The sequence below is a fragment of the Halomonas faecis genome (genome assembly GCF_010993975.1).
GTDB classification, from domain to species: Bacteria; Pseudomonadota; Gammaproteobacteria; order Pseudomonadales; family Halomonadaceae; genus Halomonas; species Halomonas faecis.
Genome location: NZ_JAACZO010000007.1, coordinates 1 through 52,844 on the forward strand (window position 1 = coordinate 1; position 52,844 = coordinate 52,844).

Sequence of the window (52,844 nt, forward strand, 5' to 3'; positions counted from 1 at the left end):
GGTGGGGACCGCGTACTTACCCAATTACCTGGCATGGCGGCGGCTGTTTGAAACCGCGAAGCCAGCAGAGGAGGCGTGGTTTCGCGCAGCGATAGGCGCAGACCAACAACAGATACCAACATAGCCGCAGAAAACCAGGGTTTCTCGGACGCGCCTATGCCGCATCGTCGACGGTATGGTGGCATGCGCAACATGCCGCGAGCGGCTACAACAAGATCAGAACCGGCTAAGTTTCGTCAACGCGACGTAGTCGTGTGGTAGCAGAATTCGTCCGGTCCTGCTTTCCTGCCAGAGCGGCGGGAGGACGCACAGCGGATGGTAACGCCAGAGCCGATCCACCTCCGACTGCACCTCAGATGCCGGTAGATCATCCCGAAATACCGGGATGAATCGTCCGAGCACGGTTCCTTCAGCGCTGGGCGCTCGCATCTCCAGCAGCAGGTCCACGAGCGCAAGGCGGCATACCCTGTCCGACTTCAACCAGTACAGACTCCAGATCCCGCTTACGCCCACGGAGTCGCGGCTTGTCCCGAACCAGGATGGAAGCGTCGACGCCTCCACACCCAGGTCGCCTTCAATGCTGGGGCCAAGCCATATCCCGGCGAAGACTCCGCAGCGCGAGGCCGGCTGTTTTTTGCAGTGGAAAGCCAGAAAAGCGGCGATGTCCTCACACGCGCGGACGAGGTCCTCGGGGCGGTGAACTTCGGCAAATGAACTCATAACACACCTCGATTGGCCCAAATTGCGCTATCGACCGACAGGCGGAAGCACGGAAGCTGATCGCAGCGCCGTGACTGAAAGTGACGGGGCCGGCGAATGTCATTCAGCCGACTCCCGAAGGGGGGACTCGGCACCCATGCCCACTTCTAGGGGCTCCCAATTGAAGTCGCCGGCATACCGCAAGGCCATGCGGCCGGTGTCGTCGAGCGCGAACAGATGCAACCAGCGGTTGTCGAACAGCGCACGCACGCCGGCGTGGCGTTGCAGGATGTCCGTCATCGCCTCGCGCGGCGCCTCGATACATACCGACAGACGCAGTGGCTCATGGACGAACGCTTCACCATCATGAATCGACTGCCAAGCCAGGCCGGGCCGCAGCGCTCCCCCGTTGCCCTCGACGACGCCGATGCCGCCGGTGACGTTGTGGAGGAGCTTGTTGCCGGATCCGAAGATCTCTGGCGCCACCGTGGAGCCGTAGTACTGGAGGCTGATCCAGCTCGCCACCACCACCGGTGCCGTCATGATCAGCTCGAGCACGCTGAACCCATCGTCCTGCCGCCAATCGTAATCGTGCAGAAACGCCCGACCCGCGAGATTTTTACCCGCGGTGCGACAACGCGGGGCGGCGATAAAGGCCTTGCAGCCGGCCAGAGCCCATTCCGGACGCACCTCGGCCCAGTTGCGGCTACGCCGCGGCACGTCCCGCTCCCGATTGGCTCCGGGCAGGCGCAGTGCGCGCTCGGCCCGGGCGGCTCTGCCCGCTGCAGCCAACCATGCCCGCGCCCGTGCGATATCCTCCTGGTGCGTCGCAACCGCGTGGTCCGCCTCATAGAGGGTGACGGTGTCCGTGGTGGTATCGTGCAGCGCGGCGAGGAACAGCGTGTCATCAGGGATCGCGATGCCCCGGGCTGCCAGCCCCTGCCTTACCTGCGGATCGTTCAGAAGCCCCGCCAGCAGCCGCGCGTTGACCTCGCCGGAATAGCCCCCGCAGGCCCCGCAGTGCAGCGCGCTGGCCTGAGGGTTGTTGACCACCCGCGCACCATGGCCCGTCAGCAGTACGAGGCGGGCAAAGTCCCGGGTGAGCGACATGGCCCGCAGAATCTGCTCGGCCGTGTCGATGCGCGACTCGACGTCGAGGGCGGGGTCGAAGCGTGGCGGCGGATCGTTCGGCGCGGGCGCGGGGGCGAGCCCCAACGCGTCGCGTAGGAGCTTCGCCAGGTAGACAGGCCCCGTTGCCTCCACGAAGGCGAAGGAGGAAACGGCGGCCAGCTTGAAGCGGCCCCAGGCCCGCTTGGCCCGCATCGTAAAGCGTGCGGTTCTATCGGTCTCGGCGTCTTGCGGACCACCCGAACGGCTCGACACGCCAGGATTGAGAAGGACCGGTAGCCGCTGCTCCCGCACGTCCGATGCGAACCGATAATGAGTCGTTGCAATCCCGAAGAAGCCGGCGAAGCCCGAGGTCCGGATGGCCGGGTCGACGTGCTCGAGAGCGCGCCGGAACACCTCCGAGCGCACGTCGATGCAGAACGCCGCCTGCAGCCCCGGACGCGAGGCCGCGGGCGGTGCCTTTGCAGGCGCTTGCAGCGCTGCGGCGAGTTCGCGCTGGGCCGCGCGCTCGGCCGCATCCTGCAAGATGGTGTCGATCACCAGGGCGGTGCTCGGCTCGGGCGGCGAGGCATGGGCGGCGCGCACTGCTTCCCACTGGGCAGCAATGTCCTCGGCGTACTGCTCGAAAAGCGCCTCCTCCCAGATCAGGCGGATGACGAGGAGATCCGTGACCGTGTTATCCGACTCGCCTGCCAGCTCCGCCTGCCAGAGCCTGTAGCGCGCATACTGGGCCCAGCCGCCGAGGGTCATCAGCAGTTGATGGAAGTAGGTTTCGAGCGCCGCCCCCGCGAGCCCGAGGCGGCGCGCGGCCCGAACCAGCGACTCCTGCGCGCGCTCAGGCGCGTGCGCCACAAAAGCCGCGAACCCGGAGAGGCCCGCAATTTCGGGCGTAAGATCGTAGGTCGCGACAGCACGCCAGGCCGCGTAGGCCCCTTTGCCGCGAGGCGCGGCCCATAGCGCCTGCCCCTCATCGAAGTAGGCGGCCGCCCAGGCGCCGAACCGCTCGGCGATGATGCCCGGCCAGTCGATGCCGGAAGCCTCGGCCGCGAGTTCGGCCACGGTAGGCAGCGCCCGGGCCTCGGGCGCCGGCTTGGCCGCCGCCGCCTTCAGCGCGGCAACGCTCGCAGGACGCTGCGCGGCCGGCGCCGCAGCTAGCGCCGCGGCAAGCTCAGCTTCACCGATCGCGCCCGAGGCGATCCGCGCGTGATACCAACTGCGGGGCATGGCGACGGCCATGCCCGAGACCCGCGCCAGCCGCGCACCCGCCGCGGCCAGATCCTCGTGGACCTGCCCGAGAAACGGGTTGACCGCAACACTCGAGTCCAGCGGCCAGAGCGGCGGAATCGCTTGTGCTGCCGCGGCGGCGGCATCGGCCAGCGAGTTGGGGCAAAGGCTGAGGGTAGAGAAATGCTTCGCCACTGTCAGAGACTCCGTCTGGATTGACGCATCGACCAGCCACCGATGAGGCGGTTGAACAGCGCGTTGGCGTAAAGACCGTTGGATAGATGCACGCGCAGGCCCGCCGCCGCCGGGTGGTAAGCCCAGAGCGGAAACGTCGCCTGCGCCACCGCCACCAAGCCGAAGCTGAAGACGGCGAGGACGATTAGCGCCCACTCGAGGGGGCCCGGCGCGGGGGTCGAGGGCAGCGCGCCGGCCGTCAGCCACTCGGCACCCGTCTGCAGCGCGAAGTAGGCGGCGGCGGCCGCCACTGAGTAGAGCCCGGTGAGCCGGGTCAACACCTTCGGCGCGGCATCCGCCAGCCCCTGCGCCAGCAGATAAGCCACGCCGAAGATCAGGATCGCGCCGAGCGCGATCGCCTGGGGTGATTTGCCGTCGAAGCCGACGATCGCGCCGATCGCGCCGTAGATCACCAGCGCGAGCACGAACGCGCGCGCCACGGCCGCCTTGTCGGGGATGGCCACCGGCCCGGGCCGCCGGATTGCCGCCACCCGCTCGACCGCGTCGCCCGACGCCAGGAACGCATGGGCCTTGTAGAGCGAATGGGCGACGATGTGCAGCAGCGCGATGGGAAACAGCGCGAGCCCGCACTGCAGGATCATGAAGCCCGTCTGCGCCACCGTGGACCAGGCGAGCGAGGTCTTGACCGCGGGCTGCGTCAGCATCACCAGGCCGCCGAACAGCGCCGTGAAGCCGCCGATCATCACCAGTACCGCCAGCACCCCCGGGGCCAGCAGCATCACGTCGGCAAAGCGGATCAGCAGGAAGCCGCCGGCATTGATGACCCCGGCGTGGAGCAGCGCCGAGACCGGCGTAGGAGCTTCCATCACCTCCGTCAGCCAGCCGTGGGCCGGGAACTGGGCTGACTTCAGCACTGCGACGACCGCCAGTAACCCGGCGGCCCAGAGCATGGCGGTAGACCCTTCAGCAATGCGAGCCGCCTGGTTGATGTTGGCAATGTCAGCGGTGCCGAAACCAACCGCTAATAGCACGGCGGCGGCGAGTAGCGCAGTGCCGCCGGCGCCGGCGGCCATGAACATCTTGCGCGCCGCTCGCTGTGCCTCGACCCGATCCGGATAGAACAGCAGGAGCCGGTGGAGGAAGACGCTGATCACGATCCACGCGCCGACGAACTGGACCAGGTTGCCGGCCTGAACCAGCAGCAGCACTGCCGCAAGGGTCGCGCACAGCCAGCCAGTGAATGCGCCCTGCCGCGCTTCGCCATCCATATAGGTGGCCGCGTAACGCAGCACGACCCAGCCGACGAAGGATACGAGCAGCAGCATGGCGGTGCTGACGGCGTCGACGCGGACCGAGAGCCCGAATTCGTCGAGGCCCAGCACCGGACTGGTGCCCGGGCCGTGAATGACCAGGACGACGGCCGCCAACATCGCGATGGCGAAAGAAACCAGCGCTGCGGTCTCCGCGAGCCGAGGCGTCAGGCGCGGTCGCTTGCCGGGATTCAGGAATGCGGCGGCGGCAGCCAGCATCAGCACGGCCGGCGCCGCGAGCGGCAACAGATACGAAAGCAACGGCTTCTCCTTATCAAAGGGTGATGCGGACCGGAGCAAACGTAGCAGCCCCTCAAGCTGATAAAAAATACATTGTTCGTAACGATACGTTCGTTTATATAGAACGATATGCGCGACCTGAACTACCACCATCTTCGCTATTTCCGCGCCGTCGCCCACGACGGCAACCTTACGCGCACGGCGCAGCGGCTCAACCTCTCGCAGTCAGCACTTTCGGTGCAGATTCGGACCCTGGAGGAGCGTCTGGGCCATGCCCTGTTCGACCGCCGCGGCCGGCAGCTCCACCTGACGGAAGCCGGCCGCATCGCGCTCGACTACGCGGACGCGATCTTCGCCACCGGCGATGAGCTGGTCGCGACCCTGAAAATGAGCGGCCACACGCGGCAGATCCTGCGCGTGGGTGCGCTGGCGACCTTGTCGCGGAACTTTCAGCTCGGGTTTCTGCGACCTATCCTGGAGCGCCCGGACGTCGAGGTGATCCTGCGCGCCGCCGGTGCGGTGGAGCTGCTGCAAGGCCTCGAGGCGCTCAGCCTCGACGTGGTCCTGATCAATCACCCGCCTGCGCAGGACGCCGCAAGCCCTTTTGTTACGCATCGGCTGGCCGAACAGCGGGTCAGCCTGATCGGCCCGCCCGCGCGCCTGCGGGACCGGGACACCTTGGCCGATCTGCTGGCCTCTCAGCCCATGATCTTGCCCCTGCACGGCAGCGCGCGAACGGGGTTCGACGCCCTGACCGACCGCCTGGGCATCCGCCCGCAGATCGTCGCCGAGGTCGACGACATGGCCATGATGCGTCTGCTGGCCCGGGAGGGCATCGGGCTTGCGGTGTTGCCACCCATTGTGGTCAAGGACGAGCTGGCGGGGGGGCTGCTGGTGGAGGCGGACAGCCTTCCCGGGATTGCGGAGAGCTTCTATGCGGTCACCGCCGAGCGAAGGTTTCCCAACCCGCTTCTGCGCATTCTGCTCGACAGCGCGGGAAGCCGGCAGCAGGACGGCACCTCGTAGGCCGGCCACGACTAGTCGAAGCGGTCGGTCACCGCCCCCTCCGAGGCCGAGCGCACGCTGCGGGCGAACTTGGCCAACACACCGCGAGTGTAGCGCGGCGGCGGCGGGCTCCAGGCGGCCAGGCGTGCGGCGATCTCCCGCTCCTCCACATGCAGCGTGATCTCGTTGCGCTCGGCGTCGATGGTGATGCGGTCGCCGTTCTCGACGATGGCCAGCGGCCCGCCCTCCACCGCTTCCGGCGTCACGTGACCGACCACGAAGCCATGGCTGCCGCCGGAGAAGCGGCCGTCGGTGATCAGCGCCACCTCCTTGCCCAACCCCCGCCCCATGATGGCGGAGGTGGGCGACAACATCTCCCTCATACCCGGGCCGCCCTTGGGGCCCTCGTAGCGGATCACCAGCACCTCGCCGGCCTGGACGGTGCCGTCGAGGATGCGGTCCATGGCCTCCTCTTCCGAGTGGAACACCCGTGCCGGCCCGGAGAAGCGCGTGCCCTCCTTGCCGGTGATCTTGGCCACCGCCCCGCCGGGGGCGAGGTTGCCGTAGAGGATGCGAATATGGCCGTCCGCCTTGATGGGCTTGTCCAGTGGCCGGATGATGTCCTGCCCCGGCGGGTAGTCGGCGGCCCCGGCCAGGTTCTCCGCCAGCGTGCGGCCGGTAACCGTCAGGCAGTCGCCATGGAGCAGGCCGGCGTCGAGCAGGCGCTTCATCAGCGGCTGGATGCCGCCGATGGCGATCAGCTCGGACATCAAATTACGGCCACTGGGCCGCAGGTCCGCCAGCACCGGCGTGCGCTGGCCCAGCTGCACGAAGTCGTCCAGCGTGATCGGCACGCCCACCACATCGGCCATGGCGATCAGGTGCAGCACCGCGTTGGTGGAGCCGCCGAGAGCTATGGTCATGGTGATGGCGTTCTCGAAGGCCTCGCGGGTCATGATCCGGCGCGGGGTGATGCCGCGCTCCAGCAGGTTCAGCACCGCCGCCCCGGCGCGCCGGCAGTCCCCCGCCTTGCTGCCGGAGACGGCCTCCTGCGCCGAGCTGCCGGGCAGGCTCAGGCCCAGCGCCTCAATGGCCGAGGCCAGGGTGTTGGCCGTGTACATGCCGCCGCAGGAGCCGGGGCCGGGGATGGCGGTGCGCTCGATCTCCTGCACCTGCGCCTCATTCATAACTCCCTTGGCGTGGGCGCCGACGGCCTCGAACACGGAGATGATGTCGGTGCGGTTCTTGCCCGGGCGGATGGTGCCACCGTAGACGAACACCGCCGGCCGGTCGAGCCGGCCGATGGCCATCAGGCAGCCGGGCATGTTCTTGTCGCAGCCGCCGATGGCCACCAGGCCGTCGAAGCCCTGGCAGCCGGCCACCGTCTCGATGGAATCGGCGATCACCTCGCGGGAGACCAGCGAGTACTTCATCGCCTCGTTGCCGTTGGCGATGCCGTCGGAGATGGTGATGGTGTTGAAGATCACGCCCTTGCCGCCGGCGGCATCCACGCCGGCCGCGGCCTGATCCGCCAGGCCGTTGATGTGCATATTGCAGGGCGTGACCATGCTCCAGGTGGAGGCGATGCCCACCTGCGGCTTGCGGAAATCGGCGTCGGTAAAGCCCACCGCCCGCAGCATGGCGCGGCTGGGCGCCTTCTTGATGCCGTCCACCAGCTGGCTGGAGTAGCGGCGCTTGTTATCGTTGCTCATCGTCGGTCTCCGATCGGTATCTGAAACACCAGCTCTTACGGATTGCAGCGATCGCAGTAGCCTGCATCCGCCTCGCGCAGGCCATGGGCCGGCGGCCGGGTCTCGCGGTGACTGCAGGCGCTACAGCCCTGGATTTCCGCTAAAGGCAGCCGCGTCGGCTCGGCGCACCAGGCGCAGGGCAGCCCCGAGCGGCTCTCCAGGCGGCCGAAGCCGGGGCTCGCGCAGCTCGGGCACAGCCGCGCCAGGCGCTCGGCCATGCGCCAGCCCAGCCGGCGGATGACGCGCATCCGCAAGGGGGAGAGGTGCGCGCGCAAATCGGGCTGCACCAGCGCATGGCCGTCTTCCGAAGCGTGGGCGCACATGCCCAGCGCGTTAGCGACGGTCGTCCAGTCGGTCAGCCCCTTGTACAGATGCACCCCCGCGGGGGCGACGGCCGGCCGCACGATCACCCCCTGGCGCGGGAAGCCGATTCGTTGGAGATAAGGCTGCAGCGCGTCGATGTCGAGCGCCCGCGTCTGCGAGTGACATGTGCGGTGGCTGAGCAGCGACTCCTGCACCACCATGCCGCGCTCCTCGTCCACCAGCACCAGCAGCTCCTGGTTGCCGGGGATGAAGGGATTGGCGGGATGCGCCCCGAAGCTGCCTTCGTTGGCGAGCCCCAGCGCAGTGCCGCTTGCCGCCATGCCCAGGCGCGCCTTGGCGATGGCCGTCTCCAGCGGCGTGCCGGTGCGCTCGACCTCCCCGGTGAACGTGCCGAGTGCGTCGGTATCCAGATCCGCCGGGCACTGCAGGGCAAGCTCGCCCGCTTCAGCGCGTACCCTGGCATGATCACGCACCGTGAGGGCGTCCCATTCGGCATGGATGATTCCAACCGCGACCATCAGGCCGAAGATCTGCGGCTTCATCTGCACTACCATCCACACGACCAACTGGGCGGCCAATGTCCGCCCAGATCTAGTCGCGACGACTGTAGCTTGTTCGCTAGATGGCGCGCAGTTGCAGGTCATCTGCACTCGGATGTGCTGATTGCGATCCCGCCAATTCGTATTGCAAGCCGTGTTGCAAAGAATGCGGGCCGGTGGCGGCAGATGGTTGCAAGCAATGTGAGTCCGCTGGGGGCGTGTTTGCAATCCGAAGGTCCTCAGCATTGTGAGCCGCTACAGCTAGCCAATTCACCCAGGAACTCAGCGATGGCATCCCGTGGCTTGGGTAGCTGTGCCAGCGCCAGCATGCTTGAGTCGTCGCCAAGCACCCGGTAATGCTGCGCAGTGTTCTGAAGCTCTGTTGCTAGATGGAGCGGTCTGACTGGCCGGTAGCCGAAATCGCTGAGGCAGCGCTCGATGCCCAGGATGGGTATCCACTCTTCCTGCCGAAGGCGGCCATGGGTATAGACTTCCTCGAGAAAGGCGACGAGCTTCCACTCCTGAGGCGGCACCCCATACAACCAGTCATAGGGGATGCTTGTCGCTAGCGCGCGGGGTATCTCCGTGATTTCCATTCGTGACAAAGCTCGAGGCACGTGGCGCTTGGCCATCGGCAGGGTGTATTGACTCGGCATTGGAGCCTGCTGCCAATGTGTCTCCAAGCGTTGACAGGCCTCAATGATCCCCTGTGCTTGCCGACGCATACCGTTCAAGTCCAAGAGCTGGCGTTCGTGCTCCCAGGCCTGTTGCTGGCGCTGCTTTTCCGCGGCCTCTCGGCGCCTCTCATCTTCGGCGGCTTGTTGGCGCTCGCGCTGTAATCGCTGGCGCTTTTCCTCTTCCTCTTTGCGACGTTTCTCAGCCGCGACGGACTCCATCGCCAAATAGTGAGCTTCCATGCGTTCGTAGTGCTCACGCTGGCGCCTATCTTCGTCCGCTCGCTCTTGCCGCGCTTTCTCGATTCTGGCGTTCTCGCGCTCAATGGCCTGCAGGAGCTTGGGGCGTAGAGCATCTTCTGCTGCTGCGAGCTTGGGGTTCACGATCCAGTAGGCTCGTGCCTGATCGTAGACATAGGACGCCAGCTCAGCCGGGGTCACTGTGCGGGGAATGTCGCCCAGGTCAATTTCTATGCACCGCAGGCCTCGCGCCTCCAGACGTTGTTGCTTCTCGGCGTCGATATAGTGGGTCACGGCCACCTCGATCAGGATCTCTACCCCGGCTAGGGTCACAATGAGATCCGGGCGTATGTTACCCATGTGATGTTCGACTTGGGCCTTGTCTACTGGCTGGCGATCGCGGCCTCTAAAGATCAGCATTGATTCCCTGACGGCGTACCCTTGGCTGTTTTTGCCTTCGACCGTGGCTTGGAGCAGCGGGACTGGAATCGCCAGGTTGTCGGCGATCATCTGCTTTGCAGCCAGGTGGATGCCGGTTTCGGCGCCCTTTGCACAGGGTCGGTTCCCACCAGCGTGCGCAAAGTGGTGCCGATTCACCTCGCCCATTCGGGCTGTGAGGGGGGACTTGCACTCAGGGCATACACAGGCACAGCGGTTGCCGCGCTCGCCTCGGGAAAGCTGGCTGACATGAATGAGGCGATCGTCACGCAAGCCGTAGGGGATCTTGGCATCGTAGGCCATAAGCAGCTGGCGCCAGCGAAACCGGCGGTTCCTTCTTGGATAATGGAGGGGGGCTCCCTTGGATAGCAGATGAAGGCAGGCGGCTTGATTAATACGCCGCCCGCCTTGCCTTAGGATCTATGCCTTTGATGCAGGCAAAGGCAGCATCAATACCATAGGGTCGAACGGGGTCTCGATGAAACCGTGACGCTTGTAGAAAGCCGCAGCCTCTTCATCAAGCGCATGAACCAGCAATGCACGCACCGCAACATGCTCAGCAGCAGCGAGGGCGCGGTCGACTGCTTCGGCCAGCAGGTCGGCACCGAGCCCAATCCCCTGGCAGTGCTGGTCAACGGCCAGCCTGCCCAGCACTACCACAGGAATTTCCGTGGGCATGTTGCGCTGCATCCTCTTGGGGGCGCCTTGGCGCATGACTGCCCCCGTGGCCAGTGAAAAATATCCGGCCACATGGTTCCCGCCTTCATAGCAGACCACATAAGTTACGGTCGCCCGGCTCCTGGCATTTTTCAATGCCCTTGATTTCAAAAAATCATTAAGAGACGGACGGCCGCAGTCAAAGCTAGAGAGTTCGTGTTGCTCTCCGAGTTTTTCAGGCGCCTTGATATTTACGTCCAGCGCTTCTTTCGGTTCATCAGTTTCACTACACATGGATTATCCTCGATTGGGGTTTCTAGCGCCCTCTCGAAGGCTTCAAACGAGTTGTCATCGAGCATAAACACCTGCCTATCAAGCAAAATGTCTTCGGCACGACGGCATGCAGCTTCGAGGACGAAACTGGTTCGATCCCCACCCAACTCGGCTACAGCCCTATCAATAAGGGCGCGTTTACGGCTCTCAACGCGCATATTGAGAGGCAACATCTTGTCTCGCGCCTCTGCAACTTGGCTCATAATATTTTCCTACTTTGTGGAAGTGCTAATACGCTCTCCTTAGCCCGTTATGGGCCGGCTATGGTTGCCGCGTTATGCATATATGCGGCACTGAAACTAAATCGTTGTATGTCTCCATGGTCATCTCCTTTTAGTAAGTTAAGCGAAGCTCTATCATTATTTGTGTGCTTCGATGCCGACTGGTTTAGTCCAGTGACAGAATGAGCATAGCACTGTGTAACGCTGCTGTCTACATGTAACGCTCGTGGCGTTACGGAGGATGCAGGAGGGGCCTTGGCGCCGACCGGCAGGAGAATGCCGGTTCCATCTACCCTCGGAGCGCCACCAAGGTGTCTTCCACTGTTTCACCCGGGGCGCTGGCAACCTCAATGGCGGTGCTTAGACCATCTGATATACTGTTGGCATATCAGGTGATAGGAGGAGCTGCCGTGGAAGCTGTCATCAAAGAGTACCGGCCGAAGCCACTGCCCCGGAAAGACGATTTCTGGAAGGCCTTGGGACTCCCCTCGCGTGGGCCTGAGCTGCATGAGGCCCTGGAGGAGGGCGTCTCGTACAAGGTCTACACCAAGCTCGCCGCGGCATCCGGCCTGGAGAGCAAGGAGCTGGCGCGATATGTCGTCATCTCCTCTGCGACACTCCAGCGGCGAGCCAAGGCAGGCCGGTTCAAGCAGGACGAAGGCGATCGGCTGTACCGCTTTGCCGAGGTCTACAAGAGCGCCATCGACCTTTTTGAAGGGGATCGGGAGCGGGCGCGGCGCTGGCTCCTCAACCCGGTGCGCGGCCTCGGTGGACGCCGGCCGGTGGAGATGGTGGCGACGACTGCTGGCGCTGAGGCCGTGCTGGATCTGATCGGACGACTTGAGCACGGCGTCTTCGCGTGAGCACGGTGCGCGGATACCGCCTCGTCAAGCGGAAGTGGCTTCAGGCGGCCTTCGATGGTGAGGGTGCCCGCCTGTACGGCGGCCGGTGGAATAGCAAGGGTAAGGCCTGTGTGTACCTTGCCAGCGCTGAATCCCTGGCCATGCTCGAGGTGATGGTCCACCTCGATGATTACCGGTTGCTGGAACACTATGCGCTGCTGGAGGTGACGATCCCGGAGGCCTCCCTGCTGTGCCTGCCTGCCGATAGCCTGCCGGAAGACTGGATGGTGGAGCCGGCGCCAACCTCAACCGCCGAGATCGGCGATAGTTGGCTTGAGAGCGAGTCGAGCCTTGCGCTGGCGGTGCCGAGTGTCGTAGTGCCCCGAGAGACGAACTACCTGATCAACCCCGGGCACCCTGATTTCAAAGCCTTGGCTGACAGTGCGAGGGAAGTCGCCTTCACGCCGGACAAACGCCTGTAGCCCATCCCGCTCTCCTGGTCAGGGGAGGGAATGATCTTGTCGCCTGCTGCTTGTCTTGCAGCAAGCCTACTGCCTCTCTGATACTGTTTACATGTACAGTACAAGGAGGCCATCATGCTGACCCCATATCCTGGTGACGCTTCATGCTCGTGTGAGCATTCAAGCGGCCATATCGACATCCTGGGCCAATCCGTGGGCCAGTCCCGCCATGCCCTGCCGCTGATGAGTGGCGAGGTGCGAGCGGGCTTTCCCATCCACGCTGATGCGGAGCTGGATCGCGTCCTGGACCTCACCGAGCACCTGATCCCACACCCCAGCGCCAGCTACTTCTGCCGTGCCAAGGGCGACAGCATGGAGGGGCATGGCATCTATGACTCGGATCTGCTGATCGTGGATCGCTCGCTGGCGCCGGTGACGGGTGACATCATCGTGGTGGCCCTGGACGGAGAGCTGACCTGCAAGCAGCTGGGGCGCTGGCACGGCCAGCCTGCCCTGTTGTCCGGGAACCCGGCCTACCCGCCCATCGCGTTGCGCGGTGTGGAGTGTGAGACCTGGGGTGTGGTGACACACAACATCCATGCCCACCGCGGCCGGGGCCGGCGATGATTGGCCACTGCGACTGCAACAACTTCTATGTCAGCGTTTTTCGCGTCTTCATGCCGGCGTTGAAGGGGCGCCCGGTGGGGGTGCTCTCTTCGGGGGACGGCTGCCTTGTGGCCCGATCGAACGAGCTGAAGGCGTTGGGGGTGCCCAACGGTATCCCGGTGTTCCAGCTGGCGCCGGACATTCGCCGGCAGACCGTTCTGCTGAGTTCGGCCTATGCGCTGTTCGGGGAGATGTCGCGCCGTGTCGTGGCCACCATGCGGGCGACGACCGGCCCGGTGGAGCCGTATAGCATCGATGAGCAGTTCATCGATCTCGCCGGCCTCTCCCTCGAGGCCCTGCAAGCCCATGCCGAGGAGCTGCGCCAGATCGTCCAGCTCAGCACCGGCATCCCTGTCTCGATCGGCGTGGCGCCCTCGCGAACGCTTGCCAAGGTGGCCACCGGGATCGCCAAGAAGCAGCCCGCCTTCGGGGGTGTCTGTGTGCTCGAGGCCGATCATCCAGCAACCCTGGCCCACCTGGGGAAGATGCCGGTCACTGATCTTTGGGGGGTGGCCTCACGTACGGGAGAGAAGCTGGCCAGGCTTGGCATCAGGACAGCGCTGGCGCTCAGGGAGGCCGACTCCAAGGCCATCCGTCAGCGATTCGGCGTGGTCCTCGAGCGGACGCTCTGGGAGCTGCGCGGTCTGGATGTGATCCGCCTGGACGACATCGATCAGAAGCGGCAGAACATCATGACCAGCCGCACCTTTGGCCAGGCCACCGGCAACCTGGCGGATCTCCAGGAGGCCGTGAGAACCCATGCACAAGCTGGTGCGTCGAAGGCCCGGCGCCAGCAGTCCGTGGCCAGGGCCGTGATGGTGTGCCTGTCGACCCCTCGGTTTCGCAGTGACCTGCCTCAGGACTACCCGAGTGTGACGCTCCCCCTGCCCCGCCCCACCGATGACAGCCGCCTGATCGTGGCCACGGCGCAACGGGCGCTCGCCATGATCTACCGGCCAGGCTTCCAGTATGCGAAAGCGGGCGTGATGCTGATCGACCTCGCCGATCGCGAGGGCTTGCAGCTGGATTGGCTGGAGGCCCAGGAGCCTGAGACCCAGCGCCAGCAATCGGCGCAGCTGATGAAGGTGATGGATGCGGTCAACCGGGAGTTCGGGCGAGGCACGTTGTCCTTGGGCGGGGAAAGGCCTCAGCAGAGCTGGCGCCAGAGGGCTCAGCGGCCGACACCTCGCTTCCTGACCTCGTGGGACGAGCTGCCGACGATCAGGATGGGGTGAGCAATCCGCTGGCGCATAAAAAAGCCCCGGCTCAGGACCGGGGCGGCTTATGGGCTGTATCGCCGATCACTCCGGGCGATCGATGCCCAGGCGCTTGAGGCTTTCCAGCGCTCTTGCGCACTCTGAAGACCCTTTGCGAGTGCCATCAGAAAGAGCAGCCTGAACCGACTGTACGCCAGCTACGAACCCGATAGCCTGTCCAGCCGCCATACCTTCAACAAAGCCTTTCGCTTGACCTACTTCAATCCCTTTCGCAAAGGCAACGCGGGCCGCCGCCTCTGCCGCTTCCTTCGCGTGCTGCTCGAACAGATGATCATCAGACATTGGGAGACCTCCGAGGTTAGCTTGCCGACACCGCCCCACGACGCAGGGCGAACACAACAGAATAGCCAACGAGCCATCTACCAGCCACTTTAGACCGCCCTCGCCTGTTATCCGCCCCGCTCGCGATGCTGCTCGATCTTGCGTTGATGTTGCACGGTTCGTAGTCGGACCTCACAAGTGGCTTAGGGGCCGCTGGTCGGGGTTGACTTCATCCAGGAGGCTTCCCAGCTCGGCCAGGGCTTCCTCGTAGCTGGCGTAGACGGATTCGGTGGACACGAGATGCCCCAAGTTTATCTGGTCTCGGAGGACCAGCAGCATGCCGGGCTCCCGGTCACAGGTCAGTATATCGACGTTGCCCCAGAGGTTTTCGCGGCTGACGGCGTAGCTCAGCATGCTCATGAAGTGCTCGCGATCGTGGCGGATCTGGATGGTGGCCATGGTCATTCCAGCTCGTAGTCTCGTTTTAAGGAGTTGCCGGCAAGCGGCGCCTGGCGCAGCGTCTGGAGCATGACATGGGAATCCGTGATTGATCGTAGGATGTCTCTCAGCTGCTCGAGTGAAGCATCCGTGGTGATTTGCATCTGAACATCAGGGAGTCCATCAATGGGGTCTATGACCAAGCCAGTGATAGTGAAGCCTGACAAGTCGATAGCCCTCAAGAACTGCTGGGTATCGTAGTCACACTCTGCCCTGAACGAATACGTGTAGCCTCTGTGCTCATTCGTCGGATGGTCGGCCGCCGCGGCGACTGACCCGAACGGCGTGGCGTCATTACTCATGGATCTTTTCCTCATGCTGCATGGTTCGGCAGGATGGCGCCAAGCCAATTGGCTACGCGCTTCTGTTCCTGTTCGGTCAGCCGATCCATTAGAGCCCGGAGTTCATCGGCAGCCTGGATGAGCGCACCGTGGCGAGTCGAGTCGAACTTGCCCCACTTCGGCAGCGCATGGTAGCCGCAGCCGCAGCCGTTCGCAGAGTTGATCGACACCGACCACATCCACTGGCCGTCATGCGGCTCAAGCTGGATGCGTGCCAGCGCCAGCTCCATATCACGAGGCCCGCCATGTGCCTTCATCCGCTGGGTCCGCATGAGGATCAACTCGTTCCCAATCTCCCCCGTTTCAGAGCTGGAAAACATGTCCAGTTGGATCTCGGCTAGCATGTTGTGTCCTCGGTCATCCGGTAGCGATCGTGTGTCTAGGGCAGTTGGTCGTGATCCCTAGTTATGGAGACTTTCTGGGTTTCACCCTGGGCGGTGGAAGCAGGCGTGGGAGTAGCCGATCGGCGAAGGCGCCAGCATCGTCTGGCACAGTGCCGCCCTCGGCACGGATGGAGTCGACCAGGGTGGCCCGCAGCATGTAGAGCTGCACGGGCGCCGGCACCGGATAGGTGCCGGCACGCCATTCGTACAGCCGGTTGAGGCGGTGCCGCGTGCCCAGGTCAGCGTTCAGCTGGGCCAGGGCGTCAGCGTGTCGCTCGCCGTTGGCGGTGGTGGCCTGTAGCCAACTCTCCACGAGGTTCGTCGGGCGCTCCATAGGGTCTCGTTGCTGGTGGTGATGGGCTGTAGAGCTTACGTGGCTCTCCTGCGCTGAGGCTAGGCTGGAGCACTGCTCCGGTCACGCGAGGCGAGCCCAGGCGATCGGAATGAGCGCGGCATCCCCATTCGGGAAGCCGACCCGCAAGTAGGCCGCCGCAGCCTCGATCCCGATCACCCTGCCCTTGGCAAGGGGACTGTTGGCCAACCTGAAGGGGCCAGCCGCGGCCACCGTGGCTGGGACAAGCACGGCGTCCCCGGTGCGGAACAGCCTCGGGAGGATCAGCCACGAGATGATCTCGGGCATCATGTCGAACACCAGGGCCAAGGCGATGAAGGCGATCAGCAGCCCGCCCAGGAGCTGAGGCCAGGGTGGCAGCAGGAACATGGGCAGCACCAGGGAACAGATCACCAGTACCGCCACGGCGCTGAACAGGCAGTCGACCAGTCGCGGCGCGTTGATGATCCATTTGCGAAGCCGGCTAGTCTCCGGCTGCTCCCAGGCCGAATCAAACGGCATGACTGTCCTCCTCGAACATGCGGGCCATGTCGATTTGGCGGCTGAGATATTCCTCAGAGATAGCCGATGCACGGGCCGCGATCTCGGCGCCGTTGAGCACATGCGGGGTGTCCTCGACCCCTTGGGCGATCTCCCGCAGTCCCCGGGCATCGAAAGGCACTGCCCTGCCGGGGAAGATGGCGCCGATGACAGCCTGGAGTTCGGCAATCGTGGTGATCTCTCGAGGCGTCGTTCCGAAGATCCAACTCCCCTCGAGGTTGAAGAAGTACGTGCCAAGGGGCCTGTCATGTCCGATGACGCCATGCTCCCGCCACTCGCCCAGAGTATGTCCGAGGCGATCGGTCAGCAGGTCATCACCCGAGCGATCCTCGGTGAGCACTTTGCTAAAGCGATGTCGTGACATAGCGCTCTCCTCACGGCGTGGTGACAGCTGTGGCGTCTTCCCTCTCTAGGGTGCCGCTCTCGGTAGCGTGGCGCTCCCAGTCGCCCTCCTCGACCCACTGGTTGACCCGCTCGGCTACCGTGTCCCAATCCGCGCCCTCGGCTAGCTGCGCCAGGGCCTGCTCTTGCTTTTCCGCGGGCAGGTAGCGGAACAGGGTTTCCTTGGTGAGTTCGCGCCGGGCAGCATCGGTCTTGATGGTCATCTCGATTTCCTCTGTGGTTGGTGGTGGTTTCCAGCGAGGGCTGGCATGGCCTTTCCCCTCGCCAGGAATGGTGTGTCCATGGTCGCGTGCCGGTGTGGAAAGCCTGGAAATGCTAGGCGTCTGGCCAGCAACAGGTTTCCCAGGCATCGGCAATGGCCACCAGGGCGCTGGATCGGCTGGCCTTCATCTCGGCGACAGGCTGGCGCTGGCCGGGGATCACCGTCAGCCAGGCGAGGGTGTCGGCGTCCACCTGGAAGGTGAGCGTGGCTTGCGCCTGGCGCTCCAGCAGCGCCAGCAGCTCGCTGAAGGTGGTCGGGCGGTGGTCGGCCTCGGGGCTGCCCACCGTGATCCCGGCGATCGAATCCCCCTCAACAGACCCGATCCCTCGGCGTGAGAGTTCTTCGAGCAGTGCGCGGAGCGTGGTGCGGGGCTGGTCGTCAGCCTGGTGAGCTGGCGACAAGAGGGCGTTACTGGCAGGCATAGCGGCGCAGATTCCCCGTTTCCTGACGAACACGCTCAACCCACTCCCAGTAGCTGAGGGAGGTGTCGCCGTTGTCGTGTTCGAGCTTCCAATCCCGGCGCGGAAATAGGGGGTGTTCGTCCGCATGATGGCGGCGCTGGTGCGCCAGCAAGGCGCGATGGTCGGGGGCGGGCTTCTTCTCCATTCCTGATTCTCCATCCGTTGATCAGCAGACCGGCAGCGATCGCACTGCCGGCCCGCAGGGCTTACCAGTCGTAGACGGCCAGGCCGTCCGTGGGCGACACATCGGCGTCGAACATGAGCCATCGGATACCCAGCTTGCGGGCATCACTTGCCAGGCTGTTGAGCACCGGTAGGGTGTCCGCGTGCTTGTCGAGGGGGTTGTACTCCTGGCCGTCCTCAACAAAGCCTGCCGACACAACGAACCATTCGCGGTGTGAATTGGCGCCGTTGATGTCGTGGCTTTCCATCAGGGTTGCCACGGTGTCTGCCTCGATTTCCGGCAGATGGCCGGTCATCAGGACAACCATGCTTTCCTGCTGGCGGATCTGTGCGGTGGCTAACGGGGTGGTCATGGTCTGGCCTCTCTCTCGCTGTGGAACATGTCCTTATTATAGTCCTATATCTAGGACTGTGCCAGCATGAAACCCGCGCCAGCACCGGGATATGCCACGATTTCTTCAAGGGATAGGGGGGCGACCGTCACTCCCGTTTTGTTTCGCATGCGAAACAGAATGCCCAAACGCACACCGGGCAGCTCACCCGAAGGTGGCTGCCCGGTGTTGGTGCGGCAAGGCGCTGAGATCAGGTCTTGCTGGTGTCCTCGGCCAGCGTCTCCGAGGCGGCGGACAGGGAGGCTTCGGCCATGGCCGCTGCATTCTCACCGACCTCCTCGGGTGACAAGAGCCCACCCCCCTCGCCAAGCAGGATCGCGTGCATGGCCACCATGGTGAAGGCTTCCAGGCGCGTCATTTCCAGGGCAGGAAGGTCAAAGCGTGAGGTGTTCAGGTCTGGCTCGTCGTGCATGTTCGGCATGGCTACCTCCTAAAGCACAGCGGCCACCCGCGAGGGTGGCCGTCTGGGGTTACATCTTCTGCCACTCGCCTTGCTCGTTCTGGCAGGCGGTGACACTGTTCGCGGCATCCTCGGGACCACCGCTGACCGACACATGGTAGTCGATGCAGGTGTTGCCCTCGGCGTTCACATACGGCTCGCTCTGCTCGATGTTCTGCTGCATGTTGGCCACGTCCTCATAGCCTACCTCGGATTCGCCCTGCATGGCGGTGAAGGCGCTACGCAGCCCCTTGTCGGCCACACCCAGCACGCCAGCGCCAGCTGCGCCGTAGGCAGTGCCTGCCAGGCCGGCAGAGCCCCCGTTCATCATTCCCTGCACGCCGCGCATGTTGTGGGCGGCGTTGGCCCCTGCGTTGCTGGCGCCGCTATTGCGACCACTCATGCGGTCGGCAACGCCAGTGATGGCGTTGGCGGCGCTGCCTTGGAGGCTGCCTGCGCCCTGGGGGACGGCACACCCAGTTGCCAGCAGGAGCAGGGAGGTGGCGGCGATGGTCTTGATGGTGCGATTCATGGCTTCTCTCCTTGTTGGTTCTTATGCCAGTGGCATGAATGTAATTATACTGGACGACAAATTACAGTTCAACCGGCAGCGCAACAATCAACGGGCGGTTAAGCTACAGATGCTCGCCTTGTTTCGCATGCGGAACAAGCCTGCGGCTCGTGAATGGCGGAGTCAGCGCAGCGGGGTAGGCGCACAGGCCAGTGGCTACCCGTTTCGTTGGCTGTACTGAAAAACATCGTTTAGTATAGATAAGGCTTATTGATGGACTCGGGAATGCTGATCCAGGAGGCAAGTGGGGAGCTGTCGCTGCTATCGCGCATGGTGGTAGATCGAGCGGACATGCGTGAACAGGGCGGGAAACTGGTGCTGACCATCGACCCCGATAGCGCACGCCTTCTAACGATGGGCCGCGTGCGCCAGGAGATCGAACAAGCCGTGAAGCTCACCTGGGGGCTGGAGGTCGTCTATGAGCGGTCCTCGTAGCACCCGCAGCGCCCAACTGCTGATCAAGCGCCTGAAGCGAGATTGCGATCTTGACTGGCCGGGTGGCCCGGATAATGCCGGGCTCATCGTCAGCAGTGCGTCACGGCGCTGGGAGCTGGTCACGCTGGATCGCACCCCCGCCCCTGTCATCACAGGCCCTAGCCCAATAAGCACCCTTCTGCGCGACGGCTTCGTTCTGATCCGTTGGCCTGACGATACCCAGGAGCTGTTTCACGTCGAGACAGCCGAGATGCAACTGAGCCACCGGCTGCAACAAGCGAGGGTGGCCGCAGCCGGAGCATGACTTGAGATGAGCGACACCACGACCTACCGAGTAAGCCACCGCGCCTTGCTGGGCTACTGGCTCCTGATCCCCCTCGGGGCGGCCCTCTACTTCGCCCCCGGTGCCTTCTTCGGCAACGCGAGCGAGACAGCCCACCCGGCCATGCTGATCGCCCTCACTTGGATAGGGATGGGGTTGGCGGCCTGGGGCCTGCTCAATGTCGCCTATCAGCGCCTGGCGCACCTGTATGTGGTGGAGTCGGAGCGCATCATCGAACGCCACGGCATCATCGCTCGCCGCGTCACCCCGCTCTACATCTCCCATATCCGCTCTACTGAGGTGAACCAGTCGATCCTCGGGCGCCTGCTGGGCTTTGGCACCGTGGAAATGTCCGCGGCGGGCACCGGCACCAGTGAGGCCCGGTTCGATCGCGTGGCCCATCCGATGAAGGTCATGGACGTGATCAACCAGCATGCCAAGCGCCAGGCGGGGCAGGCTGAGGCATCAGGGGAGTGATCGGCGATGGTGAGTATGGATCTGCTGCTGGGGAATGCGCCGGTTGCGACCGGTGACCTGCAAGGCATCGAGGAGCTGATGCCGGAGCGCCAGCTCCTCGTCCAGGTATTCATGAAGGCGATTGACGACCTGAAGAATGGCACGACGAGCCATCGCTTCTCGGCTGCCGAGTTCCTGGTAGGCCCCGTCGCAGAGGAGTACATCGGGCACCTGGGCCTGCCGGCCTATGTGCCGAAGCTGGCGCTTCTGATCCATGCGCCGACTGAGCTGAGATCCTGCCTCGAAATCCCGGACGACCTCTCCGATGTGCTGGCGCGGTATCAGCCCGCCTCGCAGGCGGTTGGAATCGCCGCTCGGTGACGCGCCCACCGCTGGATACGCTGACCTGCTCAGGGGGCCTATGATGGCCCCCTGATTGTTATTGAGGCCCCGCCTCGGGGTGTTCCTGGGCCTTGCGGATCGCGGCGGCCATGACGTTGCTGATCTCTGCGACCTCTTGAATATCGAGGAAGCGAATCTTCACGGATGACCTGTCTGGCACCTGAAACTCGAATCGTGCGGTTCGCAGTTGCTCCAGTGATGGCTCAGGCTTCAGGACGTAGACGATCAGAAACCCATCAACCATGAAGTAGAACAGAGCGCCTTGCGTACTCGCCGGCTTTCCGAGGGAGCGGTTCATATCCAAGATCGCGCCTTTCAGCAGAGAGTCGGGGACGGCTCCGGTTCGATCCACTACCCGCACGATCCCCAGCTTGATGAAATGGTCAATTCTGATCTGCGGATTCAAGTCGAGGTGCTTTCTGCGCAGGCAGTCGCGGACATAGGGCTCGATGCCGGCAAGCTCTACCCCGGCATACTGAGGGAGGCGTGAAACGGCCGCCCGCCACAAGATGCTCAGGAAGTACAGATAGGTGAGGCGGTACTTGAAGCCCTTGAACTTCACATACTCCCCCATCCGCACCACCTGATGCCGGCGATCGCGGCTGGGCTTGAAGAGCCGAGTGCCCTCGCGCTCGTAGTTGTCCGACAGGAACTGCTCACAGTCCTGGCACAGCAGGGGCTCCTTGGGGTCAGAGTTGATGAGCATGGGGGCGGTGTCCTGGTCGTCCTTGATCTTGATGAGCTGGCCCTGCCCACGCTTGGCGCTGCGATAGTAAGACCTCGGGATGATGTGGGATTTTTTGAGCTGGCGCTGCTCGCCGCACAGCTTGCAAGTACCTATCATTGGACCGGCTCCCTGGTGTCCTGGGCTGGCGCCAGCCGCCCGCCCTGGCTGTCCAGCCACGCCTCAAGCTCCCCTAGCTTGTCCTTGGGTAGCCTCACCTCCACCGTGACAAACTCCCGCGCCAGCTCGGCCTGTATCCGCTTCACCGCCTGGGAAACCGCTGCCCGGCTAATGCCGTGACGCTTCCCTGCCTCGCTCAAGCTATCGCACACCCCGGTAAGCACGTCCGTTGCGGCGTCACACGCCCTTCCCTTCATCCTGAGCCTTGCCAGCGCGGCGTATAGCTGCCCCGGCGTCACGCTTGGTTGATCCATGATGCACCCATGTAAAGTGTTCTTTGAACACTTTTTTCTTGATGTAAATAGATTGCATGGCATAAAGTGTTTACATGCTACCCCAGCACGCCGAGGAGGAACACCAATGCTGGAACCACAGATGCAGGTGCCATCGCCCGCCATGGGCGCGATGGATGAGTTGCTGGCGCGTCGGGAGAAGGCCCTGGCGCTGGTGCAGTCGGCCATGGCGCAACTGGTGGAGGCCACCGGCCTCATGCCCATCCGCGGCACCGAGTTCACCAGTGCCCTGCGCCAGCAGTCCTGGTTCAGCCTCGACACCCGCCCGGAGGGGTTTCAGCAGGAAGTGATGCAGGCCACCCAGCGGGCCTATGACGGCAATGGCTGGCGCTGGCTCCTCGACTCGTCGGGCCTGGGCGACCTGATGACCGCTGACGACAAGAAGGCCATCGAGCGCCAGCTCCACAGCGACCCCATGCCGCTGAGCCGTGAGGCTGTCCAGGGGACGTTCGTGGCGCTGTTCGAGAACCGCCATGAGGTGTTCCGCCGTGGAGTCGTTGAGCTGTTCCGGGGCCTCTGCAAGCAGTACCGCAGCCACAGCGCGTTCAAGATCCAGCGCCGGCTCGTTCTGAATGGCGCATTCAGCCAATACGGCGGCTGGGCGAGCTTCAGCAGCGCCAGAGAGCGGGTGGATGACCTGGAGCGGATCTTGCTGGTGCTGGAGGGCCAGGAGCCCTCACAGGTGCCCCACGACGAGCGCTTGAGCTACCGCCTGGAGGAGAGCCGCAAGGCCGCCCTGTTGGCCGAGGGTGAGCGCACAGGGGAGCTTAAGACGGACTGGCTGCGCTGTCGCTGGTTTGCCAACGGGAACCTGCACCTCTGGCTGAAGCGAGAGGATCACATCGACCGCATCAACGCCCTGATCGCGGACTACTACGGCGCTGCGCTGGCGCATGACCACCACAGAAAGACGGGAGCCTGACCATGATCCACGAGTCCATCGAGAACCGCGCCAGCACTGAGTACCTGGGCGACCCCGGAGAGTTCTTTGCCCCGGTAGCAGCCGACATGATCGACAACCTCGTGGCGAGGCGCGAGGCGCGAAAAGCGGAGGTCGAAACCCTGGCGGACCTCGTGCTTGGTGAGGGATACCAAGGGGCCATGGCCCTCTTCCTGGACGCGAACCATGACCTTTCCCGGTACGGCGGCAGTCAGGTGTCTCGGCTGTTCAACGTGGAGAAGGCGATCGCGGCCCTGGATGCGGACATGTGGCAGCAGACGCTCAATATGACCGATGTGCTCGACGTGATGCCGGCGGCTCGCCGCAATGAGTGGCACGACGCCATCCAGCGCCATCAGGTGCCTGACTTCGAGGAGCAGAGCGTTCGGGCCACCCTGGAGCAGCTACTGCGCCAGCGGGCCGAGTTCTTCGCGGAGAAGGTGGACGGGGTGTTTCGAGCGCTTTCGGGAGAGCACGTCACCAACCGGCCGGAGGGCTTCAGCAAGAAGATGATCTTTGGCGGGCTGCTCGATGTGCTGGACTTCATCGACACCCGACGCAGCGGCTATCTCCATGACCTGCGCGATGTGCTGGCGCGGTTCATGGGCCGCGAGGAGCCGTTGCGCGACACCACCCGGAAGGCCCTGGACTTGGTGAAGCGCCGTCTCGGGGTGTGGCATGACCTCGATGGCGGGGCCATCAGGCTCAAGCTGTACAAGAAGGGAACCTGTCACGTCGAGGTTCACCCGGATCTGGCTTACCGCCTGAATGCAGTCCTTGCCAGTCGCTACCCCTCTGCCATCCCGGCCTCATTCCGCCGCCGCCCGGCGTCACGCGCCAGCGAGAAACGCTTTGCAGCCCTTCAGACCCCGCTGCCGTCGCCGGTGATCAGCCTGATCGCGGATGGCCGCCTCGAGGGGCGCATCCTGCGACTGTCATGGCACAGCCTCGATCAGCAGCCCAAGCACGCCCGGCAGCTCGTGGAGGAGACCCTGGTGGGCCTCGGTGCAGTCAAGCAGGACACCGCGACCTATGCCTTCGACTATGAGCCGGAGGACGCGCTGGCGCTGGTGGTGATGAACGGCTGCCTGCCGGAGCAGCGCTCGCACCAGTATTACCCGACCCCCGGCACCCTGGCCGAGGAGCTGGTGGCACTGGCGGGGATCACTCCAGAGGACAGCATTCTGGAGCCCAGCGCCGGCCAGGGGCACCTGGCCGACCATCTCCCCAAGGCACAGACCGTCTGCGTCGAGCTGGCCGACCTGCACTGCCGGGTACTGGAAGCGAAGGGGTTTGCCTGTGAGCAGGGCGACTTTCTGACCTGGGCGGCGTCACCTCGGGTAGCTGGCGCCTTCACTAAGGTGGTGATGAACCCGCCGTTCAGCAAGGGCCGGGCCAACCTGCACCTTGCCGCAGCAGCGGGATGTGTCGCCCCGGGCGGGCGCCTGGTGGCCGTGTTGCCGGGCTCCCTGCGTGGCAAAGACCTGCTGCCCGGGTGGTCGCTGTCCTGGTCAGCCCCACGGCAGGGCGAGTTCGCCGGCACCGGGGTCACCGTGACCCTGTTGGTGGCTGACCGGCCTGCTGGTTGAGCCCATGGCTGGCGCTGGACACCCTCTCGCGCCAGCCGTTCCCGATCGGTAGCATCGCCAGGAGCATGCCCATGAGCGGAGATCGCATGAGCCGTACCTGCCAAGAGGCCTATCGGCTGTCCCAGGAGCTGTACCGCACCTACGGCCACTACCAGCCGTCACCCTTCCGTGCCTGGACAGCCGAGGACATGGCCTGGCTCGCGGCGGCCGATGATGCCTCGGGGCATTACGTTGAAAGCCCTCCCGGCGGGCCGATCACCCCACCAGAGGCGATCCCCATGGCTGAGGACCAGCTCTCCCTCTTCTAGCGCCAGCGGCCTGCCAGCCCTGGCCTGAATCATCGTGTGACACTCCCCCTAGTACCAGCACCCGCCATCCTTGTTTCGCATGCGAAACAAACGCGCCCTGGCAAACTTTTTTCGCCGATCGTTCCCTTTAGCGTCAGTGCCGCCCCTATCCGTCAGTGAGGCCCAATCGGGCAACTGATGAGAGAGCACCGCTGGAGGCGGAATCAATGTTTGCGATGCGTGGTAGCACGCTGATCGGCGTGGCGATGTTGGTCTGGGTCGTCTGGATCGTCCTGGCGACAAACTCCCAGGAACGAATTGAGCGCGGCTGCCAGCCGGTGTTGTGGGCAGGCAATGTCGTAACCTCGCTGACTCAGCTGACAGTTTCCCAGTATCAGGACTCTGTTCACGAGTTCTTCCTGTCCACGGACTATGCCTGTCGCTTTACCCTGTGGCGCCTGCTGCACGAGGAGAGCTGGCAGGAGTACCAGCGCGAAGTCGAAGGTGACGCGCTGGATGAGGAGGGCCGCTAATGCCTGCTCTCCGCATCATCACCGCTTTCCGCCGCACCCTGACGGCGATGGTCATCACCGCTGGCCTGAGTGCCGGAGCCGCGACCGCCAATGATCAGCCCATTGCATTGGTCGAGTTCGCCAGCTTCGACTGCCAGTTCTGCCAGCAGATGGGGCAGCATCATCACAGCATCGAGGCCGCGGTAGACAGCGCCGGGCTCGACTATCGCTATGTCCCCCTTCCCTCTCACACCCGCCTCGCAGAAGCGTGGCGTGAACGTGCCTATTACGCCTCCCGGACCATCCCGGGCATTGCCGATGAGGCAAGGCGTGCCTTCCTCGCCGCTGGCGCCACCAACGTGCCGCTCAACGAGCTGGACGCCGTGCTGGCGCACCTGGAGCTGCACCTGCCTCAGGTCCGCTGGAACGACTTTGCTGAGGACCACATCGACGCACCGGGCTCCCTGGAGGCCCTGGAGCGTGGCGTCGAGCTGGCGCGGCGAGCCGGACTGCGCTCCTTCCCGTCCTTTGCCGTGGTGTCGCGTTCTGGCGTGGAGCTGCTGAGCCTGCCGGCGGACGTGGACGCGAAGGCGCAGGCGGTCATCGACTATCTGGAGACTCTTTGATGCCGATCCGTAACCCTGCGCTGGCTGTGGCGATCTCGGCCGTTCTGGCGGGTTGTGTCGCGACACCCCCTGAACCGGAGCGCCGCACCGAGCTGCCCGAGGCCTACAACACCCTCACCAGTCGCTATGTCTACGTGCCCCCCTACACCCAGCAGGGCACCTACGCGACCCACACGTACAACTGGTACTACGGCGCCGGCAAGGGACTGACCCGGTATGCCGCGGGCGGCCGGGTCTATGACGAGCGCTACTGGCAAGAGCGGTATGCCTCGCTGCCGCAGTCGCACCGGGACGCCATGGACTCGTTGCCGCTGGCACGCTTCAACTTCGAGTTCGACTCCATCGCCCTGACGCCGGACTCCCAGCGCCAGCTCGCGTCCTTCCTGGAAGGGGAATCCCTGAGCGGCAGCGTCCTGGTGGTCGGGTACACCGACCATATCGGCCCCGAGAGTTACAACGTCCCCCTTTCCCAGCGCCGTGCCGACGCGATCGCCCAGCGCCTGCGCCAGGCGTGGCCGAACGTGCGCTTCCTGACGGAAGGCAATGGCACCTACCCCAAGCTCGTCAACGACACGACCGATGCAGCGCGAGCGGCCAACCGCCGCGTCGAGATTTTTCACCTGGAGGCTGACCAATGAACGTCTTTATCGCCCATGCGCAGATTCTGAGGAAGGAACCCCCGAAAGAGCGCGGACGCTCTGGCTTGATGGTGCTGAAGGTGGGGAAGAGCAAGAAGACCACCGAGGCGCTGATCCAGTCGGTGAACCAGATCATCGTGCGCATCCCCGGCCATCTCTCCGACCGGGCCGCGAAGCTCGAGGTGAACTCCTACATCGAAATCTTCGGCCATGTCGGCGGCATCGTGCGCCGCTCTCACCTCAGCGGCGAGCAGCACCTCGGCGCGGAGCTGGTGGCCAACAACATCCAGGCCGCCGCCCCGGTCCTCGAGGGCAATGTCGAGAAGCACCTCTTCAACCGCTTCATCGCCATCGGCCTGCTGCGCGGCGTGAAGTCGCCCGAGAAGGAGGGGCCGCCGAGCACGGCCTACCTGCAAATCGGCCCGGATCGTCCCGACCTCGGCCGCTCGTTCCAGCACACCGGCGTCATTGGCCTGGCTGCTTACGGCCGTGTCGTGGATCGCCTCGCCGAGTACGAGGCGGGCATGCCGCTGCATGTGGAAGGCCGCGTGACCGGTCTGCTGCGCAAGATCCCCAAGCCAGGGGCAGAGGGCGGGTTCGAGGAGAGCCTGGAGGTGGGGCTCGTCATGGATCGTGTGAGCCCGACCGCCATGGTGGCTGAGCGCATGTTGACGCCCTTCCAGCCGCCCAAGCCGGCCGCGGAACAAGCGCCCGCGGTGCCCGATACCGAGCAGGCGAGCGAGGAGGCCAAGGCGCCGCCCGCTACCGCTACCACTGAGCAGCAGAACTAGGAGGTGGTCAGTGTTCGCCCTACCTGATTGTGCCATCGAGATCGCGGACTACTACCAAGTGCCCATCGAGATCGTCGCCGCCGTGCGCCAGCAGGAGAGCGGCAGCCGGGGACAGGCGGTAGGCCGCGTGGGGCCGAACAGCAATGGCACCTATGACCTGGGGGCCATGCAGATCAACACATGGTGGCTCGACCAGCAGACCAACCGGAATTACCTCCAGCAGTGGGGGATCACCGAGCAGGAGCTGCTGGAAAACGAGTGTACGAACATCGCCGTGGGCACGTGGATTCTCTACGAGAACATCACGCGCTTTGGCGACTGGGAAGCGGCCTTGGCCGCCTATAACGCTGGCAACCCGACACTGCCTGTTGGGCAGCGCTACGCAACGCAAGTCCTCTCAATACTAGGAGATCAGTACCAATGAAAACGTCCATCGATATGCGTGAGTCTGCGGCCAAGCCGGGCAAGCTCGCTACCTTCCGCCAGAAGCTCGTGACCAAGAAGGACCAGCTGACCAACCAGGGACTCTTCCTGATGGCCATGCTCATGGTGTCCTCGCCGGTGATGGCCGATGAGTTCCAGGACTTTGCCGACAAGGTGAAAGACCTGGCTCACGGCCCGTTCGGTATCGGTATCTCGATCCTGGCCCTGATCATGGGCTGCCTGTTCGGCCTGGCGCGTCAGTCCGCGGCACCGGCCTTCCTCGGCCTGGGCATTGCCGGCGCCTTCGCGGTGGGGCCTTACATGATCGAGATGATTTTCAGCTGGTTCGCCGACATCTAAGAGGAGACGGGTCATGTCCAACGAGTCCTACCGAATCCCCCAGGACATCGATGCACCGATCCCGATCTTCGCCTGGGAGATCACTGAGGTGGTCGTGGCAATCATGGTGCTTGGGGTGGCCATCATCATGCGCCTGTTCGTGCCAGGCATCGTCGTGGCCATCTTCCTGATGATGATGGCCAAGAAAATGCGGGCGGGGCAGAAGCGTGGCCAGGTTCAGCATGTGCTGTGGCGCATGGGGCTCCGGCTTGACCCGTTACTTGCCAAGTTTGGGCCTCGCCCGATGCGATTGGAGTACATGCGCTGATGAAATATCTCAACGCATTGCGGAATCAGTGGATCGCTGCGAGGGGCTGGATGTTCTGCACCCTGCTCCTCGCAGGGATGCTGTTCTACATGATGACGAGCTATGTCCAGCTGGCCGGCAACATGCCGACCCGGCTGGTCCCGTATGACCTCCATGTGTTGGAAGGCCCGGTGGAAGTGGGTGCCCGCGCCAGCCACACCGATGGGGAGTACCTGAGCCAGATCGCCATCGCGGATGCCCAGCTGCACAGCAGCTGGACCCCGGCGAACGTGGCCAGCCAGTACGGTCGCTTCCAGAACCGGATGACCCCTGCCCTCTACGCGAGGGCAGGCACCGACCTTCAAGCCCGTGTACCCGACCTCGAGGGCTCTGAGCGTTCTCAGGCGCTGTTCGTGGAGCGTTCTGAGGCCTTGGAGGACACGGTTCGCGTCTATGGCCGCCTGCGCGTGTGGCATGGCAGTGACCTCGTGGAAGACGATCCGATCGTCTATCGCCTTCGCTACAGCTTCAGCAATGGCATCCCGTACCTGGCTGCCTTCTCTGTGGAGGAACAATGAACAAGCCCAAGATGCTGCGGCTGGTAGCGGTGGTGGCCCTGGCGGTTGCCCCCTTTGCTGGCGCCAGCGATGAAGTCCAGACGGTGGAAATGTCCACTGATGCCTACAACCGGCTCGTGTTCCCTGAGCCCTACTCGCAGATCGTCATCCCCCCGGAGGCCGAGCTGCGGGATAACCCCGTGCCCACCGATGGCAAGCGGGGTCTGTTGATGCGTCCGGCCGACGAGGCCGACCCGTTCTCCGTGTTCGTCCAGCTGCGCAGCGGCGAGGCCTTCACGGTGAGAGTGCAGCCCAAGAGCGGCATTGATGCCCAGGTGTTCCGCTACCGGAATGCCCCGGATCTCTCCCGGGAACCGGAGCAGGAGCGCCGGCCCCAGGATCGCTGGATTGCCGACACCATCCTGTCGGCGTTCCAGGGTGAGCGCCCGAGCGGCTTTGAGCCGGCTGGCGCCCCGCCCAGTGCGCGGCTGACGATGCCCAATGGTGGCACCCTGCGCCTGACAGCGGAGGCCCAGTACCGCGGCTCTGGCCATGTGGTGAATGTCTATCGCCTGTCCTCGGATGTGGCGGTGGAGGTAGAGCCCCGAGATTTCTACCGGCAAGGCGTGGTGGCCATCTCCCTGGAGGGGGATACCGTGAGTGAAGGCGACCGCCCCCGGATGATCGTGGTGGAGGTGGATCGTGGCTGAAGAGCAGGAAAAACCCACGGGCGCCCAGGCCTCGGCCGAGGGCAAGACCAGCAAGGTCAAGCCGAAGTCCAAGATCAAGACCCAGCGCCTGCTGGAGAAAGCCCAGACCCGGAAATGGCTGCTCTATGGTGGCGCGGCGTGTCTGGTGATCTGGCTGGTCGCCAGCAAGGCAGTCAGCGAGCGCACCCGCCCCAACACGGCGCCGCCGCCCCCTGAGTTCATCGACACCTCGCCTGATACTTCCCGCGGCGAGGAGATCACCATCGCCCGGCTCCAGCGCCAGCTCCAGGACGCCAATGAGGCGATGGCCGAGCAGCGTGAGCGCCAGCAGGAGCGTGATGAGGCCTTCATGCGGCAGCTCGAGGAGCTGCAATCCAACATGCGCGAAGACCGCGAGCAGATGCGCACCACGATCAGTTCCCTCGAGAATCGCCTGTCCGAAGCGCGTGGCGAGGGTGCTGGCGCCTCAGGCGTCAGCTTTGGCACCGGTGGCCCCAGTCGTGACCGCAATGGCGCCAGCGACCCGGCAGACTACCTGCGCCCGCCTCGGGCCGAGGACCGTGGTGTGGTCCCGCCCCCGCCCCTGGCCAGGGATGATTCTCCAGCGCGTGGCTCATTGCCGCCGCGCCAGCAGTCAACCTCCGGGGGTAGCAGCACCATCCCGCCCCAGGTGCCCTATATCCAGGAGCCTGAGCAGCCGCGTGACCCGATCGTGCTGACCGGTTCTGGTGGGGAGAGCAACGCCCGCATCCTGCGCAACGAGGATGCCTCAAGCGATGACGATGGCGAGCAGGAAGGCCCGCCCAAGGCCGGGTTCTTGCCGATGGGCTCGTTCTCCGACATCGCCATGCTGACCGGTGCTGACTTCGGTGCGGCCGAGCGTACCCGCAACAACCCCCAGCCGGTGCTGTTCCGCATCCAGAACGATGCATTCCTGCCGGGGAGTGCCCGCTACCGCCTCTCCGACTGTTTCGGCATGGGCGGCGGATATGGCGACCTCTCCAGCGAGCGGGCGCATATCAACGTCACCCGCATCAGCTGTGTGGACACTCAGACCGGCATGATGCTCGAGGCTTCCATAAACGGCTACATCGTGGACTCGGATGGTCGCCTGGGCCTGCGTGGCAACGTCGAGCGGCGCTCTGGTGCCCTGCTGGGCAAGGCCATGCTCGCCGGCTTTGCCGAAGGCGCCAGCAGCCTGGCGTCCGTAGCCGCCCAGGGCACCCAGCAGACCGTGACCGGCAGCGGTGTCGTCACCTCCGTCGACCCCTCGCGTGTGGGCGAAGTAGGCCTGTACGGCGGCGCCGGCCGCGCCATGGAGATCCTGGCCGAGCAGTACATCGCCGAGGCCGAGTCCATGTTCCCCGTGATTGAGATCCCCTCTGGTCGCCGCGGCACCTTCGTAGTCCAGGAAGGCCAGCGCCTCGAATGGGAAGCCTATGAGCTGGCGGAAGCCATGCCGACTCAGGAGTAACCACGATGACTTTGAAGCAATTTTCTCCGCTGGCGGTCCTCTTGCTGCTGAGTGGCTGCGCAACCGTCCAGCACGAATGCCAGCTGGGCGAGGAGTGTGTCGGCACCACCGATGTGTATCAGGCGGCGGTGGCCAACCAGGGCAATTCCGAGAGTGTGATGGCCGGTGCTGCGATGCGTGTCGCCGGCGCGCAAGAGGAGATCGTTGAGCAGTGGCGTCCCTATGACGGGGGAGGCCTGACCGACCAGCCGGTGTATCGGCCGGGCAAGCCGGTGCGGATCTGGGTCGCGCCCTGGCGCGGCTCAGACGGCATCCTGCGTTCGGGGGAGTACCTGTACGTGACCCTGCCGGATGCCTGGAGCTATGGCGAGCTGCGAGCCGATGGGATCGGCGCCGGCATGATTGGCCCCTCGTTCGGCAGCCAGGAAGTGCGCCCGGCCCCGCAGTATCAGCCCAACTCGAATCGCGTCCAGCCGCGCATGCGCATGATCCCGGAGGAATGACATGAAGATCACTGCGATGACGCGGATGCGCCACCAGCTGCGCCGGATGATCCAGCAGGGGGCGCCGGACTATGGCGACAAGGCCCTCCCGGTCCAGGCGGCCGAGGCGCTGGTGGAGCGCGAGAATCCCCGCGACCTCCTGCCCTACCTGGACTTCGAGGACGGCTATTGCGTCCGTGACGATGGCCAGCGCCCGCAGATTGGCTTCGGGCTCCAGTTCTCACCGCTGATGGTCGCGGGCAAGGACATCGAGGAACAGATTGAGGCGCTGATTACCCGGGCGCCAGCCGATACCGTGATCCAATTCGTGGCGCATAGCTCGCCTGCGATCGAGGATCGGGTGGCCACCTGGGAGGCCCGCCGGCTGCGCTATTGCAAAGACCCCATGCTCCAGGAGCTGGTGCAGCGGCGCAGCAAGCACATGCTCGATGCGGCACAGAACAACGTGAGCCTGCTGCCCAATGAGCGCCTGTATCCGCGGGAGGTGCATTACTTCGCCTTCTTCACGATGACCTTTGATGGTGACCCGGAGCACCCGGGGGAGATCCGTTCCTGGCGCCACATGTGCGACGAGTTCCGCCAGTCCGTGCTGGGGGCCTTCAGCTCCATGGGCCTGGGGCCGGCGCTGATCAATGAGCACGGCGCGAGGAAGATTCTGCGCCGGGTGGCCAACCCTCAGATGATCCCGGGTGAGCTGGATAGCCTGGAGACCGGAGAAGGTGCGTTCGCCGACAGCGTGTTCGACAAGCGCACTCGGCTGCGGGTGAAGTCCACGGGCTCTGTGGAGTTCAGCGACGACCAGCGCAGCGTGGAGGTGGTGCCCCTCACGGTCGACTCATACCCCGACTTCCTGCGGCTCTACATGACCGGCGACTTGCTCGGCGAGCTGAAATCGGCGTCCGATCGCATCGCCCCGGCCTACTGGATGCACACCACGATCCATAAGCCGTCGACTGAGAAGGCGCGGAACGACATCACCATGCGCATGGGCATGATCTCCAAGCAGTGCATGAGCGATTCGGAGTGGTACAAGGGGATGATGCCGCACCTGTTCACGCGGCGGAACGACACCCAGCGCCTGCTCAACGACACTCGCTCGAAATACTGCCCGGTGCGGATGTGGACGGGGATCAACATCGTCACCGAATCGGAGCGAGCGGCCTCGGATGCGGACTATGTGGCCTCGCTGTGGCGGAAGGCCGGGTTCCGGGCCTCGCGTGAGCGCTACATCTCCCTGCCAATCTGGATGGCCTCGCTGCCCTGGGGCTACAACCCGCGCATGGACAAGCCGACTGCGGGCCTGCAGCGGGCGCAGATGGTCTCGAGCCTCAACGCCTCGTGTACGGCAATCTGCCAGGGCGACTGGGGCGGCAACGGTCCGGTGGTGCGCAAAGACCCCGAGGGCAATCCTTACCTCTACGCCAATGGCCTGCTGCTGATCTCGCGCCGTGGCCAGCTGGCCTGCATCGACATCTTCGACTCGGCGACCAGCTACAACTTCTCAGTGATCGCTACCTCGGGCGCCGGTAAGTCGTTCCTGGCCAACGAGTTCGTGACCGATATGCGCTGTCGTGATGGCGTGGTGCGCATCATCGACGTGGGCGGCTCCTACAAGGAGCTGTGTGAGCTGCTGGGCGGTCAGGAACTGCGATTCGACCCCAACTACCCGGTAAGCCTCAACCCCTTCTGGGGGATCAAGGGCCGGCAGCGTTTCGAGGACGATGACGGCGGCAGTGAGATTGCCGAGATGATCCCGGTGCTCAAGGACGCTATCTCGCAGATGGCCTTCCCCCTCGGGGAGCCGGACAACTACGAGTACCAGCTGATCGAGAAGGCCATCCTCGAGAGTCACCATGACCACGGTGAGGTGCTGGAGACCCGACATGTCTATGAGTGGCTGCAGAAGCGCTCTGACGTGGACCCGGTGGCCAAGAACATCGCCCTGCAGCTCGAGCCCTATGCCGTGGGCCGCCACGCCTCCTGGTTCAACGGGGAGCCTCAGCTGGATCTCTCCAACGAGTTCACCATCCTCGAGCTAGAGGAGCTGAACGTCGACCGAGAGCTGCGCAATGTCGTCATGACGCTGCTGATGGCCCGGACCACCCGCGACATGTACCTGCGCCCGCGCAACATCCCGAAGATGATGCTGATCGATGAGGCCTGGGATCTGCTGGCCGACCCCAAGAGCGGCAAGTTCATCGAGACCGCATTCCGCCGGATCAGGAAATACTACGGCTCGGCCGGCTTCATCACCCAGGGCTTCAAGGACACCGACCTGTCGCCGGCTGCTCAGGCGGCCTTCGACAACGCCCCATGGACCTTCGTGCTCAAGCAGTCTGGCCCGTCGCTCGACTACGCCGAGAAGCACGGCAAGCTGGGCGGCCAAGACGAGTTCCTGTTCGATATGCTCCGTGGGGTGAAGCCCGGTGCCGGCTACTCGGAGGTCTTCGTCAAGCACGAAAGCGGCGGTGGCCTCTTCCGCTTCGTGGTCGATAAATACTCCTACTTCCTGTACTCGACCAACCCGAAGGATCAGGCCCGTCTGATCAAGCTCACCGAGGCGGGGCACAGCACACAGGAAGCCATCCGCATGCTGGCGGAAGGCAAGGGGTAGGCGTGCTGGCGCTGATGTCCGCCCTGGCGGCCTGTGTCGCCGGGGCGCTGGGCTACACCATCATGGTCGTGGTGCCGGCGGTGGTCTTCATCGGGCTCCCCCTGCAGCTGACGGCGCCGCCCGGCGACCTCTCCATGGTGAACCTCGTCGCGCAGGCCGCGTTTCTGGTCGGGGGCGGCATGGCCATTCTCTCCTGGTTAGGGATGCGGCTGGCGCCTGCCAGCCTACGGATGAGCCGTCTCTTTCCGGGCGCACGCGAGATTGGCCGTCGCGTCTGGGTCTACGAATCCCCTGCCCTTCAGGCCTATGCCCTGCCCAGCCCCACGGGCGGCGTTGTGCTGCTGACCCGGGCGGCCCTGAACCTGCCAGAGGACGAGCTGCGTTGGCTGGTGGCCCATGAGCGCTCACACCTGCGCCGCGGGGACGCCTCGGCCAATCTGTGGTGGTGGACCCAGCACAGCATCCTGCGGCTCGCGCTGGGGCTGGCGCGGGTGCTCTACACCCTGCTGCGTCCCATCCCGGTGGTGAATTGGCTGTGCCGGCTGTACTACCGCCTGGCGGTGGTGGGCTTACGGCTGGCGCTCTGGCTCTTCAAGGCGGTCGATCGCCACCTCGGCCGCATGATGGAGTACCGGGCCGATCGTGATGCCGCGAGGGCTACCTCGCCTGCAGCCGGTTGCCGGCTGCTAAGTCGTCTCCCGGGAGGCCTGGAGCCCCACTGGGGCCTGTTTGCTACTCACCCGCCGACCTATCGGCGGATTCAGCGTCTGGAGCGCATGACATGAGCTTGATGGGCTATCGCTCTACTCTCCTGGGGTCAGTCATCGCTCTCACCCTGTTCTACGGTGGGGGCTCAGTGATCGCGTTCTATGCCCTGGGGCCGGATACCCTGCAGGCTTGGCTGGAGGCTCGCGGCCTGTGGTCACCCGATGAGGATGGGAAAATCACGCCGCTCAATGCGGCCGGTGTGGCAACGGGGGTGGTGCTGGCGCGTGCCGATTCTGTGTGGCCATGGTTGCTGGGGGGCATGGTGCTGGGGACAGCCATTGTGATGTTGCTGGTGGCCGTTGGCCTGTTCCGGCGAAAGGTCCGGGAGGTATCCCGCGGAGAGTACCGGGGGATGTCGCTGACCATCACGACGATCCCTGAGCCGGACGCCGTGTGCAGTAAGCCGGTGACCGCGGAGCTGGCCGGCGAGGTGCCCGAGCACCACCTACCCCTCATTGAGCAGCTGTTGGGCTACCTGCAGGCACACCCGGATGCGTTCTGCGGCGATGGCCACAGCACGACGCTCCTGGAACACCACCTTGGCGTGATTGATCAAGCCTTTGAGTACGAGGGCGCCGACCTCCTCCTCCCCCTGGCCGCTGCCGCCCATGATATCGGCAAGACAGTTTCGCATGCGAAACAAAATGGCCAGTGGGTCATGAAGGAGTACCACGACAAAGCCGGCGGCCGGCTCCTGCCGAAGTTCTCGGCGTGGTGGGATCTTCCAGAGGTGGAACGGTCGGTTCTGTTGCTCGCCGTGAAATACGAGCACTCGCCAAACCTCATGCCCAAGACCTTCCCGGGGCTCGAAAGCGATGATGTGCGGCGGGCTGCCAAGCTGCTGCAACAGCTCAGGGAGATCGATGGCCTGGCCACCAAAGGAGAGAAGTCCAAGGTGCTGGAGAATATCGATGTCGAGGAGCTGGCCATCGAGACCTTCCTGCGCGTCATTCCCCAGGTGCCCTATCAGGTGAGGGGGTTGGCCAAGGGCATCAAGGCAGCTGGATTTCGGGTTGGGGATCGACTGTACCTGTCCGAGCACCATGTCCGGGAAGCCGCCCTTGCCAAGGTGGATGATGATGTGGCCGCCGCCCTGGGTGGCGATTACCGCGCCCGAGGGGAGGCGGGCCAGTTCACCCAAGTGCTGCTGAAGGCGCTGGAAAAGCGGGGGTGGCTGGTGACGGAGCTGGAGGGCAAGCCATCGGAGGAAGCCGAGGCCACCAGCTGGTCACTGCCGGCTGATCGCGCTCTCTGGCGGGTGCAGTCTGGGATCATCGAGTTCAGGGGCATGATGGCCGTGGAGTTGCCGGAGGAACACCACGGCCTGTACCCCCAGCCGACCGCCTATGAGGTGACGGTTCTAGGCCCTCAGGGACGCAAGAAGGGCAAGGCAGGGGTGACCCCTACCCAGGACAGTGGAAAGCGGGTGGATCGCACCAGCGCCGGCCCTGGCATCCTGGCGGCCGAGGTCTGTGAGATCAGTCTGTTCTCAGCGGCGCCAGCTGCCGCCGACACCGGTGGGGATGTTGCAGAGGCGCCAGCAGATGACACGCCCCCTTGGCTCCTCGACGGCGACCCCAGCACAGGTGGGGATGCTGCAGAGGCCTCGCCGCCGGCTACGGCCGAGATAGGTGGGGATGTTGCAGAGGAGCCCGCCCAGGCCGCCGCCGACACCGGTGGGGATGTTGCAGAGGCGCCAGCCGATGACACGGCCTGGCTGCTCGAGGACGGCCCCGGCTCGACCGGTGGGAAAGTTGCAGAGGCCACGCCGCCGGCTACGGCCAAGATAGGTGGGGATGTTGCAGAGGAGCCCGCCCCGGCCGCCTCCGGCACCGGTGGGGATGTTGCAGAGGCGCCAGCCGATGACACGGCCTGGCTGCTCGAGGACGGCCCCGGCTCGACCGGTGGGAATGTTGCAGAGGAGCAGGTGGAATCTCTCCCTGGAGAGGGGGGTGGTCAGGCTTCAGCCCCAGCCGAGGAGAAGATGTCCCCGATCCAGCGGAGGCTGGAGAAGCGGCGCAAGGGGGCGAGCAAGAAGCCTCGGAAGTCACAAGCACCGAAAGCCCAGGTAAGCGGCACGCCCAAGCTGTTCAGCTGACCGGAATCAAGCGTCTATGGCGGCCCTATCTCTCTTCGAGACCTGCAATCCAGCAGGAATGAGGAGAGACAAATGGATCATCATGAGGACGTTCTGATTGTGCGCGATGGAGCCAACCTGACCGGCTACTGGAAGGCACTGGAGACGCAACCTGGAGCAGCTGTAGATCCTGAGACGTATGGGCTCGAGGTTCGCTCTACGGTTGTGAGGTTCCATCGACAGGATTGGCCGCATGCTGCATCGGCTCGGCTATCCATCGATGGAAAGCGACGTACCTATCCTGTTCGCCATGGCGTTCATGGTCTGGTCGTCCGCCCGGAACGCTGATTGACCGCCGCCTCCCCAGCGCTGCTGAGGGAGGCTTTTTGATGGTTCAGGGCTTAGCGTCAGCCGCTCCCCTATCTCCTCATGAGACCTGCAATAGAGCAGGAATGAGGAGAAAAATCATGAAGATGAGAGAAAGGTTTTACCGATGGGTCGCCACTGTGCGACGAAGAATACAGGATGGCCAGCCCTTGCTGGGGCCGGACAGCCTGGACGCACTGACAGACGATGTGCGCAAGCTCGGTATTGGCGCCATGGGTGCTGGTATACTGGGTTTATTCGCCCCGAGCGATAAAGTTTCGCTTGGAGCATCCGTTGCCATGTTTATCCTGGGTGCTATCATTTGGGTAAATGGTATTGCGCTCAAAGCACGAATCGAGCGTAACAGTGCAGAGATAAAGGATTGATATTATGAGCCCTTTTGGATGGATAGTTGCATTATTTGCGATCTTTATGGCTGGCGTGAGTTTTTTCACGTTCGTTCAAATTGAGCGCAACAAGCACCATCATAATGGCAGCAAGTAGCTGAATCCTCGCGATTGTCACTCTCGCAAGGACGAGATCGATTGATCTTTTATTCAACAAGCTCCCCTCCGGGGAGCTTTTCTCGTTCTGGGCAACCGGTTCCTGCGCTGTCCAGGAGGCACCACCCCGCCCAGTTTTGTTCCGCATGCGAAACATCCCCTCGGCACAGTCCCGCTCCCAGGGTCACTGCCTCCCCTATCTCCTCTTGAGACCTGCACCTGCAGGAATGTGAGAAACCCAAGAGAGAGAGAAGCCATCATGGAAACGATCGGTGATCGTCTGGAAACCGTCATCTACACCCGCCAATCTGGCAACCACGGTGAGTACCTGGGCACGGAGCCCGGTGTGTTCGGCGTGGCCAAAGTAGATGGCCAAACCTTCAAGGTGCGGAGTGGTGTCGATCTCGACGCTGCCTGGTGCTGGGAGGTAGAGCATGTGGCCAGTGGATTCGCGCAGCGCTGCCTCAAGCGCTGGGATCTCGGCCTCGCTGCTGAGCGCCTTGCCCGCCTGGTACGGGATGAGGGGCTGTGGGAGCTGGGTCAGGCCTGGTCTGTCACGGATGTGCCGATGGAGGCCTTCCTGGCAGCTCGTGCAGGGGAGGTGCGCACTCATGTTTGATGCGACCGACCTGATCCATGCCTACAGCCGCGCTGATGCCCTTGCGGATGGCCAGTTAATTGATGTCAGTGAGCAAGCCGCAACGGTCCATGGCGGTGTTACTGGCTTCAAAGTGCCTGTGGCAATGACGATAGGCGCATGGCATGCGCTGGTTGCTTGGGATGCTGACGCCAAGCCTCACGGTGCTCAGTTGAGCGAAGAGCAGCGCCTGAAGGATGCGCTGCTGGTTGCGCTTGAATCTGCAGCACGTGATTACGGCTCGAGCTACGTGGAGTTCATCGTAGACGTTCTTGAGCCCGCGGAGTCCGGCCTTGTGGTCGAACCCAAGCATGTGGTGATGACTATTGGCCCTGGTGACAACCATGAGCCGGTCATCACGATCATGCTCCCCGGAGAGGACTGACGCTCACGCGCTCTACCCCTCTCATTCCTCAACCCCTGCCAGCCTGGCTGCAGGGGTTTTTTCATGGCGCCATGGGGGCGTTTGTTCCGCATGCGAAACAAGCACGGGGTCACTGCTTCCTCTTGATACCTGGGCTCGCAGGAATGTCAGGCGCTCTCTCCTCAAGTCCTATGTAGGCCTATCAGCTCTGGGTAGGTGCCAGCAAAAAGCCGCGTGAACCCTCGCTCGAGGAGCAGTCAGCCCGTTCCGTATGGACACGGGTCTGCCGAGAGTGCTGGGTTTCTGCGACAATGCGAGCAACACTTTTTCACCGTGATTGCCCGGCGAGAGCAGAGCAGCGCGGCGAAGGCATACGATAAGGGAGCGACCATGAGCAAGCAGACCACATCCGATCTTCTGGCGCGGCTGGAAACGCTTACGCCCCAGGAGATGAAGCGCTATCTGGTCCAAGAGCTTACCCGCAAGAAATTAGGACTTGTGTGGGAGGCTGACCTTATCGAACGTGATGCTGCTCTTAACGAGAACATGGTTTTCCCTGAGTTAGTGGCAGACCAGTCCTTGCTAGATGACGCTGGCGCCAGCGGCAATTTCATCATCGAGGGAGACAATTTCGACTCTCTGCGCATGCTCAAGGCCACCCATGCAGGCAAGATACGGGTGATCCTGATTGACCCTCCATACAACACCGGCAATAAGGATTGGGTCTATAACGACAGCTACATGAAAAAGGACGACCGCTGGAAGCACTCAACCTGGCTTGAGTTCATGTACCAGCGCATGGTTTTGGCGCGTGACCTACTAACTCCTGATGGGGTGATCATGATCTGCATTAACGACGATAACAGGTCACGTCTTGAGTTGATGATGGATGAGGTGATGCCGGGAAGGAGGGTTGGCAGTTTTGTGTGGAAGACTCGCTCCGGTTCTAATGATGAGACAGGCGCTCGACTATCTAACGACCACGAACATGTTTTGGTTTACGCAAATCAGTCTTTTGCCTTCTCTGGTGAGTATAAGGACTTATCACAGTACAAAAACCCTGATGACGATCCTCGTGGCCCTTGGAAGACTGGAGATTTAACTAAATCGCATACCTATCTTGAGCGGAGGAATGGATATTATCCGATCCAGAATCCCGCAACAGGCGTCTGGTATCCATGTAACCCAAGCCGTGTTTGGGCTTTTGCATCAGAGAATATAGTTAAAGATACGTCAAAGCTCCGAGCTAAAACAATGGAGCAGTATATTCGCGAGGAAAAGGTTATTTTTCCCGACCCTGCTTCAGAGAGAGTAGAAGTGTGGGATACCAAGGAAGAGCTCCTTGACGCAATCAAGCGAAATGACGTTCCTATACGCCCCAAGACAAAAACGCCACTTCTTACCGAAAGCCTCCCTGATCTTGATTTCTGGGTAGGAAAGCCAGTTGGATTTGGGAGGCCCTGGTTCAAGAGACACGTAATCGATCTGCAAAGTGAAGTGCGCCCATTGTCCAGCTGGATACGAGGGGCAAGTGAGGTTGAGGCTCTGGATGAGTTTACTATTGGCTTGGTTTCCCAGCGTAGCGGGACTGGTGAGCATTCAGTGAACGAAGTTATGGGCTTCAATGCGTTCCCATTCCCGAAGCCTATCTCTCTGATTAAGAACCTTCTTACCCAGACAGCTCGACCTGGAGATACGGTTCTGGACTTTTTCGCTGGTTCTGGAACCACGGGCCATGCCGTGCTGGCACTGAATGCGGAGGATGGCGGAAATCGAAAGTTCATTTTGTGTTCGAGCACCGAGGCAACGCCGAAGGAGCCGGCCAAAAATCTGTGCCGCGATGTGTGCGCCGAGCGCATTCGCCGCGTTATCAACGGGTATGGCAAAACCGAGGGCCTGGGAGGCGATTTTGCCTATCTGACGCTGACGTTGTTGGAGGAGGCCGATCTTCTGTTTGATGCTACTCCCGAACATGCCTACGCCATCCTTTGCATTCGGGAGACTGGCAGAATCCGACAGCCAGACATGAGTCAGCCGGCATGGCCAGTGGTGATCGATGAACATGCCGCCATTGTGGTATGCCCAGCATTGACTGATGATTCGATTGCATCCTTATCTGATCTTGGAGCCAGTCGCTTGGTTGTCTACACTGATCGGCCCGAGCGGCTACAGGAGGTGTGTGATACTTCCGGCATCGAAGTTGCAGCGTATTCACTGGAAGATGCATTGCGTTGGGGTCAAATGGCACGTCAGAGAGATATTGCAACCACCTCGCCCCTGGATGCGGAGGTGGCCCAATGACCTCCATGCTGCTCGATGTCAGCACACCACAAGGATTTACCCTTGTTCCTGAGGTGTTTCAGCAAGGGCTTATCGAAGGGATGACAGCCAAGCTGTTACAGACACAACCACCGCCTTGTTTACTGAGGGCTCCCACCGGTTCCGGTAAAACATTCATGCTGACCAAGGTTCTGGGAAATGTCAGTAATGAGCAAAGCGTCGTATGGCTCTGGTTCGTGCCCTTTGTCAATTTGGTCAACCAAACACTGGATGCAGTGATTTCCAATGCTGGCGACCTGTCGCCTGTGCTTTTTAGCAATGGCCTCAACCAAGATCCTGCCGCTGGGCAAGTGCTCATCTCGACCACCCAGGGAGTGTCACGTGCGGCCTGGCGCAAGTTGAATTATCACGCCAACGGCGGCGAACAAGAGCGTACTGCCGCCGAGTTTGTGGCATTGGCACGGGCGAACAATCTACAGCTGGGTGTGGTGGTGGATGAAGCCCATATTGCGCTCGACCACGCAACGGAGTTTGGGAAGTTCGTGGCATGGCTTAATCCGCAATATTTGATGTTGGCCACTGCGACTCCAAAGAGCGACAGAATTACACAGTTCCTGGCTAGTGCCCAGATGAGTAGCTTTGAGTCGTTCAATGTCAGCCGGGAAGATGTGGTAAAGGCACGTTTGAACAAGGCGTACATAGAGGCTGTTGTCTACGATCTTCGCGAATCCACGGCGACCGTCGCTGACCTCAAGCGAACCGTGTTACGTCAGGCGTGGCTTCGCAATAAGGCGATCAAGCTGGCGCTTTCCAACGCGGGTATTCCGCTGTCGCCACTATTGCTGGTGCAAGTGGAAAATGGCCCCGACGCCATCGATCAGGCGGAGCGCGATCTAATTGAGTTGTGCAAGATTCCGCCCCAGGCCATAGGCAAACACTCGGCGGATAAGCCAGACCCGCAACTGATGGATGCCATCGCCAACGACACCACCAAGGAAGTGCTCATTTTTAAACAGTCGGCGGGCACCGGCTTCGATGCGCCTCGTGCGTTTGTGCTGGCATCCACCAAAACGGTCAACGATAGTGACTTTGCGATGCAGTTCATTGGTCGAGTGATGCGCGTATCCAGGCAAGTCCGCGCCAGCTACACCCATTACAAGGACATACCTGCAGAACTCAACACCGCTTACGTTTACCTGGCCAACGCCGCTGCGCAACAAGGATTCCAGCAAGCGGTGCAGTTGACCGATGCCGTGCAGACCCAGCTGGAAGGCCAAGTCGAAAAAATGAGCGTGCGGACTACCCGGTCTGGCGCCACGACCTATACCAACCAGCCGACAAGCCAGCCGCCGCTGACTCCGCGACTGCCACTACCGCAGGGGACGGTGCGCCAGCCACAAGATCAAGAGAGTGATGTCAACCGGCCTGGCCCAGAGCCGACGGGGGGTGAAACATCATCCCTGTTCCTTGATGGCGAGCTGGATGAGCTTGATGAGCTGGCGCCTATCGAGCAGAAGGAAGCTCGACCTCGCCCGGAGAGTGCAGCGTCACGTGACGAGTGGGAAGGGACCATGAAAGCACGTGGGATAACGCTCTACCCTTTGCGCCAGGACATGCAGAGCGTACCGAATGCTCTGAAACGGGAGCGCCGGCCTGATGCCCTGGACATGGAAGCCATTGTTCGGCGTATAGCGATACGCCTTGTGCTGCAAGAGAGCCACCAGCGCAATGCGTTGCTGGCCGTCCGAGGGAAGTTGCAGGAAACCGAGCGGCGTACCGAACTGACCCGTCGCACAGTGGTTGATGGCAAAGTGAGCATCATCATCGACCGCAATCGGATTGCCGCCGAAGCCAATGCCGCCATGAAGCGGCTACCGCAGTTTGAGGAGGCGGATCGCCGTATTCTCATCGAGCTTATGGCAAGCCGGATCACCCCGAGACTCAGCGAGGCTTTGGAAGACGCGGACAGCATGGTGGAGGACAAGGAATTGCGGCGAATGGCGCGAACGGCTGCCTGTTGGCTAATCCGCGCCCATATCACTCAGATCGAGGAGGCGTTGCACGAGGAAATCGCTTCTCAAGCAGACACGCTAGACGCTGCACCATTGCCAGACATGATGCTGTTTCCAACAGCCGTTGCTTTGCCACCCTCAAGCAAGAATCTCTACGGAATATTACCCCCAACAAAAGATGATCTGCTGGGGTTGGAGCAGTCCACACTGCTGGAAGATCGCGAATTACTGCAAGACAAACAGTGGCGCATGGGGGAGAGCGGTGCAATGGTGCGCACTGGACGCTTTGACAGCACGTTTGCTCTCAACCCCGATGAGCTGCGTTTCGCCCAGGCCCTGGACCGAGCCAGCTTCGTGGCATGGTGGTTTCGTAATCCAGATAAGAAACCCTATTCCGTTCGCCTGGTGCGGGGCGAACATCGCAACTTCTTCTATCCCGACTTTGTAGTGTGCCTTTCTCACGTCGATGGTGCCGATCCAATTCAACGATTGGTCGAAACCAAGCACGACCTCAAGGACGCCAGTCGAAAAGCCCGTCATACGCCGGAGCACTACGGCAAAGTGCTGTTTCTAACACGCGATGGCGGGCGTTACTGCATCGTGACGGAGGAGGGGAGCGTGGGTGAGCCATTAGACCTGGATGATTTAGAAGCACTGCGGGAGGCATTGCAGCGGACTGCACCTTAAAAAGTGAAGCTGCGAGACCTGATCTTTGCGCTGAGTGAGGCAGTGGGGGTGTTTCGCATGCGAAACACCCCCACTTTTTGGCGTCACTGCCCTCCCTATCTCCTATCGAGGCCTGCAATCCAGCAGGTATGAGAGAGGAGAAAGACTATGGGTACACTGTGCATCCCGATGCCGGCCGACAAGAAAGCCTACCTGGACGACAACTACTCCAGCGCGGATGGCTCCCATATCGTGCTGAAGTCGACCTTCGTTGGCTCGACCTACTACGCCGCGGTCAGGATCACCAAGCGAGGTGACTCGGATGACGAGCCACCGGTGATCTTCACCCTCGGGGCGGTCGTCAAGACGAGCAGCATGCAGGGTGAGTTCTGCTACAAGTCGATGGACGAGAGCATGGGGCCGAATGAGTCCCAGTGTCCTATCGGCATCCTGTTGCTGCTGACGCCGACTGAAGAGCTTGTCCGCATGGGCATCTTCTCGGAGACCTCGGCGGAATGGGCTCAGGCGTGGCGAGACCGGTGCCTCCAGCATGCCGAGGCGAAGAAGAAGCGCTCTCGGCTGAAGGCGGGGGATCGCATCAAGCTACCGTACACGGTACGGTTCGTCGGTGGTCTTGAAGCTGACACGTTCACCAAGGTGGAACTGCCTCGGCGGCGTAACGTCTTCAGGCCCGAAGGATCAGCTAGCTATGTTCGGCTGACCCCTCAGCATCTCAACGATGCTGAACTGCTCGCATAACCATTCAAGCCCCCTCTGCCTTTCCTGGCATGGGGCTTTTTCCGTTCAAGGCCAGTGGTGCTCGCGCCGATAAATCCGACTCACGGAACTGGAGATGGCTTATGAAATCACGACTGCTGGTTGCAGCGCTCGCCTCAGCAGCGCTACTCAGCGGGTGTTCGTCCCTGGACAGGCCTACGGGAGACATCAACTACAGCGAGAGCAATAGCCGTGCCTATAACCTGGCCAGGGCGGGTGGGCTCTATCAGGCCAGGGACCGGGCCGTGTCGGCGGATGAGTATGCGGTGGCTACGTCTACGGTCTCCGATGCTTTTGGTGCCTCTCTGGCGCTCAGTAGCTCGCAGGGCCTGGGCCTGTCGGCAGGTGGCGCGATTGGCCTTGGGCTGGCGAGTGCGTTGCTGGCGCCACCCGGGACGATGGAGAGGAGCAGTGCTTTTTTCTTTGTGCCGATCGAAGAGGCTGAGACCCGTGACGAGGCAGTAGAGCTAGTGCTCTCGCTATACATCGAGGCCCTGGCCGGTGCCAGTGATGCCTTGGAGCTTGAGCCCCACGGTGATAATCCGGGAGACGATCCAGCCGTTCGGTTCCAGAGGAGCGGCCGAGAAGGCGCCGGTATGTTCCTGATCAACCCTGAGGTCGGATGCCCCAGCCGGGAGGAGGTCGAGAGTTTCCGGGATATGTGCTTGGCGAGCTTGCAGATCCCGGTTCGCCCTAGATCCCCTGGTCAGGCACCTCTGGCAATCGGCGGAGAAGGCCAGGTTCACCCCTTTACAGCCACCCACAAGACCCGCTACCCGCGGTTTGTCCTGAGAGTGCCGGACGACGCGGCGGCGCTTCGCCCCCTGCTGGCCGCGCAGATTTCAGCGCGGATGCCGGAGTGGTTCTTCGCCTACCTGGCCCCCAGCCGGAAGCACCGCACACCGCCGATGGTCTTTGAGAAGGGCGAGCCTCAGCTGTTTATCGTCAAGAAGTGATCTGGCCAGCTGGCGGCGCCCGGCCGCCAGCCCTGCAACATCCACACCTGCGCCATGAGCGTCTACGCTTCTGTCACTCCCCGCCCTATCTATCGGTGAGGCCTGCAATCCCGCGGGCATGAGAGAGGAACGTGATATGGCATCTCGCATCAACCGCTTTGACTGCATCACCACTGCAGCGCTACGTGGCCTGGCCTGGGGATCTCTCTATGGTCTGACTGTAGCTGCCCTGATGACGGTAGTGGCCATGCTTGCCAGCCTGCACCCAGGCGTCTCAGGCACGATTGATTGGCCCGGCGCCCAGGGGTGGATCATCATCTCAGCGGCTCCCGCCCTCTGGGCGATCGTGATCTTCCGGCGGCGTGATAGAGACTGACCTCACTCGCCGTTATGCTACCTTCCCCGGCCCCATCGCTGATCTCAGCATGGGGCTTTCTGTCTCCTGCCCTCTGCAGCATCCCCACCTATGCCGGCCGCGGCAGGCGGAGCCCTCGCAGCGTCAATACATGCCCTACCTCTCACTGAGACCTGCACCCGCAGGAATGAGAGAGGAGAGACCGACATGATGACCCAGAACAGCAACACCACCTGCTGGATTCCGAAGTGCCACCTGCCGGCGCTCAAGGCAAAGGTGGAGGCGCTGGATCGCAAGGCAGCAAAGCTCGGCATGGAGCCGTTCAACATCGAAGTGCTTGAAGAGGCTGTGAAGCCTTGGACGCGGCAGATCCTCGACCTCGAGGACAAGATCGGCTATCACCGCGAGGAGACCATCCGAGCAGTGAAGGTGCGCATCACCGGTGAGCCACCTCAGATTGATGGCTACCGGCTGATCGCCAGGGTCGACATGGCTGCCGCTGAGGCTGTCAGAGTCACCCCCCTGGCATGGGCCTATGATCGTCTTCCCGAGCCGTACCGGTCGGGCGAGGCAACAGGGCACTGCGATCATTGCCATCAGCCGCGTGAGCGTCGTTGGCTGTTCCTCCTGGAGGAAATGGCGACCGGCAAGATCCTGGAGGTAGGCAAGACGTGCCTCAAGGACTTCCTCGGCCGCCAGGGAGGCGATGCCATGCTCCGGCGTGCTCAGGTCCTGTTCTCGGTGATCAACATGATCGAGGAGATCGACGAGGACGGGGGCGTGCAGGGAGGCAGGCCGCCTGAGCCGGTGGTCGACCTTCGCTGGCTCATGTGCGCCGCTGCCATGCAGATCCGCAAGCGGGGATTCGTCTCGCGAACGCGAGCCGAGGAAACCGGGGATCTGGCCACCGCTGAGATCGTCGGTGAGATGACGCGCTCAAGCGTGATGCGCCGCAAGGGCATGGCGGCGTTTGAGTCTGAGGATGTCGCGAAAGCGGATGCCGTTATCGCCTGGGCTCGGGAGGTGCTGCCGGCGAAAGCCGACCACTCCGAGTTCGAGTCGATGATCGTGCATCATGCCCGCTTCGACATGGTTGGCCTCAGGCGCGGTGTCGGGGTGATGACTGCAGCGATCACCGCCTACGACCGCTACAAGGAGCAGACGGCTGGCTTGGAGGGGCTTCTGGCCCTGGGCTATGCCGGCGACCCGGGTGAACGCCTGGAGCTGGTGTGCGAACGCAAGCGGTCCTTCTCCTCGGAGACGAGGTGGGGGCTGATGTGGAAGCACATCTTCTGCGACACCGATGGCCGTCAGCTGGTCTGGAAGACTGGCAAGGCGATCGAGGAGACCAAGGTGAAGCTGAAGGGGCGTGTGAAGGAACACGGCGAGTACCGCGGGATTCCGCAGACCGTCGTGACACGCTGCTCAGTCCAGCCTGTTTGATTCACCTACCCCCTTGCGCTCTACGAGCCTTGGGGGTTTTCTCTTCTTCAGAGGCTTCGCAGAGCAGTTGGTCCTTCACGCTGGCCCGTGGAACCTCGCGCTGGATCGCCTCACGCAGCAGCTCGACCGATGGCCAGAAGAGCGATTGGTTGATGCTGCACAACCGAACCAGCTGTTCGGTTGGTGTTTCGACCAGCAGCGTGGCCATGTCAGGACTGAGGTGCAGGGTCTCTGGTGGGCAGCCGTCCTCCAGCTGGCGCCGGATGTGGAGCAGCAAGGCGAGGTTCAGCTCCTGAAGCTCCTGCAGCAGTTTTTCGTGGCTATCCATGGGCTGGCCCTCGTCTCCAGTCACTTCGGCGCCAGCGGACCTCCTCGCCCCGTCAGCGGCGCTTCCCAAGGGGCACATCCTACCGGCGCTGACGCGCCTCCGAAACGGCACGATTTGTTCCGCATGCGAAACAAAACCTGGGCTGCGCCGGAGCATCCCGTATGGCAGACCGCCCCCTATCTCCTCATGAGACCTGCACCCGCAGGAATGAGAGGAGAGAGCAATGAATATCGAGCTGATCGTGAACCAAGAGGATGCCCTGGCCTTCGGCCGTGAGTTCGGCGGGCTAGACATGAATGCGCTCGAGCCCGACGAGCTGGCGTTTGCCGCCGACCCGCAGCACGGCGGGCGCTTTGTGCTCCCCCGTGAAGCCGGCCGCAGCTGGCGCCAGCCAACACCGCGAGAGATCGCGGCGATAGGCGACGATGGCAACGTCGCCTTCGAGGTGTTCGCGCTGAACGAGTTGGATGGGTTCGCCTTCTCCACCGAGGATGGCACCGTCATCCAGGTGCGACGCCCCGACCCGGGCTTGCATCGCCAGGACACCCTCCAGGCTATCGAGGAACAGGACACGTTCGTGGTGAGCTTCACCAAGCGCTTCTTCCAGAGCACGTTCCTGTCCAACCTTGCCCAGTGGCGCTTCCTGCAGCCACGCGCCAAGGTCGCACGTCACCCTTCGCGGTGATTCTCAGCCTCCTCGACTCATTGAGTCAGGGGGCTTTTTCATGCCCTGCCGCCTGCCACGGCCGTTAGTGTCAGTGCCGCCCCTATCTCCCATCGAGACCCATATCGGTGGGAATGAGAGAGAGGAGTTAGATCATGCACGGTAAGACTTTCCAGATCGGCCACATCGGTCAGCCAGAAGTGCGTCAGAACGGCAATGGCAAAACCTACGTCCGTTTCGGCGTCAACATGGCCAAGAAGTCTACTGACGAGCCCATGTGGCTGAACTGCATTCTTGGCGGCCGGTTCGCCGAGGTGATGAAAGATCGACTGATGCGGGGCCAGCTCGTGTTTGTCGAAGGTCAGTTGTCCATGCGCAAGGCGGATAACGGCACGGTCTACACCAACCTGATGGTTGATGTGTGCCGCATCCTGCGTGACCCCCGTTCTGCTGCGAACGGCAACGGTAATGATGACGACCAAGACGGAGAAATTCCGTTCTAACTTGTTGATTCAACAGCCCCTTGGCATGCCTTGGGGCTTTTTCATGCGTAAACGAAGGGCACCCCATGAGCGACACAGATCAGGAAACCACCTCCTCCCCCGCGCCAGCTCACCGCCTGGCCCAGGTGCTCCCGGTGGCGGGCGGCGTGCTCGGCGCCATCGCCTTCGCCGTGACGATGCTGCCGGTCAGTTTGCCGTGGAAAGCTGCTGTGGAGCAGGCGCCACAAGTCGTCACCTTCGACACCGCCAAGTACGTCAATGCCCGCCGGGCAGCGGCGAGCGAGCTGCTAGGCACCTCGCAAGAAAGCGATGCGGCGGTTTCCACGCTGGCGCGGGTCGACCGGGGTGTGAGGCCAGCCATTGAAGAGGCGGCCGGGGGTGCCGTGGTGATCGTCAGGCAGGCCGCTGTCCTGGAAGGCAACCTGCCCGACATCACCGACAGCGTGCTGCGCGACCTGGGGCTGCCCACCGATGCACCGACGATCGACACCTCGATTGATCGGCCAGCCGATACCAACTACAGCGCCTCGAGCCTCTATGAGGAGGCTCGAGAGCTTGTCAGCCGTGCCAACCAAGATGCCCGGACACGACTGGAGACCCGCGGACAAGCGGACATTGAGGAGCTGCTGCCCTGACGCAGCGGTATTGGAATCGACATGTGGCCAGGCGGCCGCATGGCAGTATCACGCCAGCCACGTGGCTGGCGCCAACAGAAGCTCAAGGAGCCAACATGAAGCGCACCACTCTGATCGCCACTGCCGTTACCCTGGCCTCTTCCCTGATGGCTGGCGCCGCTCACGCCCAGCAGCAGGATGCCGGCAACATCGCACTGCCGAAGGCGATCGCCGACCTGGGCATCCCCGACGCAACGGTGGACAAGCAGTTCGAGACCGGCATCGAGGGCATCAATGGCTATGTCGTCAGCGTCGAGACGGACACCAACGTGCTCTATACCACCGAGGATGGCCGTCACGCCTTCATCGGCATGATCCTTGGCGAGGGGGGCATGAACATCACCCAGCAGCACATCGAGGAGCACATGGGCGGCCTGCCTCAGGCGCAGATGCCCGGCCAGCAGCCTCAGGCGGCAGGTAACAGCGGCTTCAGTGCTGAAGAGGAGGCCAATGGCTTCGAGCTGATGGAGAGCGTCCCGTTCTATGCCGAGGAGGGGACCGGCGACAAGGTGTTGTACGTGGTGTACGACACCCAATGCCCGTTCTGCACCCGCATGCACGATGCGTCCCGGGAGGTTCTGGATGAGGTCACGATCCGCTGGGTGCCGGTGGGTTACCTTGGCGAGCAGTCTCTGGTCGAGGCGGCCGGCATCGTGGAATCTGATGAGCCGCTTGCACTGATGGAGGCCCTGAAGCGTGGCGAGGTCTCAGACCTGACCACCACCCCGGGCGCCATGGAGATCGTGTCGCAGAACAGCCAGATCGTGCGCCAGGCCGGAATCACCTCGACCCCGACCACCATCTATCAAGATGAGGATGGCACCCCGCGAATCCGCCGGGGAGCGCTGACTGCCGAACAGATCCGTAGCCTGTAACATCGTGCCATGTTGCCTGCGCCCAGCCAGCCTCGCGAGAGGCGGCCGGGCGCTTCACTAGGAGAGCCTTATGTCACAGCCACAGCCTGACAGCCCGCCAGTAGGCAGCGTGCGTCGCACGGTTGAGTTCTTCTTTCCGCAGTTCGAGGTGAATCGGGTCTTCCCGCGCCAGCCGGTGCAGGTACGGCGAGGAAGGGGCGAGCGCACCATCTACCCTTGGCGTTGGTTGCGCCATCAGCTGACCCTTGAACAGGCACGCTGGATCGCGAACCGAGCGGCTGAATACTGGCTTCGCTGGTTCATCGCGTTCGGCGGCACGCTCTTTGTGGCGGTCAAGGTAGGCCCGCCGTATGGCGCCTTCATCCACCTCGGCTTCACTTTGCTGGCAGCCTGGACGCTGCTCGGCGTGGCTGTTGCCGTAGGCCTTTCACGCAAGAACCCCGGGAGCCAGGCATGACACATGACAAGCAGGGCTGGACAGCCTCGCTGGCAAAGCTGTTCGGAGGCAACAGAGATCAATCGGAGAGCCAGGCGCCGGCCGCGGCCGACAGCCCGGCCGTGACCCAGGCGACATTGGCTCTGGCTCGGGATCTGCTCAACGAGGAGCCCTCAGTCGAGCGGTTCAAGGTGAAGGATAGGGTGACCTGGAAGTGGGGCATGAAGAACAAGGTCGCCCCGATAGCCCAGCAGACGGCTGTGGTGATGGCGATCCGTCCAGATCCTTTCTTCGATGAGTCGCAAAGCGCCGCTTCCGCCTACTTCGAGGAGCCCCTGGATGTCCGGGTGGGCGTCTTCACGCCAGAGGGGATCTTCCGGGAGGTGTGGGTCGACGGCCGGCGGCTTTGTCACATGACGGACAGCAGAGCCCGGAAGGTGCCTGACGAGGGCGGCCAGCGATGAAAGAGCAGCACGAACCGGCTCAGGAGGCCTTTGGTGAGGCGATGACCAACGTGGCCAAGGAGCAGCTGGGGCTGGATGGCCGTTACCGGGTCTATGCGGTGGCCACCGACCAGATTGATGAGATCGACCTCGATTCGCTGGGGGACATCGATGACCTGCACCAGCACTGCTCCACCGTGAAGCTCCCTGCCGGCCTGGCCAGGGTCAGCTTGGCGCCCCTAGTCGATGGGCGCTGGCGCCTCGAGGAGGCTGTTCATGGGATCGTCAATTATGGCGACCCAGCACGGAAAACGATCCAGGCGGACGCAACGACAACCGGGCACTGGGTTCATCTCGGAAGCGCCGACCGTGAACACTAAAGCTAGAAAACGTCGTCTAGTATAGCTACCATATGAGCCATGAATCTGTTGACCTCACACCGCTTGATGACCTTCCCCTCACCAGGGAGGACGTGCGCTACATCCTGGATTGCCTACGGCAGGGCGGTGTGGGGGATGCACAGCCGGTCCTGGCCGCCTATGCCTCATGCTGGCTGGCGGCGGCTCAAGGTATCCCTGAGCGCCAGCGCGATAACGCCGGGCGCCGTGCAGCCAACACCTTCCTTCGTGAGGCCCTGGGCGTGGCCCTAGCTGCTTCCCGCCCGCATTAACGGGGATGGGCGGTAGGGAGGAGGAGTTATACCGTTATCTATAGGCTATTCCTACCAAATGGCAGCCTTCCCCCTACCTATCGATGACCCCAATCCATAGGTGCCCTCATGTTTACCAACGCCATACTCTACCGAGCCCACTCCGCTTTCCCTTCCGTCTCTGATCTTGCCTCCCTACTCGACAAGCAGGCCTTCCGGCCTTGCTCAAGCCAGGAAGCGAAGAGGGTAGGGTGGTCGCCTGTGTGCGGTGACCAGCTCGTTCACACGGTACTCGGCCAGTTCCTGATGTTGTGCTGCAGGCGCCAAGAGCGGCTGCTACCGCCGGCCGCGGTCAAGGAGGAGGTTGAGGAGCGTGCAGCGGCACAAGAGAGAGAAACCGGTGTGGCGCTACGCAAGCGCGAGAAGCAGCTGCTCAAGGAGCAAGTCTACGAGGAGCTGCTACCCCATGCCCCGAAGCGCACCAAGCAGCTTTGGATCGTGATCGACACCCGGCGCCAGTGGCTGTTGGTCGACTCGGGGAGTCGGAAGAAGGCTGAGGAGGCCCTGGACTTGCTACGCCTCACTCTGGGCTCCCTCAAGGTGACCCCTCTGGCCACGCAAACGCGGGCTAGCCAGG

General features: G+C 63.0%; 67 protein-coding genes and 1 pseudogene (1 of these 68 running past the window's edge). 44 read left to right on the forward strand and 24 right to left on the reverse strand.

From position 1 onward, the window contains the following. Positions 1-124 (forward strand): annotated as a pseudogene (locus GFD32_RS04020) (IS1595 family transposase); the annotation flags it as partial. A 92-nt stretch (positions 125-216) separates the two neighbouring features. Here the strand turns inward: GFD32_RS04020 and GFD32_RS04025 are convergent. The 3 genes from GFD32_RS04025 to GFD32_RS04035 form a co-directional block, all read right to left on the reverse strand. After that, complete coding sequence (locus GFD32_RS04025; RefSeq protein ID WP_163575282.1) at positions 217-720, reverse strand: hypothetical protein; 504 nt, start codon at positions 718-720, stop codon at positions 217-219. Positions 721-819: 99 nt separating this feature from the next. Then, positions 820-3,246: a YbcC family protein gene (locus tag GFD32_RS04030; protein ID WP_163575283.1), complete on the reverse strand. Its 2,427-nt coding sequence runs from the start codon at positions 3,244-3,246 to the stop codon at positions 820-822. Positions 3,247-3,248: 2 nt separating this feature from the next. Next, positions 3,249-4,817, reverse strand: coding sequence for a proton-conducting transporter transmembrane domain-containing protein (locus GFD32_RS04035; RefSeq protein ID WP_163575284.1), 1,569 nt, complete (start codon positions 4,815-4,817; stop codon positions 3,249-3,251). 108 nt (positions 4,818-4,925) lie between these two features. Here GFD32_RS04035 and GFD32_RS04040 point away from each other — a divergent pair, with 108 nt between their 5' ends. Continuing rightward, positions 4,926-5,822 (forward strand): LysR family transcriptional regulator, encoded by an 897-nt coding sequence (locus GFD32_RS04040; protein ID WP_163575285.1) that lies wholly within the window; start codon positions 4,926-4,928, stop codon positions 5,820-5,822. An 11-nt stretch (positions 5,823-5,833) separates the two neighbouring features. On the opposite strand, the gene ilvD is transcribed toward GFD32_RS04040, so the two are convergent. The 5 genes from ilvD to GFD32_RS04065 all read right to left on the reverse strand — a co-directional run bounded on the left by ilvD (position 5,834) and on the right by GFD32_RS04065 (position 10,960). Beyond that, positions 5,834-7,513 carry a dihydroxy-acid dehydratase gene (gene ilvD / locus GFD32_RS04045; protein WP_163575286.1) on the reverse strand — a complete coding sequence of 560 codons (1,680 nt, stop codon included), beginning with the start codon at positions 7,511-7,513 and terminating at the stop codon, positions 5,834-5,836. A gap of 35 nt (positions 7,514-7,548) precedes the next feature. Further along, on the reverse strand, positions 7,549-8,418 hold the full coding sequence (locus GFD32_RS04050; RefSeq protein ID WP_205599044.1) for a DUF6671 family protein: 870 nt from the start codon (positions 8,416-8,418) through the stop codon (positions 7,549-7,551). Positions 8,419-8,654: 236 nt separating this feature from the next. Beyond that, positions 8,655-10,070 carry a competence protein CoiA family protein gene (locus tag GFD32_RS04055; protein WP_163575287.1) on the reverse strand — a complete coding sequence of 472 codons (1,416 nt, stop codon included), beginning with the start codon at positions 10,068-10,070 and terminating at the stop codon, positions 8,655-8,657. Positions 10,071-10,187: 117 nt separating this feature from the next. Next, positions 10,188-10,718 (reverse strand): GNAT family N-acetyltransferase, encoded by a 531-nt coding sequence (locus tag GFD32_RS04060; RefSeq protein WP_163575288.1) that lies wholly within the window; start codon positions 10,716-10,718, stop codon positions 10,188-10,190. Then, on the reverse strand, positions 10,676-10,960 hold the full coding sequence (locus GFD32_RS04065) for a type II toxin-antitoxin system TacA family antitoxin (RefSeq protein WP_163575289.1): 285 nt from the start codon (positions 10,958-10,960) through the stop codon (positions 10,676-10,678). The genes GFD32_RS04060 and GFD32_RS04065 overlap by 43 nt, the downstream gene beginning before the upstream one ends. 428 nt (positions 10,961-11,388) lie before the next feature. Here GFD32_RS04065 and parS point away from each other — a divergent pair, with 428 nt between their 5' ends. The 4 genes from parS to GFD32_RS04085 all read left to right on the forward strand — a co-directional run bounded on the left by parS (position 11,389) and on the right by GFD32_RS04085 (position 14,182). Next, on the forward strand, positions 11,389-11,841 hold the full coding sequence (gene parS / locus GFD32_RS04070; protein WP_163575290.1) for a type II RES/Xre toxin-antitoxin system antitoxin: 453 nt from the start codon (positions 11,389-11,391) through the stop codon (positions 11,839-11,841). Further along, positions 11,838-12,302, forward strand: a complete 465-nt coding sequence (locus tag GFD32_RS04075; RefSeq protein WP_163575291.1) for an RES family NAD+ phosphorylase — start codon at positions 11,838-11,840, stop codon at positions 12,300-12,302. Before parS ends, GFD32_RS04075 begins: the two co-directional genes overlap by 4 nt. Positions 12,303-12,416: 114 nt before the next feature. Next, positions 12,417-12,908, forward strand: coding sequence for a LexA family protein (locus GFD32_RS04080; protein ID WP_163575292.1), 492 nt, complete (start codon positions 12,417-12,419; stop codon positions 12,906-12,908). Next, entirely contained in the window at positions 12,905-14,182 is a 1,278-nt protein-coding gene (locus GFD32_RS04085; protein WP_163575293.1) for a Y-family DNA polymerase, read from the forward strand. The genes GFD32_RS04080 and GFD32_RS04085 overlap by 4 nt, the downstream gene beginning before the upstream one ends. A gap of 66 nt (positions 14,183-14,248) precedes the next feature. On the opposite strand, the gene GFD32_RS04090 is transcribed toward GFD32_RS04085, so the two are convergent. The 13 genes from GFD32_RS04090 to GFD32_RS04150 form a co-directional block, all read right to left on the reverse strand. Next, entirely contained in the window at positions 14,249-14,506 is a 258-nt protein-coding gene (locus GFD32_RS04090; protein WP_240455547.1) for a hypothetical protein, read from the reverse strand. A 171-nt stretch (positions 14,507-14,677) separates the two neighbouring features. Further along, complete coding sequence (locus GFD32_RS04095) at positions 14,678-14,950, reverse strand: hypothetical protein (protein ID WP_163575294.1); 273 nt, start codon at positions 14,948-14,950, stop codon at positions 14,678-14,680. After that, the gene (locus GFD32_RS04100; RefSeq protein ID WP_163575295.1) at positions 14,947-15,285 is read right to left on the reverse strand and encodes a hypothetical protein; all 339 of its coding nucleotides are present in this window, start codon (positions 15,283-15,285) and stop codon (positions 14,947-14,949) included. Before GFD32_RS04100 ends, GFD32_RS04095 begins: the two co-directional genes overlap by 4 nt. 11 nt (positions 15,286-15,296) lie before the next feature. Further along, positions 15,297-15,668, reverse strand: coding sequence for a hypothetical protein (locus GFD32_RS04105; protein ID WP_163575296.1), 372 nt, complete (start codon positions 15,666-15,668; stop codon positions 15,297-15,299). Between the two features lie 61 nt (positions 15,669-15,729). Continuing rightward, positions 15,730-16,041: a hypothetical protein gene (locus tag GFD32_RS04110; RefSeq protein WP_163575297.1), complete on the reverse strand. Its 312-nt coding sequence runs from the start codon at positions 16,039-16,041 to the stop codon at positions 15,730-15,732. An 81-nt stretch (positions 16,042-16,122) separates the two neighbouring features. After that, positions 16,123-16,560 (reverse strand): hypothetical protein, encoded by a 438-nt coding sequence (locus GFD32_RS04115; RefSeq protein WP_163575298.1) that lies wholly within the window; start codon positions 16,558-16,560, stop codon positions 16,123-16,125. Beyond that, the gene (locus GFD32_RS04120) at positions 16,550-16,963 is read right to left on the reverse strand and encodes a hypothetical protein (RefSeq protein ID WP_163575299.1); all 414 of its coding nucleotides are present in this window, start codon (positions 16,961-16,963) and stop codon (positions 16,550-16,552) included. The genes GFD32_RS04115 and GFD32_RS04120 overlap by 11 nt, the downstream gene beginning before the upstream one ends. A 10-nt stretch (positions 16,964-16,973) precedes the next feature. Continuing rightward, complete coding sequence (locus GFD32_RS04125) at positions 16,974-17,204, reverse strand: hypothetical protein (protein WP_163575300.1); 231 nt, start codon at positions 17,202-17,204, stop codon at positions 16,974-16,976. A gap of 112 nt (positions 17,205-17,316) precedes the next feature. Further along, positions 17,317-17,685, reverse strand: coding sequence for a hypothetical protein (locus GFD32_RS04130; RefSeq protein WP_163575301.1), 369 nt, complete (start codon positions 17,683-17,685; stop codon positions 17,317-17,319). Further along, a complete protein-coding gene (locus tag GFD32_RS04135; protein ID WP_163575302.1) occupies positions 17,672-17,869 on the reverse strand; it encodes a hypothetical protein in 198 nt (65 codons plus the stop codon). The genes GFD32_RS04130 and GFD32_RS04135 overlap by 14 nt, the downstream gene beginning before the upstream one ends. 61 nt (positions 17,870-17,930) lie before the next feature. Beyond that, positions 17,931-18,260 carry a DUF5983 family protein gene (locus GFD32_RS04140; RefSeq protein ID WP_163575303.1) on the reverse strand — a complete coding sequence of 110 codons (330 nt, stop codon included), beginning with the start codon at positions 18,258-18,260 and terminating at the stop codon, positions 17,931-17,933. A 229-nt stretch (positions 18,261-18,489) separates the two neighbouring features. Further along, entirely contained in the window at positions 18,490-18,720 is a 231-nt protein-coding gene (locus GFD32_RS04145; protein ID WP_163575304.1) for a hypothetical protein, read from the reverse strand. A 49-nt stretch (positions 18,721-18,769) separates the two neighbouring features. Next, complete coding sequence (locus tag GFD32_RS04150; RefSeq protein WP_163575305.1) at positions 18,770-19,270, reverse strand: hypothetical protein; 501 nt, start codon at positions 19,268-19,270, stop codon at positions 18,770-18,772. Positions 19,271-19,534: 264 nt separating this feature from the next. Between GFD32_RS04150 and GFD32_RS04155 the strand changes: the two genes are divergently transcribed. From GFD32_RS04155 to GFD32_RS04170, 4 genes are read left to right on the forward strand one after another with little or no spacing between them, the layout of a single operon-like run. After that, on the forward strand, positions 19,535-19,744 hold the full coding sequence (locus tag GFD32_RS04155; protein WP_163575306.1) for a hypothetical protein: 210 nt from the start codon (positions 19,535-19,537) through the stop codon (positions 19,742-19,744). Beyond that, complete coding sequence (locus tag GFD32_RS04160; RefSeq protein WP_163575307.1) at positions 19,728-20,048, forward strand: hypothetical protein; 321 nt, start codon at positions 19,728-19,730, stop codon at positions 20,046-20,048. Before GFD32_RS04155 ends, GFD32_RS04160 begins: the two co-directional genes overlap by 17 nt. 6 nt (positions 20,049-20,054) lie before the next feature. Further along, positions 20,055-20,543, forward strand: a complete 489-nt coding sequence (locus GFD32_RS04165; protein ID WP_163575308.1) for a PH domain-containing protein — start codon at positions 20,055-20,057, stop codon at positions 20,541-20,543. 15 nt (positions 20,544-20,558) lie between these two features. After that, complete coding sequence (locus tag GFD32_RS04170) at positions 20,559-20,903, forward strand: hypothetical protein (RefSeq protein WP_163575309.1); 345 nt, start codon at positions 20,559-20,561, stop codon at positions 20,901-20,903. Positions 20,904-20,961: 58 nt separating this feature from the next. Here GFD32_RS04170 and GFD32_RS04175 read toward each other — a convergent pair whose 3' ends face one another. Both GFD32_RS04175 and GFD32_RS04180 read right to left on the reverse strand, forming a co-directional pair. Beyond that, positions 20,962-21,768, reverse strand: a complete 807-nt coding sequence (locus tag GFD32_RS04175; protein WP_163575310.1) for a hypothetical protein — start codon at positions 21,766-21,768, stop codon at positions 20,962-20,964. Continuing rightward, positions 21,765-22,082 carry a hypothetical protein gene (locus tag GFD32_RS04180; protein ID WP_163575311.1) on the reverse strand — a complete coding sequence of 106 codons (318 nt, stop codon included), beginning with the start codon at positions 22,080-22,082 and terminating at the stop codon, positions 21,765-21,767. The genes GFD32_RS04175 and GFD32_RS04180 overlap by 4 nt, the downstream gene beginning before the upstream one ends. A gap of 106 nt (positions 22,083-22,188) precedes the next feature. Between GFD32_RS04180 and GFD32_RS04185 the strand changes: the two genes are divergently transcribed. The 26 genes from GFD32_RS04185 (at position 22,189) to GFD32_RS04310 (ending at position 47,635) form a co-directional block, all read left to right on the forward strand. Beyond that, entirely contained in the window at positions 22,189-23,043 is an 855-nt protein-coding gene (locus tag GFD32_RS04185) for a DUF4942 domain-containing protein (RefSeq protein ID WP_163575312.1), read from the forward strand. A 2-nt stretch (positions 23,044-23,045) separates the two neighbouring features. Then, complete coding sequence (locus tag GFD32_RS04190) at positions 23,046-24,650, forward strand: DUF4942 domain-containing protein (RefSeq protein WP_163575313.1); 1,605 nt, start codon at positions 23,046-23,048, stop codon at positions 24,648-24,650. A 71-nt stretch (positions 24,651-24,721) separates the two neighbouring features. Further along, on the forward strand, positions 24,722-24,958 hold the full coding sequence (locus GFD32_RS04195) for a hypothetical protein (protein WP_163575314.1): 237 nt from the start codon (positions 24,722-24,724) through the stop codon (positions 24,956-24,958). 206 nt (positions 24,959-25,164) lie between these two features. Next, the gene (locus tag GFD32_RS04200) at positions 25,165-25,470 is read left to right on the forward strand and encodes a hypothetical protein (protein ID WP_163575315.1); all 306 of its coding nucleotides are present in this window, start codon (positions 25,165-25,167) and stop codon (positions 25,468-25,470) included. After that, positions 25,470-26,075, forward strand: a complete 606-nt coding sequence (locus GFD32_RS04205; protein ID WP_163575316.1) for a thioredoxin domain-containing protein — start codon at positions 25,470-25,472, stop codon at positions 26,073-26,075. Before GFD32_RS04200 ends, GFD32_RS04205 begins: the two co-directional genes overlap by 1 nt. Further along, on the forward strand, positions 26,075-26,713 hold the full coding sequence (locus GFD32_RS04210) for an OmpA family protein (RefSeq protein ID WP_163575317.1): 639 nt from the start codon (positions 26,075-26,077) through the stop codon (positions 26,711-26,713). Before GFD32_RS04205 ends, GFD32_RS04210 begins: the two co-directional genes overlap by 1 nt. Continuing rightward, a complete protein-coding gene (locus tag GFD32_RS04215) occupies positions 26,710-27,504 on the forward strand; it encodes a hypothetical protein (protein ID WP_163575318.1) in 795 nt (264 codons plus the stop codon). Before GFD32_RS04210 ends, GFD32_RS04215 begins: the two co-directional genes overlap by 4 nt. Before the next feature lie 10 nt (positions 27,505-27,514). Further along, positions 27,515-27,928 carry a lytic transglycosylase domain-containing protein gene (locus GFD32_RS04220; protein WP_163575319.1) on the forward strand — a complete coding sequence of 138 codons (414 nt, stop codon included), beginning with the start codon at positions 27,515-27,517 and terminating at the stop codon, positions 27,926-27,928. Further along, positions 27,925-28,287, forward strand: a complete 363-nt coding sequence (locus GFD32_RS04225) for a TrbC/VirB2 family protein (protein ID WP_163575320.1) — start codon at positions 27,925-27,927, stop codon at positions 28,285-28,287. Before GFD32_RS04220 ends, GFD32_RS04225 begins: the two co-directional genes overlap by 4 nt. A 13-nt stretch (positions 28,288-28,300) precedes the next feature. Continuing rightward, positions 28,301-28,594 carry a type IV conjugative transfer system protein TraL gene (gene traL, locus GFD32_RS04230; RefSeq protein ID WP_163575321.1) on the forward strand — a complete coding sequence of 98 codons (294 nt, stop codon included), beginning with the start codon at positions 28,301-28,303 and terminating at the stop codon, positions 28,592-28,594. Next, on the forward strand, positions 28,594-29,151 hold the full coding sequence (locus tag GFD32_RS04235; RefSeq protein ID WP_163575322.1) for a TraE/TraK family type IV conjugative transfer system protein: 558 nt from the start codon (positions 28,594-28,596) through the stop codon (positions 29,149-29,151). The genes traL and GFD32_RS04235 overlap by 1 nt, the downstream gene beginning before the upstream one ends. Then, positions 29,148-29,840: a TraK domain-containing protein gene (locus GFD32_RS04240; RefSeq protein ID WP_163575323.1), complete on the forward strand. Its 693-nt coding sequence runs from the start codon at positions 29,148-29,150 to the stop codon at positions 29,838-29,840. The genes GFD32_RS04235 and GFD32_RS04240 overlap by 4 nt, the downstream gene beginning before the upstream one ends. Then, positions 29,833-31,314: a TraB/VirB10 family protein gene (locus GFD32_RS04245; RefSeq protein ID WP_163575324.1), complete on the forward strand. Its 1,482-nt coding sequence runs from the start codon at positions 29,833-29,835 to the stop codon at positions 31,312-31,314. The genes GFD32_RS04240 and GFD32_RS04245 overlap by 8 nt, the downstream gene beginning before the upstream one ends. 5 nt (positions 31,315-31,319) lie before the next feature. Beyond that, positions 31,320-31,817 (forward strand): TraV family lipoprotein, encoded by a 498-nt coding sequence (locus GFD32_RS04250; protein ID WP_163575325.1) that lies wholly within the window; start codon positions 31,320-31,322, stop codon positions 31,815-31,817. A 1-nt stretch (position 31,818) separates the two neighbouring features. Then, complete coding sequence (locus tag GFD32_RS04255) at positions 31,819-34,431, forward strand: TraG/VirB4 family ATPase (protein ID WP_163575326.1); 2,613 nt, start codon at positions 31,819-31,821, stop codon at positions 34,429-34,431. Between the two features lie 2 nt (positions 34,432-34,433). Then, positions 34,434-35,216: a M48 family metallopeptidase gene (locus GFD32_RS04260; protein WP_163575327.1), complete on the forward strand. Its 783-nt coding sequence runs from the start codon at positions 34,434-34,436 to the stop codon at positions 35,214-35,216. After that, positions 35,213-37,297, forward strand: coding sequence for a hypothetical protein (locus GFD32_RS04265; RefSeq protein ID WP_163575328.1), 2,085 nt, complete (start codon positions 35,213-35,215; stop codon positions 37,295-37,297). Before GFD32_RS04260 ends, GFD32_RS04265 begins: the two co-directional genes overlap by 4 nt. A 446-nt stretch (positions 37,298-37,743) precedes the next feature. Further along, the gene (locus GFD32_RS04270; protein ID WP_163575329.1) at positions 37,744-38,028 is read left to right on the forward strand and encodes a hypothetical protein; all 285 of its coding nucleotides are present in this window, start codon (positions 37,744-37,746) and stop codon (positions 38,026-38,028) included. Positions 38,029-38,404: 376 nt separating this feature from the next. Next, positions 38,405-38,764 (forward strand): hypothetical protein, encoded by a 360-nt coding sequence (locus GFD32_RS04275; RefSeq protein ID WP_163575330.1) that lies wholly within the window; start codon positions 38,405-38,407, stop codon positions 38,762-38,764. Then, a complete protein-coding gene (locus GFD32_RS04280) occupies positions 38,757-39,167 on the forward strand; it encodes a DUF6573 family protein (RefSeq protein WP_163575331.1) in 411 nt (136 codons plus the stop codon). Before GFD32_RS04275 ends, GFD32_RS04280 begins: the two co-directional genes overlap by 8 nt. 369 nt (positions 39,168-39,536) lie before the next feature. Beyond that, positions 39,537-41,447 (forward strand): site-specific DNA-methyltransferase, encoded by a 1,911-nt coding sequence (locus GFD32_RS04285; RefSeq protein ID WP_163575332.1) that lies wholly within the window; start codon positions 39,537-39,539, stop codon positions 41,445-41,447. Beyond that, positions 41,444-44,125, forward strand: coding sequence for a DEAD/DEAH box helicase (locus GFD32_RS04290; protein ID WP_163575333.1), 2,682 nt, complete (start codon positions 41,444-41,446; stop codon positions 44,123-44,125). Before GFD32_RS04285 ends, GFD32_RS04290 begins: the two co-directional genes overlap by 4 nt. A gap of 147 nt (positions 44,126-44,272) precedes the next feature. Then, positions 44,273-44,863, forward strand: coding sequence for a DUF6927 domain-containing protein (locus GFD32_RS04295; protein ID WP_163575334.1), 591 nt, complete (start codon positions 44,273-44,275; stop codon positions 44,861-44,863). 101 nt (positions 44,864-44,964) lie between these two features. Further along, positions 44,965-45,837, forward strand: coding sequence for a hypothetical protein (locus GFD32_RS04300; RefSeq protein ID WP_163575335.1), 873 nt, complete (start codon positions 44,965-44,967; stop codon positions 45,835-45,837). Between the two features lie 136 nt (positions 45,838-45,973). Then, on the forward strand, positions 45,974-46,213 hold the full coding sequence (locus GFD32_RS04305; protein WP_163575336.1) for a hypothetical protein: 240 nt from the start codon (positions 45,974-45,976) through the stop codon (positions 46,211-46,213). 186 nt (positions 46,214-46,399) lie between these two features. Further along, positions 46,400-47,635 (forward strand): hypothetical protein, encoded by a 1,236-nt coding sequence (locus GFD32_RS04310; protein ID WP_163575337.1) that lies wholly within the window; start codon positions 46,400-46,402, stop codon positions 47,633-47,635. Position 47,636: 1 nt separating this feature from the next. On the opposite strand, the gene GFD32_RS04315 is transcribed toward GFD32_RS04310, so the two are convergent. Further along, entirely contained in the window at positions 47,637-47,963 is a 327-nt protein-coding gene (locus GFD32_RS04315) for a flagellar transcriptional regulator FlhD (protein ID WP_163575338.1), read from the reverse strand. Positions 47,964-48,186: 223 nt separating this feature from the next. On the opposite strand from GFD32_RS04315, the gene GFD32_RS04320 reads away from it, so the two are divergent. From GFD32_RS04320 to GFD32_RS04355, 8 genes are all read left to right on the forward strand, one after another. Beyond that, positions 48,187-48,648 carry a hypothetical protein gene (locus GFD32_RS04320; protein WP_163575339.1) on the forward strand — a complete coding sequence of 154 codons (462 nt, stop codon included), beginning with the start codon at positions 48,187-48,189 and terminating at the stop codon, positions 48,646-48,648. A 134-nt stretch (positions 48,649-48,782) separates the two neighbouring features. Beyond that, the gene (locus tag GFD32_RS04325; RefSeq protein WP_163575340.1) at positions 48,783-49,130 is read left to right on the forward strand and encodes a single-stranded DNA-binding protein; all 348 of its coding nucleotides are present in this window, start codon (positions 48,783-48,785) and stop codon (positions 49,128-49,130) included. 65 nt (positions 49,131-49,195) lie between these two features. Then, the gene (locus tag GFD32_RS04330) at positions 49,196-49,765 is read left to right on the forward strand and encodes a hypothetical protein (RefSeq protein WP_163575341.1); all 570 of its coding nucleotides are present in this window, start codon (positions 49,196-49,198) and stop codon (positions 49,763-49,765) included. Positions 49,766-49,860: 95 nt separating this feature from the next. Continuing rightward, complete coding sequence (locus GFD32_RS04335) at positions 49,861-50,679, forward strand: thioredoxin fold domain-containing protein (protein WP_163575342.1); 819 nt, start codon at positions 49,861-49,863, stop codon at positions 50,677-50,679. 70 nt (positions 50,680-50,749) lie between these two features. Then, the gene (locus GFD32_RS04340) at positions 50,750-51,136 is read left to right on the forward strand and encodes a hypothetical protein (RefSeq protein WP_163575343.1); all 387 of its coding nucleotides are present in this window, start codon (positions 50,750-50,752) and stop codon (positions 51,134-51,136) included. Continuing rightward, positions 51,133-51,579 carry a hypothetical protein gene (locus tag GFD32_RS04345; RefSeq protein WP_163575344.1) on the forward strand — a complete coding sequence of 149 codons (447 nt, stop codon included), beginning with the start codon at positions 51,133-51,135 and terminating at the stop codon, positions 51,577-51,579. Before GFD32_RS04340 ends, GFD32_RS04345 begins: the two co-directional genes overlap by 4 nt. After that, on the forward strand, positions 51,576-51,938 hold the full coding sequence (locus GFD32_RS04350; protein WP_163575345.1) for a hypothetical protein: 363 nt from the start codon (positions 51,576-51,578) through the stop codon (positions 51,936-51,938). The genes GFD32_RS04345 and GFD32_RS04350 overlap by 4 nt, the downstream gene beginning before the upstream one ends. A 398-nt stretch (positions 51,939-52,336) precedes the next feature. Then, positions 52,337-52,844, forward strand: partial view of a recombination-associated protein RdgC gene (locus GFD32_RS04355; protein ID WP_163575346.1) — the 5' portion only. It continues 440 nt past the right edge of the window; the window shows 508 of its 948 coding nt (coding positions 1-508); it begins with the start codon at positions 52,337-52,339; its stop codon lies off the right edge, out of view.

What these genes read in the sequence shown, in the direction of transcription:
- GFD32_RS04025 (WP_163575282.1), bottom strand. Translation starts at nt 720, where the DNA reads ATGAGTTCATTTGCCGAAGTTCACCGCCCCGAGGACCTCGTCCGCGCG.
- GFD32_RS04040 (WP_163575285.1), top strand. Translation starts at nt 4,926, where the DNA reads ATGCGCGACCTGAACTACCACCATCTTCGCTATTTCCGCGCCGTCGCC.
- ilvD (WP_163575286.1), bottom strand. Translation starts at nt 7,513, where the DNA reads ATGAGCAACGATAACAAGCGCCGCTACTCCAGCCAGCTGGTGGACGGC.
- GFD32_RS04050 (WP_205599044.1), bottom strand. Translation starts at nt 8,418, where the DNA reads ATGAAGCCGCAGATCTTCGGCCTGATGGTCGCGGTTGGAATCATCCAT.
- GFD32_RS04055 (WP_163575287.1), bottom strand. Translation starts at nt 10,070, where the DNA reads ATGGCCTACGATGCCAAGATCCCCTACGGCTTGCGTGACGATCGCCTC.
- GFD32_RS04060 (WP_163575288.1), bottom strand. Translation starts at nt 10,718, where the DNA reads ATGTGTAGTGAAACTGATGAACCGAAAGAAGCGCTGGACGTAAATATC.
- GFD32_RS04065 (WP_163575289.1), bottom strand. Translation starts at nt 10,960, where the DNA reads ATGAGCCAAGTTGCAGAGGCGCGAGACAAGATGTTGCCTCTCAATATG.
- GFD32_RS04080 (WP_163575292.1), top strand. Translation starts at nt 12,417, where the DNA reads ATGCTGACCCCATATCCTGGTGACGCTTCATGCTCGTGTGAGCATTCA.
- GFD32_RS04085 (WP_163575293.1), top strand. Translation starts at nt 12,905, where the DNA reads ATGATTGGCCACTGCGACTGCAACAACTTCTATGTCAGCGTTTTTCGC.
- GFD32_RS04090 (WP_240455547.1), bottom strand. Translation starts at nt 14,506, where the DNA reads ATGTCTGATGATCATCTGTTCGAGCAGCACGCGAAGGAAGCGGCAGAG.
- GFD32_RS04095 (WP_163575294.1), bottom strand. Translation starts at nt 14,950, where the DNA reads ATGACCATGGCCACCATCCAGATCCGCCACGATCGCGAGCACTTCATG.
- GFD32_RS04100 (WP_163575295.1), bottom strand. Translation starts at nt 15,285, where the DNA reads ATGAGTAATGACGCCACGCCGTTCGGGTCAGTCGCCGCGGCGGCCGAC.
- GFD32_RS04105 (WP_163575296.1), bottom strand. Translation starts at nt 15,668, where the DNA reads ATGCTAGCCGAGATCCAACTGGACATGTTTTCCAGCTCTGAAACGGGG.
- GFD32_RS04110 (WP_163575297.1), bottom strand. Translation starts at nt 16,041, where the DNA reads ATGGAGCGCCCGACGAACCTCGTGGAGAGTTGGCTACAGGCCACCACC.
- GFD32_RS04115 (WP_163575298.1), bottom strand. Translation starts at nt 16,560, where the DNA reads ATGCCGTTTGATTCGGCCTGGGAGCAGCCGGAGACTAGCCGGCTTCGC.
- GFD32_RS04120 (WP_163575299.1), bottom strand. Translation starts at nt 16,963, where the DNA reads ATGTCACGACATCGCTTTAGCAAAGTGCTCACCGAGGATCGCTCGGGT.
- GFD32_RS04125 (WP_163575300.1), bottom strand. Translation starts at nt 17,204, where the DNA reads ATGACCATCAAGACCGATGCTGCCCGGCGCGAACTCACCAAGGAAACC.
- GFD32_RS04130 (WP_163575301.1), bottom strand. Translation starts at nt 17,685, where the DNA reads ATGCCTGCCAGTAACGCCCTCTTGTCGCCAGCTCACCAGGCTGACGAC.
- GFD32_RS04135 (WP_163575302.1), bottom strand. Translation starts at nt 17,869, where the DNA reads ATGGAGAAGAAGCCCGCCCCCGACCATCGCGCCTTGCTGGCGCACCAG.
- GFD32_RS04140 (WP_163575303.1), bottom strand. Translation starts at nt 18,260, where the DNA reads ATGACCACCCCGTTAGCCACCGCACAGATCCGCCAGCAGGAAAGCATG.
- GFD32_RS04145 (WP_163575304.1), bottom strand. Translation starts at nt 18,720, where the DNA reads ATGCCGAACATGCACGACGAGCCAGACCTGAACACCTCACGCTTTGAC.
- GFD32_RS04150 (WP_163575305.1), bottom strand. Translation starts at nt 19,270, where the DNA reads ATGAATCGCACCATCAAGACCATCGCCGCCACCTCCCTGCTCCTGCTG.
- GFD32_RS04155 (WP_163575306.1), top strand. Translation starts at nt 19,535, where the DNA reads ATGCTGATCCAGGAGGCAAGTGGGGAGCTGTCGCTGCTATCGCGCATG.
- GFD32_RS04160 (WP_163575307.1), top strand. Translation starts at nt 19,728, where the DNA reads ATGAGCGGTCCTCGTAGCACCCGCAGCGCCCAACTGCTGATCAAGCGC.
- GFD32_RS04165 (WP_163575308.1), top strand. Translation starts at nt 20,055, where the DNA reads ATGAGCGACACCACGACCTACCGAGTAAGCCACCGCGCCTTGCTGGGC.
- GFD32_RS04170 (WP_163575309.1), top strand. Translation starts at nt 20,559, where the DNA reads ATGGATCTGCTGCTGGGGAATGCGCCGGTTGCGACCGGTGACCTGCAA.
- GFD32_RS04175 (WP_163575310.1), bottom strand. Translation starts at nt 21,768, where the DNA reads ATGATAGGTACTTGCAAGCTGTGCGGCGAGCAGCGCCAGCTCAAAAAA.
- GFD32_RS04180 (WP_163575311.1), bottom strand. Translation starts at nt 22,082, where the DNA reads ATGGATCAACCAAGCGTGACGCCGGGGCAGCTATACGCCGCGCTGGCA.
- GFD32_RS04185 (WP_163575312.1), top strand. Translation starts at nt 22,189, where the DNA reads ATGCTGGAACCACAGATGCAGGTGCCATCGCCCGCCATGGGCGCGATG.
- GFD32_RS04190 (WP_163575313.1), top strand. Translation starts at nt 23,046, where the DNA reads ATGATCCACGAGTCCATCGAGAACCGCGCCAGCACTGAGTACCTGGGC.
- GFD32_RS04195 (WP_163575314.1), top strand. Translation starts at nt 24,722, where the DNA reads ATGAGCGGAGATCGCATGAGCCGTACCTGCCAAGAGGCCTATCGGCTG.
- GFD32_RS04200 (WP_163575315.1), top strand. Translation starts at nt 25,165, where the DNA reads ATGTTTGCGATGCGTGGTAGCACGCTGATCGGCGTGGCGATGTTGGTC.
- GFD32_RS04205 (WP_163575316.1), top strand. Translation starts at nt 25,470, where the DNA reads ATGCCTGCTCTCCGCATCATCACCGCTTTCCGCCGCACCCTGACGGCG.
- GFD32_RS04210 (WP_163575317.1), top strand. Translation starts at nt 26,075, where the DNA reads ATGCCGATCCGTAACCCTGCGCTGGCTGTGGCGATCTCGGCCGTTCTG.
- GFD32_RS04215 (WP_163575318.1), top strand. Translation starts at nt 26,710, where the DNA reads ATGAACGTCTTTATCGCCCATGCGCAGATTCTGAGGAAGGAACCCCCG.
- GFD32_RS04225 (WP_163575320.1), top strand. Translation starts at nt 27,925, where the DNA reads ATGAAAACGTCCATCGATATGCGTGAGTCTGCGGCCAAGCCGGGCAAG.
- traL (WP_163575321.1), top strand. Translation starts at nt 28,301, where the DNA reads ATGTCCAACGAGTCCTACCGAATCCCCCAGGACATCGATGCACCGATC.
- GFD32_RS04235 (WP_163575322.1), top strand. Translation starts at nt 28,594, where the DNA reads ATGAAATATCTCAACGCATTGCGGAATCAGTGGATCGCTGCGAGGGGC.
- GFD32_RS04240 (WP_163575323.1), top strand. Translation starts at nt 29,148, where the DNA reads ATGAACAAGCCCAAGATGCTGCGGCTGGTAGCGGTGGTGGCCCTGGCG.
- GFD32_RS04250 (WP_163575325.1), top strand. Translation starts at nt 31,320, where the DNA reads ATGACTTTGAAGCAATTTTCTCCGCTGGCGGTCCTCTTGCTGCTGAGT.
- GFD32_RS04255 (WP_163575326.1), top strand. Translation starts at nt 31,819, where the DNA reads ATGAAGATCACTGCGATGACGCGGATGCGCCACCAGCTGCGCCGGATG.
- GFD32_RS04265 (WP_163575328.1), top strand. Translation starts at nt 35,213, where the DNA reads ATGAGCTTGATGGGCTATCGCTCTACTCTCCTGGGGTCAGTCATCGCT.
- GFD32_RS04270 (WP_163575329.1), top strand. Translation starts at nt 37,744, where the DNA reads ATGAAGATGAGAGAAAGGTTTTACCGATGGGTCGCCACTGTGCGACGA.
- GFD32_RS04275 (WP_163575330.1), top strand. Translation starts at nt 38,405, where the DNA reads ATGGAAACGATCGGTGATCGTCTGGAAACCGTCATCTACACCCGCCAA.
- GFD32_RS04280 (WP_163575331.1), top strand. Translation starts at nt 38,757, where the DNA reads ATGTTTGATGCGACCGACCTGATCCATGCCTACAGCCGCGCTGATGCC.
- GFD32_RS04285 (WP_163575332.1), top strand. Translation starts at nt 39,537, where the DNA reads ATGAGCAAGCAGACCACATCCGATCTTCTGGCGCGGCTGGAAACGCTT.
- GFD32_RS04290 (WP_163575333.1), top strand. Translation starts at nt 41,444, where the DNA reads ATGACCTCCATGCTGCTCGATGTCAGCACACCACAAGGATTTACCCTT.
- GFD32_RS04295 (WP_163575334.1), top strand. Translation starts at nt 44,273, where the DNA reads ATGGGTACACTGTGCATCCCGATGCCGGCCGACAAGAAAGCCTACCTG.
- GFD32_RS04300 (WP_163575335.1), top strand. Translation starts at nt 44,965, where the DNA reads ATGAAATCACGACTGCTGGTTGCAGCGCTCGCCTCAGCAGCGCTACTC.
- GFD32_RS04305 (WP_163575336.1), top strand. Translation starts at nt 45,974, where the DNA reads ATGGCATCTCGCATCAACCGCTTTGACTGCATCACCACTGCAGCGCTA.
- GFD32_RS04310 (WP_163575337.1), top strand. Translation starts at nt 46,400, where the DNA reads ATGATGACCCAGAACAGCAACACCACCTGCTGGATTCCGAAGTGCCAC.
- GFD32_RS04315 (WP_163575338.1), bottom strand. Translation starts at nt 47,963, where the DNA reads ATGGATAGCCACGAAAAACTGCTGCAGGAGCTTCAGGAGCTGAACCTC.
- GFD32_RS04320 (WP_163575339.1), top strand. Translation starts at nt 48,187, where the DNA reads ATGAATATCGAGCTGATCGTGAACCAAGAGGATGCCCTGGCCTTCGGC.
- GFD32_RS04325 (WP_163575340.1), top strand. Translation starts at nt 48,783, where the DNA reads ATGCACGGTAAGACTTTCCAGATCGGCCACATCGGTCAGCCAGAAGTG.
- GFD32_RS04330 (WP_163575341.1), top strand. Translation starts at nt 49,196, where the DNA reads ATGAGCGACACAGATCAGGAAACCACCTCCTCCCCCGCGCCAGCTCAC.
- GFD32_RS04335 (WP_163575342.1), top strand. Translation starts at nt 49,861, where the DNA reads ATGAAGCGCACCACTCTGATCGCCACTGCCGTTACCCTGGCCTCTTCC.
- GFD32_RS04340 (WP_163575343.1), top strand. Translation starts at nt 50,750, where the DNA reads ATGTCACAGCCACAGCCTGACAGCCCGCCAGTAGGCAGCGTGCGTCGC.
- GFD32_RS04345 (WP_163575344.1), top strand. Translation starts at nt 51,133, where the DNA reads ATGACACATGACAAGCAGGGCTGGACAGCCTCGCTGGCAAAGCTGTTC.
- GFD32_RS04350 (WP_163575345.1), top strand. Translation starts at nt 51,576, where the DNA reads ATGAAAGAGCAGCACGAACCGGCTCAGGAGGCCTTTGGTGAGGCGATG.